The organism is Bacillus sp. ISL-77 (assembly GCF_018613105.1).
Genome location: NZ_JAGGQY010000061.1, coordinates 1 through 57671 on the forward strand (window position 1 = coordinate 1; position 57671 = coordinate 57671).

Below are 57671 nucleotides of genomic sequence, written 5' to 3' on the forward strand. Positions count from 1 at the left end.
TGCCCACGTGTTACTCACCCGTCCGCCGCTAACCAACAGGAGCAAGCTCCTATTGATTCGCTCGACTTGCATGTATTAGGCACGCCGCCAGCGTTCGTCCTGAGCCAGGATCAAACTCTCCAAGAAAGTTGATTAGCTCATTTTGTTACGTTGGCTTAGTTTCGTAAATGAAACTAAAAATTTTGTTTGTTTGCACGATTTTGTTTGTTTAGTTTTCAAAGAACAATTCATTAGTACAACTTTTACATCATACCATTTTCTCGTATGCGTTGTCAACAACTATTTTACTATTTTTTAAGAAAAGATTCGAAGACAACTTTAATATCTTATCATTACCCAATCACGTTGTCAATAAGTTTTATAAATTATTCATCATCTCGCTGACAACTTTTATATCTTAACACCTACAACAAAATAAAACAACTAAAACTTTTCCCCACTTAAAGTTATTCATCTTTCCGGTCTTAAGCGTTGGTTAATTTTTTTAATATTATGATAAAATTAGTTATACATTTTTTATAGAAAGGGGCGCGGAAAATTGCTTTCATTTATTATAGTAGTTATTGTATTGTTTCTCATTCCAGGTCCAGCTGTCTTACTTACCATTTCTCAAACCGCTCAAGGCGGGAGGAAAACTGGCATCATCACCGGAATCGGGATTGCAGTCGGTGATTTAATCCATACGATTGCGGCCGTGCTCGGACTTTCAGCCATTCTAATGACCTCGGCTCTCGCCTTTGAAATTGTGAAATATCTTGGTGCCGCTTATTTAATCTTTTTAGGGATTAAGTCACTACTTGAAAAAGCAAAAAAACAAGAACAGCCGGCTCCGAAAAAGAACAACACAGCCACATCGTTTCGCCAGGCCTTGTTAATAGAATTGCTTAATCCCAAAACGGCTCTTTTTTTCTTAGCCTTCTTACCACAGTTCGTTCATAACAACGGGACCCCTGTTGTCATTCAACTACTGATTCTTGGACTCACGTTTGTGTTAATGAGCATATTGTACACCACCCTGCTTGCCTTCCTAACAAGCACCATTGGTGAAAGACTTTTCGCAAATAAGAACAGCCGACTTGCGCGCTGGCAAGGGAAGGTTGTTGGTTCTATCTATATTGGCTTAGGTCTTCAGTTGGTTTTTCAGAATCAAAAATAATGAAAAGTTATGTATTTAGATAGGAAAAGTGTATTTATTAGATATCGCTTTTCCTATTTGCGGAAATCCCTGATATTACGAAGCATTTGTTTATCGAGGAATTTTTTGAAGATGCCGATGCTTGGTTTGAGGTTGGCTTCGATGATATAGAGTTGCCCCTTGCCGGTAATTCCGATGTCTAAGCCGATCATTCGTGAGTTTTGATAATAGGTTCCTAATTTCGCCGCCGTCCCTATTGATAAGTAGTCGATTTCTGTATTGATTGCCTCAAGGTTGATATTCTCTATGTCCGAACGCTCCAATGCTTGATTTAGCGTAAGGATTTCTTTCGCGATATTGGTAATGAAGTAACCCTCATCCGCCACTTTAACTGCCTTTCCTGTAACATGCCATTCCTCTGCTCCCTGTTTGCGCTGGACCATGACACGGACATCAAATGGACATTTACCTACGCAAGCTAACGGAATCTTTTCTTGAACAATATAGAGTTTTCTCGTATACTTCTCTCTCGCTAAGAACTCTTCTAGTTTGCTCCGATTAACCACCCTTTTCCGGCTATGATAATGAATCTCATAGTTTCCCTCTTCAAGCATAGAAACTTGAACCACACCATACCCTTGCGAGCCCTCGCTTGGTTTCATTACAACCGTTCCGAATTTTCCTAACTGCGCCCAAAAACTATCGACAGAAAAAACCATAGTTTCAGGTAAGTACTGGACTAGGTTTTCTTCTTCCTTCATCATTTGATATTTTGTCCATTTGCCGTAAGAAAATGTCACAGTCTTTCCCCCTTTCATACTTCTGTTGAAAAAGGTTGACCCTAATCATAAGGATCAACCTCCTTCTATCATCTACATTTCCATCAGCCTATCAAGACCTACGTATCTCTCTAGAAAATCATATTCATCAAAAAGATATCCTCTGGCTAGATTCTCCATTCCATTTCCTATATCAAATGCTACCTTTCCAAGCTTCTCTTTAATGAAACCTGCTAATATGATCGCGTTGGTTCCTGCCGCCAATAAAGCTAGATCAAAATCATAAGCAGCGATTTCCCCCTTCGCTCTTGGTATATCTTCAAATTGATTAACTTTTACTGTTCCTACTACTTCAAAATTTAGCTTTTCTTTTAAATTTGCATTAAGTGTATCCTTCACTTCATCTGCATACCCGCAAACAATTAATATTTTTCTTCCTTTTAACATTTTCTCGAACTTTTCCTTTTGCGATATCATAATTACTCTTCGAATGTAAGCTTCAAAACAATATTTCCTCCAGATATCGTACGTATCAAAGACTTGTTCTGTAAATTCACCCACATCATTTTCCCAAAAAATCGTATTATAGCCAACAATATCACAAACCTTTACGGCATCTATAGCCAGGTCTCTTGCCTCTGTGTTTGGGAAAAGGATTCCTCGGTGGTCATGACCCCGTTTAACTTTATCACGAGCGACTTTGGCTTCTGGATGATTCATGAATTCCTGTTCAGATAAAATATGATATTGTGCCATGACATACGTTTCAGTTGCTCCGACGGATATAACCGCATAAGGAATTTTATTTTTTAACGCAAATAAAACTTTATCCATTACTTCACCGCTTGTAAGCATTTGAGTTCTCAAACTAATCTTGTTTTTCTTATTTTTCCAGTCAATTTCCTGCAAATATTTATTAATATAAGAAATAAACTGCTTAGCCCTCTTGCTAGTAGTATGTTTTTCCCTTACCATTCGATAGCCGCGTTCTGTAATGGCCATTCTTTCATCCTCGTGCTCTAAATAATACTGGGCCTTTTCAAGGAAATTATCCTCATTAATTTCAACAAATGTTTCACCATCGATAAAACCTAAATCCTCCAGTTCTTTCGAGCCACTTGCAAGCAATAGTGTTTTACAGGCAGGGACCTCAAAATATTTGGCTATCGGAAACTTAAATTGGGAATAATCCGTAAAAAACATTTTTGCCTTGTTAATTTCCATGGCAAAGTATTTTCCAACTAACTTCTTGGACTCTTCTTCCTTTTCGAAATTTTGATATCCCGGGTGCTGATGATGAACAAAGCCCGGGTATCCCTTCATCTCCTTTGCAATCTTATTCCTTAGCGGATACACATCTTCATTTACATCTCCCATAAGTAAAAAGTCTATTTCTTTGTCCAATTGATAATCTTTAAACTCCCCTATATTTACATGATTCGGAAGCCAGCGAAATTTATAGTGTAATTCAGGAAAATAAGTGTTAAATGCATCTCTATAAAAGGAAAATATTAAATCGATATCGTTTTCATAGACAAATCTTCGAACCTTCTCGTGGTCTCTATAAATATCCCAAAACAAAATACCTTTAGGGATATTGACATATTTTAGTCCGTGCAAAGGCTTATTCCATATCACGTCATCAAAAAAGATAAAATCAGGAGTGAAGTTCAGTTTATTGATTACATCTTTTATATTTGTTTCTTCTTCTATACAAAGTACCTCAACATCATGCCGCTTCATTACTTCCTGTTTAAAGAACTCCCCATAGCGGATGGCCTTTTTACTCGTATCGTTCGTTGAATACAGTATTTTCAATTTACGCATTTCACCACTCCATTTACATCTGCTTGTCATATACCATCCTATTCCCGTTTTTTATAAGGTGTTAAGGTATTTGTTCATTTTTTTAAGAATCAGGTAAACAAGTTTTAAAATAATGGAAAAGCACAGGTACTAGCCCTATCCAAACTAGTCCCACGGAATATATTAGTTTGAGGATTTTTTGAAAGGGAGTGAAATAATGGGGTGTCGTGAAGATAGGGACAACTGCTTTGATGATTGTTTGTGCCGCATTCTAAGGAGATTTCGCGGTCAAACTGTGACGATTAATACAAAGGCTGGAGATGTCATTACGGGAGTACTGCAACGTGTTACTAGACGTTGCTGCGTCAGAATCATTGTGCCAGGTTCGGTCTCTCCACCGCTTGGAAGTACATTAACAGTGATCCGGTGCGAAGACATTGAAAGCTTCTCAGTCGTGCTGCCAGGTTAATATATAAATGATTGGAAGGCAGGAAATCCTGCCTTCTTTTTTATCAAGTATTGAGAAATGTCTCAATCGAAGCCGTGCGGGTGACCAATTTGCTACGTCCTCTTAACATCCGGTCCGTTGCATCGGAGGTATGATGATGCGGTAGTCCAGAGCGTACATATACATAATGGTCTTTTGATAAAGAATACATTTTGACGTGGTTCTCAAAGCATCGTCGCTGAAATCCACTGTCCTCTCCTTGATTCACGTGTGGGAATGTTACTTTTTCCAAAAGATCTTTTTTAAAAATCAGTGTCGCTCCACTCAAAAAATGGGAGGTCTTATAAAGATTTTGACCATTATTAATGATCCAGCTATTTTCATGATCTGGATTATATAAACGCAGCTCTTGTTTCTTCTTAAAATAAATATAGAAGCTGCTTTTCCCAACTAGCTCTGCCTTCGTTTGCATGAGCGCTTCAAACGCTTCTGACAGATAGCTGTTCCCGTAATAGTCATCATCGTCCATTTTCCCAATATATTCAAAATCAGCCCGCTCAGCTCCCTTATTTAAACACTCCCCTAAACTCATCTCGTCTGGAAATTGCAATAACTGACTGTTTAATTTAGCCCCGTCCAATTCCCGCTTAATTTGCTTGAAATTCATTTTAGCCGAATTAAGAACTAAAATAAGTTCCTTCTCGTGTAAGGTTTGTTTTTGAAAATTAGCAATGATGTTGCTGACAAACTTCTCTCGATTGGTACAAGCAATGATGGATATCAAAACCATTCCCTCCTCCTCCCTAAGCCACAAGCTCTCACCTAGGACTTACTTTTTTAAAAAAAGAGAGTCTATTTTTTTATATCTGTATATTCGCCTATACCGTCCTAATACTCGTCCGCATAGGATAAGTGAATGAACTTAAAAAATGATTATGAGTGAGGGACGGAAAACATGTCAGAAATAACGATACCGGCTAATTCCTCTTTTAAAAAAATCGGGGTAATTGGACTAGGATATGTTGGTTTACCGCTTGCCCTTTTATTTGCCAAGAAGGGATTCGATGTCATTGGAATTGATGTCGACCTGCGAAGAGTGAATAGTTTAAAACAGCATACTTCATATATACCGGATATTAGTAATGAAGAAATCAAGCAGGCAACCACGTCAGGGAAATTTACTGCCGATGCGAACTACCAATCTGCCAATAGGGTTGATGTGATTATTATTTGTGTACCCACACCTTTAACGTCCTCCCATACCCCCGACCTAAGCTATTTGACTGAAGTGGGAAATTCACTTGTTCCACAATTAAAGCAAGGACAATTGGTAATCCTCGAAAGCTCCACCTACCCAGGGACAACAAGAAATGAACTGCTGCCCATCCTAGAAAAAAGCGGATTAAAAACAGGAGTAGACTTTTTCCTTGCTTATTCACCGGAACGAATTGACCCTGGAAACAAGCACTTTACGGTCGAAGCGGTTCCAAAGGTCATCAGCGGCATCTCGTCACGTTGTAAAGAGCAAATCTATCAATTGTATAGTCAAATTTACCAACAGGTGGTGGAGGTTTCTTCGCCCGAAGCAGCTGAACTAACGAAGCTGCTTGAAAATACGTTTCGTTTTATCAATATTTCCTTTATCAATGAAATGGCCATTCTTTGTGATAAATTGCACCTAGATGTTTGGGAAGTGATTGATGCTGCCAATACAAAGCCATATGGGTTTACAGCCTTTTATCCTGGACCAGGGATTGGGGGACATTGCATCCCCGTTGATCCGCTCTATTTACAGTGGTTTGCACAGCAAAACGGGACAAATAGCCAATTTATTGAACTATCCCATCAATTAAATCAAAATATCATCGACTATATTGTTGACCAAATTATGAGGCTCTTTCCTGAAAAAAATGCAGACATCCTCATTTACGGCGCCGCCTATAAAAAAGATATTAATGATGCCAGGGAATCTTCGATCTTCCCTATCATTGAAAGGTTGGCGGGCGAGAGGTTCCGCGTCGATTACCATGACCCGTATATCCCTGAAATCACAGTGAACGGCATGAAAATGCAGAGTGTCGAATTAACAGAGGAACAATTAAGCAAAGCAGACTGTGTGCTGTTATTGACGGATCACTCAGATGTTCCCCTTCAAAAAATAGCCGACCATGCTAAGCTTGTTTATGATACAAGAAATATGACGGAAGGATTGTCTGGTAACGCCAAGTTCATTCGAATGGGAGGAGGTTTTCAATGAAGATATTAGTCACAGGCGGGGCAGGGTTTGTAGGTTCGCATATTGTTAAACGGCTGATTGAGTTGAACCATACGGTAATTACCTTGGATGATTTATCAACAGGGAAACAAGCTTTTTTATACGAAGTGATCCATCATCCGAATCATACCTTTGTGAATGGTTCCGTGCTTAATCGACCATTGCTTGAAAGCCTAATCAACCAATGCGATATGGTATTTCATCTAGCTGCGGTGCTGGGCGTTAAAAATACAGTCGAAAATCCATTAATGGTCATCGAAGGAAACATAGATGGAACCCGGAACGTCCTCGAACTCGCCTTCCCAAGAAAGATCAAGGTGATTTTTTCATCCACCTCCGAGGTCTATGGCAAAAATGATCAACTGCCTTTCGCTGAACATTCAAGCAGGGTATTGGGTCCTACCACCACCCATCGCTGGTGCTATGCGACAGCCAAAGCCCTCGATGAACATCTCTGCTTTGCCTATGGTATGCAGGGACTCCCGGTAACAGTCGTCCGTTATTTCAATGCTTACGGTCCACGCGCGACAGCAACTCAATATGGAGGAGTCATCCCTAAGTTTATTACCGCCGCCTTGAAAGGCGAACCGATCACCGTCTATGGAGACGGCAGCCAAACCAGGTGTTTTACCTATATTGATGATATGGTGTCAGGCACCTTGAGTTGCATCGATCATCAATTTAATAATGAAGTATTCAATATTGGCAAGGATCAAGTTCTATCCATAAACGACTTAGCTGAGAAAATCAAAACACTCACCCATTCGTCTTCGCCGATTGTCCATATTCCCTATGAAAGTGCCTATGGTGAAGGCTATGAAGACACACCTAATCGAATTCCAGATCTGACAAAGTCTAACCAGCTGTTGAATTTCTATCCTTCGATTGATATTGATGAAGGCTTAAGGAAAACCATTGCTTGGTACCAAGCAGAATTGGAGAAGGGTCAAGCATGAGAGTCTTAGTAACGGGCGGAGCAGGATTTATTGGCTCCCATATTGTTGATTTGCTGATCGCTGAGGGGCATGAAGTGATTGTGGTTGATAATTTAAGTACGGGGAATAAAGAGTTTGTTAATAATAGGGCAACCTTTTATGTCGCAAATATATGCTCACCGCAATTAGAGGGGATTTTTTCAAAAGAAAAACCAGAGTATGTGATTCACCAAGCTGCTCAGGTGGATGTTGCCAAATCGATTCAGGATCCAGTTTTTGATGCGCAAACGAATATACTTGGTACGATTCGTTTGTTGGAATGCTGTCGGAAATTTAATGTCCGAAAAATAGTCTATGCTTCTTCCTGTGCAGCCTATGGCGAAACGGACGACCGCAGTATTAATGAGACTTCGCTGACGGAACCCATCTCCTATTATGGAATCTCCAAGCATACGCCGGAAAAATACATTCAACTCTATTCACAATTTTATTCGCTTCCCTATACCATCCTCCGTTATGCCAATGTATACGGTCCTCGTCAGACGCCAAAAGGAGAAGGCGGTGTCGTGGCTATTTTTCTACAGAAGGCACTAGCGGGCGAACAATTGATGATTTACGGGGACGGGGAACAAACACGAGATTTTGTTTTTGTGAAAGATGTTGCTGCAGCTAATCTCCTTGCGCTTGGCAAAGGAGACAATGAAATCATCAACATCGGACTGAATCAAAAAACGAGCATTAATCAACTGTTTGGAGTCATTTCCTCGCTGGGTGAAATTCCTTTGGGTGTCCCCATTTATCTTCCTGCTCGTAATGGTGACATCCTTTACAGTCAGTTGAATAATGCAAAAGCACTGCAACTGTTGGGGTGGAAGCCTCGCTATGATTTGCTTAGCGGCCTAAAGGAGACAAGGCTGTTTTATGAAAAAGAAGCGTCCAGTAAAGCAGGGGATCCAGATGAACAAAAGTGAAGTGACCGTCCTGATCCCCTTTTATAATCCAGGGGCCTATATTAGGGAAGCATTGGCTAGCGTATTTGCTCAAACCTATCAAGACTGGCAGCTTATTTTAATTGATGATGCATCTACTGATCATACAGCGGAAATGATTGTAGATTACCTTAAGGATCCTCGGGTTAAAATGGTGAGTCATTTGGTCAATCAAGGCCAGTCGAAAAGCCTAAATACCGGTCTTAAACTAGTCGAAACACCGTTTGTCATCCAACTCGATGCCGATGACTGGTTTTTCCCTTATACATTAGAAGTTTTAATGAAGGAGACATTGACGGTGCCTGACACCACAGCCGTTATAAGCGGCAATATTAATCTTGTTTTTGAAGATACGATCGTTGATGCTCATTTAATAAGGAGTTTCAATAAACAGATTTTGAAAAGGCAAGAAAAGAGGCAGCGTCACCGTGGCGTTCCGGGGAAAACGAAAGTAAAAAAAGGGCGTTCCTTTCAGGACCGTTATGATTTTCTGCTTGCCAACCGTTCCGTCTGGCCGCGGTTTTACCGAACGTCTGCCTTAAAGAGCATAGGCGGATGGCCGGTTGATGACCCCTATGAAGGCCGTTATGCGGAAGACATAAGAGTTCTTTTTCGTCTCATTGAAGAATATCACTTCCATTGGGTAGATGAGCTGTTGTTAAACCATCGTCGTCATAGCAAAAATCAAACCAATCAGATGGAATTATACAGAAAGATCACCGAGTGGACAGTACGCGATGCCTTACTGCGGTGGGGCGATGAATATGAACCTATCTTTAACACGGTGGAAGATGGCTGGATTGCAGTATCTGAACTAAAACGCAAAAAGACTAACCGATTGAGGAGAGGATATTAACAAGGTTATCAACATTAATTACCTCTATATCCACACCATATAAGAAGATATCAACAGATTCCAACCATTTATACACAGATTATGTGAATAACTTTTTCTTTTTCATAAAGGAATTACAAATCAGGGGATTTATCCACATATTCCACAGTATTATCCACAAAACCAACAGATTTGCCCACAATCCACTTATATATATCCACATTTTATATGAATTTTATCCACATTTCTCATTACAAAAGGCCTAGACTAATCTCTAGGCCTTTTGTATTTAACTGTTCGAGTTTTCATCTGGATTTGCACTGTCATAACGATCGACAATTTCTTTTAGCTCACCCGTATCCCCTTTTGCATTAATGATCTCAAAAATTTGATTTAATCCTTCACTAGTTTTTTCTTCTTCATTTTTCAAAAAAATACCTCCTTTTTATCCTATATATTAGCCATTTATTTTCAAAATTATTTAACATTGGCAACGTGCTAATACAACATTGCTCAGTAATTCACAAATTATTCACTAATCCACTTATTTCCTGTGATTTCAATCACTCGACTGTTTTGCACACGATCTAAAATAAAAGTGTAAATAATATTACATTACAGGAGATAAATGGAGGAGATTCCAAAACACAAAACAGAGCTTAGAGGAAGTCCCAAGCTCTTTAACTTTCTTATCGATTGCAATGTTATTTAACGATTGCTGCCCTTAAATTATGAATCCCAAACTCCAAATACCCCTTTAAACAGGTCAACATATATACCCAGCCTTCTTTATTATCAATCAACTGAGCGACTAACTCATCATCATCTTCGCTAAAACCTTCTTCGATCACTTCAATAATGGTACTTGATTGATCCAATTCTTCCAGAGAAATTGTTACACAATTCCCTTCTCCATCTGTCCCCCACCGGAACACGATTTTCTTATTTACCTCGACTTCGATGACTTCAATATCGACTTGTGCATCGTATTCTTCATATCTTAATGTGACTGTTTGGCCCTGCTCCCATCTCGAACTTGATGAGAACCAGAAATTCTTGATTTTCGAAGGGTCTACGAAGGCCTCAAATACTTCATTAGCTGGTTTTATTATTTTAAATTTTGTCAGATTGTACATTTCGAAATCATCCCTCTTTTACTATGGTTAATATATGTAATGGTTGTCCTATTGTTTTATTTTATACCTTTTAGACTATAAAAACATAAAAGCCTGTACCAACTACACAGATACAGGCATTTTTTTAAAATATGATTTCGCTTAGATTTTTAAACCAAACTCGACAACTTTACTATTATGATAGCTTGCTCTAATCATAAACTTGGCCTTTAATTCTTCATCCAGGCAATCTTGCTGTAACAGCGCGTTGTGTCTGTGCTGGATTAAATGATAATAATATTTTCCCTTTAAGAACATTTTCAACACAAAAAATCCTCCTCAATAGTCATTTACATAAATCGACGGAGTTATCGTGTTCGGTAACTGGCAAGCATCGTCGTTAAACCTTAGCCCCTTTAGTTTTGCGTCACCATTTTTCAATGGCTTTGCCGTTTCGTACGATTTATGTGTTATTAAAAATATATGCAACTGAATTATAAAATAAAAGTGTCTTTGTACCTACACTCACTTAATAGTTAACTTCCTTCTGTCGTTATACCTGGGATGGCTGCCAATTGATTCTACCAAACCTATCGATGAAACATCCTTAGATTCACAGCCGTTTTGAAATCATATTGGACAGAATTTAAAATGACGTTTTAAAGTCTCTAATCCTGTCCATGATGTTTACTGAAGTGAATTTTAAAAAAAGGAAGTTAACTATGTTAAAAATACGTTTCGTCTTTTTGACTCTTATGGTGTTTGCAATCTCATTGACCGGCTGCACAGGAAAATTTCATTTTATGCAAGACAATGGAAAATTGGACAACAATTCCTCAACTGATGCAGGAGGTCAGCAACAGGATGCTAACGTCCAAGTTAGTTCCTCCCCTAAGGTGATCCCTGTTCTTGTTAATAAGGATAATAAACTGCCCGATAATTATCAGCCCAGTGATTTAATTTACCCTGACATCCCATTTACATTCGCACAGAAAGCAGAAAAGCGGCAAATGAGGGCTGAGGCAGGTGCCGCGATCGAAAAATTATTCGCCGGCGCAAAAAAACAGGGTGTGCATCTGTTAGGTGTTTCTGCCTACAGGTCCTATGCTTCTCAAACAGCATTATTTAATTACTATGTTGATCAAGATGGATACGAAGCGGCTAGAACTTATAGTGCGGTTCCAGGAACGAGCGAGCATGAAACTGGCCTGGCTATTGATGTGACCGGCGGAGATGGAACATGTGCGGCCGAAGACTGCTTTGAAGGAACAAAGGAGGCAAGCTGGCTCCAAGATCACGCAGCGGAGTACGGCTTCATCATCCGCTATCCGAAAGGTAAAGACTCGATCACCGGCTACCAATACGAACCCTGGCACCTTCGCTATGTCGGCAAGGCAATCGCCAAAGAAATCATGAGTCGCGGCATCACCCTCGAAGAATACTATAATGCCACAGTTGTGAATAATTAATTGAATGTGGTGCTTTTAATGTGGGGTCAGGCACCGTAAAAAGCGGAGCGCCCGTTTAGCTAGTTTCCGGTGCCTCGATTTCTGGTGCCTGACACCGAAATGGTTCGCGCATGTGTAAGAGTCAAAAAGGCCCTCACTACAACCGGAGTTGCAGTGAAGGCCTTTTTGTGTTTATTTCCCTTTTATCTCTAATAATTTCAGTCGAAGGTCGTTTTCCATCGAAGCTAGTTCCTGTTCTGCTTGGCGGCGCTTATGGCGGCCTTCCTCTTGGATTCGCATGGTTTCTTCAAGTGTCGTGATTAGGCTTTCCTGAGTTTTCTTTAAGGTTTCAATATCAACGATGCCGCGCTCATTTTCTTTCGCCGTCTCGATTGTATTGGTTTTTAGCATTTCTGCATTTTTCAAAAGGAGTTCATTGGTTGTTTTCGAAACCTGTTTCTGAGCCTCGACTGCATGACGCTGGCGTATTAACGTCAACGCAATCGCCACCTGATTTTTCCATAACGGAATCGCCGTCATAATCGATGATTGGATTTTTTCCACTAGGGCTTGGTTCGTGTTTTGAATCAAGCGGATCTGCGGAGCACTTTGAATGGTAATTTCCCGGCTTAATTTTAAATCATGGAGACGCTTATCTAAGCGATCCGCAAACTGGATCATATCGTTAACTTCTTGAAATTTCATTTGGTCATTGGTTACTTCGGCTGCTTTTTTCAGCTGTGGAATTGTCTTTTCCTGCATTTCTTCAAGCTTGATCTCCCCAGCGGCTATATAGACATTAAGGGCATGGAAGTATTCCTTATTCGTCTCATACAACTGTTCAAGCAATTTAATATCCGACATCAGGACATTTTTGCTGCGATCGAGTTTCACACTGATTCGGTCAATTTGGGCGCCTGTTTTTTGATATTTTGAGAGCACTTCTTGAATCGAACCTGAAATTTTTCCAAACATACGAGCAAATAAGGATGGTTTCCCATCCTTCAAATCATCCGGATTCACTTCATCAAGTCTCCTCATTAAATCACTGATGATTTGCCCGATTTCACCCACATCTTGTTTCTGCACATGCTCTAGCATTGTATGCGAGAAAGATAATAGCTTACCTTGGGCTTGGGTACCATATTGAATCATCGACTGATGGTTTGTTGGATCGATTTGTTCAGCAATCTGATACGCCTTTGCGCGATGTTCTTCTGGTATCACATCAATTAATTTAACAGGCCTAGCCTCACTTGTGTGCTGGACCGGATTTTTTGAAAGCTCTAGTTTATCCCCAAACGGGTCGGCAAGGATATCATCTAATAAGTTACCAGCTTTATTGGGTTGGATTGGGTTGTTTTCGTTCATTTTAGCCACCTATTTTCTTCCGGGAATTTAGCGTCCTTTTGCTTATTAAGGGTATGCTTTGCGACGTCAATTTCAAAATTTAAGTGATCGATATCATCGGAAATCACTTTATATAAATCCTCTTCCAATACCTTTGTTAGTTCATTTAGTGTATGACGAGTTTCAATAAGAGATTGGCCCATTTCCATGTTCTTTTTCGGCTGGGAGGATAAAAAGCTATATTTCTCGGTAAGTTCAACGATTGAATCTAAATGTGAAAAATAAAACTGCTCAGCCTGGTAAAATCGCTTCGGCTCTTTGGTTGTCATCTTGTGTATTTTTTTTGTAATTCGAAGAAGATCAATTCTTTGTTTTACGGAAGAAATATCACGAATGGTAAAAAGGTTTTTATTTAAGCGACTGATTTTCTGTTTGGCTTCCATTAGGTTTTTCCGAATGTATCGATATTCTTTTCTTGATATCTGATGCTTTTTTAAAAAGCTTCTATTCATAACGATGGAAAGGATTAAATGGGTAAGAATCCCCCCGGTAATGGCAATGCCCGTTGACGGCCAAAACGCTTGACCCAAAGGAAAAAAGCAGACCAGCCAGGTTACCACTGTTAATGGGACGGCTACAAATGAGCGAAGAAGAAACGACAAAATCGGGTTCATAATAAATCGACTCCTGAGTTAAGACATCTTTATATTCCTACGAATGAATGCAATGGAATGTTTCAACTTCCTCAAAATATAAACCAAAAAGAAAATTATTTCCATTTACTACTTCAACAATACACGAAAAAACTCCTGCCTGCCATAGACCTCAAACGGAAAGAAATCTAGGTCTTGAGACGTATTTTTAGATGGTGTCATATTTATTGGTGCTTTTATGGTGACAGTTATGGTGTCAGTTATGGTGTCAGGCACCGCTCGTGCACACTTGCACCATTTGTCCACGCACAGTGGACAACGTGTTTTGGGTTTCCAATCTTTTCAAGTGCGATGCCTTTATGAGGAATCCCAATTATCTAGGCTTCTGCCCAAGAGTCTATTAATACGATGCATAGGATAGATATGATAGTGAGGAGAGAGGAGAATATTATGTATAATCCTTATAATATGCCTATAGATTATCAAAGTGGATTGAACCAGCTAAATTATAGTAGACACTATCATGGCGGACAGCATCAGCATCACGGTGGCGGGCAACATCATGGTGGACAACATCACCATGGCGGCGGACAACAACATCACGGTGGACAACAGCACGGTGGGCAACATCACCATGGTGGCGGGCATTCAGGTTTTAACCTTGGATCATTGGGATCTAGCTTGCTTGGGCTTGGCTTAGGTTATTTAGGAGGAGCAGTGCTAGGAAATGGACCTAATCCAGGCGGATATGGGTATGGCGGCTTCCCTGGATACGGTGGGTTCGGGGGATACGGCAGCGGTGGACCAGGTCAGGGATACAATCCTTATGGCCCAGGAGTCGGTGGAGGATTAGGCTTTCCTGGTGTTGGCACGCCAGGTTACCCAGGAGTAGGACCTAATATAAACATGTACGGACAGCAATTCCAACCAAACCCTGGTTTTAATAAATATGGCGGCTATGGTTCATGGTCTCCTAACGAATATGGGATCCCAAGTATAAATCCAAGTTTGGGCACATACTGATAAGTCTGGTGTCAGGCACCGATCGTGGACAGTTTGCACCATTTTGTACGCATGGAATGGACAGTTCAAAAAGAGCAAGACCATAACAAGATGGTCTTGCTCTTTTTTGTATATTTAATTTTACACCACAAAAGTAAACCAATACATAATTATTAAATTCTTTCTTGCTTTCATCTAATATTTACCTCTCATATAGTTCAAGCGGCAGCCCATCCGGGTCCGCGAAGAAGGTGAATTTCTTGTTTGTTACGGGGTCCACACGCACGACCTCCACATTCACTTGAAACCTTGTCAAATATTGGACCGCATCTTCGATATCATCTACTTCAAAGGCTAGATGTCTCAAACCAGCTGCTTCAGGATAGCTTGGCCGGACAGTTGGTTCCGGAAAAGAAAACAACTCAATCTGATATTGACCATTCACTTCCAAATCCAACTTATAGGAATCTCTTTCCTCCCGATAAACTTCATTAATAGGCGTCAGCCCAAGGATTCGAACATAAAAATCCTTTGATTTTTCATAATCCGAGCAAATCACCGCAATATGATGGATCTTATTTAACTTCATCTATCCACATCCCCCTAAAAAATCATCACTCAAACCATATACCTCTTGTCTGCTCAAATAGACAAGAGGTTCTATTATCAACTTAACTGTCCACCCTATACGGACAAAACCCTAAAAGTGTCCACGGCTGGTGCCTGACACCACATCTTTTCCCCCACTCTATTCGCCAAAATCCGTTGGGCGGTCGCCATTTTTAAAGTGGTGAAGGATGGCTTTTACGATTCGTTCGGAGGCGAACCCATCTCCGTAAGGATTGGAGGCATGCGCCATTTGGTCATGTGCGGCTTGGTCTGACAACAGCTCATCCGCAAGTCGAAAGATGGTTTTCTCATCGGTTCCAGCCAGTTTTAATGTACCCGCTTCAATTCCTTCTGGGCGCTCGGTGGTATCACGTAAAACTAGCACCGGTACACCCAAAGATGGTGCCTCTTCCTGTACACCGCCTGAATCGGTCAAAATCAGATAGGCCCTTGCGGCAAAGTTATGGAAATCGATCACATCTAAAGGCTCAATCAGATGAATTCTTTCGTTTTCTCCCAGTACTCGATTGGCAATTTCACGAACCACTGGATTCATATGGACCGGATAAACCACCTGAACATCGGCATGCTTTTCGACCACACGGCAAATCGCACGGAACATATTTTCCATTGGTTCTCCCGTGTTTTCCCTGCGATGGGCCGTCATGAGAATTAACCGGTCATTCCCGAGTTTGTCTAAAACCGGATGAGAATAATTCGCTCTCACCGTTGTTTTTAGCGCATCGATGGCCGTATTTCCAGTGATATAAATAGCCTTTTCTCTCTTATTTTCCACCAAAAGGTTTTGCTTCGATTGGACCGTTGGCGAGAAATGGAGATCGGCCAAAACACCCGTCAACTGGCGGTTCATTTCCTCAGGGTACGGGGAATATTTATTATGAGTCCGGAGTCCGGCCTCCACATGACCAATCGGAATCGAGTGATAGAACGCAGCCAAGCTTGCCACAAATGTTGTTGTCGTATCACCATGGACCAGCACAATATCTGGCTTGACGTCCGCAAGAACTTGATTGAGTCCCTCTAAGCTACGCGTCGTAACATCCAGAAGAGATTGCCGTTCTTTCATTATATTTAAGTCATAATCAGGCGTAATTTCAAAAATATGCAACACTTGGTCGAGCATCTCGCGGTGCTGCGCTGTCACCGTCACAATCGGTTTAATTTTATCAGGATATTTCTCTAATTCTTTTACCAAGGGAGCCATTTTAATTGCTTCCGGTCTCGTTCCAAACACAGTCATTACCTTCAATTGATTCTCCATAGAGACCTCCAACTATATCTTCAGTCCAATATCATTTACATTCACTAAACATGATACCAAAGATTATACATTTATGAAAAAACAATCCTCCCTGTTCTGTCATTAAAATTCCTCAACTATCAATGACGCCTTGTAATTATCTAAAAATTTATATGTACAATATTACTTTTTTCACAAGGGCGAATATATTGCAGAGTAAATTTTTAAAATATCCAACCTAGGAGTGAATTATATTTTGAAAAAAAGGGCCCTTTTTACCATACCTATCAGCTTGCTACTCATCGCAGTAATGGTGGCTTCCATTTTCCTCATCAATCTCAAACCAGCCGCCGGGAAAATCGCTCAAGCCCAAAAGCTCGCTGAATACTCCAAGCCGGCAGTCGTTCGAATCATTGATTATGCTGTTGTCCAGTGGCAATTTAATAATCCCAATGATCCTGAAGTCATCGCCATATTGGAACAGCTAAATAATCAATCCGTAGTGGGAGGCTCAGGTTCAGGGGCCATTATTAGCTCTAACGGCTATATCGTCACCAATGCTCACGTCGTTGAAGCGACTCAACAGGAAGACGAGGATATTGCCAATGCTGCGTTTGAACAACTGGTAACGATTATCGCGGACTATTTTAAGGTAGACTATGAAACAGCCTACAAGTATATGGTCCAGTATACACAATACACTGGTATCGAAAAGGTTCTAAAAGTAATTTTACCAGGAGGGGATGTACTTGATGGCGAGGTTAAAAGCTATGGTGCTCCTATTAATGAAGGAAAAGATGTCGCCGTTCTAAAAATTGAAGGGAAAAACCTGCCGACTCTACCGCTTGGAGATTCTGATAATATCCAGAACCAAGATAATATTTGGGTCAGCGGCTATCCTGCTGCGGCCGATTCTGATTTATTATCGCCAGATTCGTCGTTAGTTTCTTCCATGAATGCTGGCCAAATTTCGGCAACCTCCAAAAAGACTGAACAAGGAAGCCCGGTCATCCAAATTAACGCGGCTGCTACTCATGGGAATAGCGGTGGACCAGTCATCAATGCAAAAGGCGAAATTATTGGCTTGCTCACCTTTAGAGGCGACACAGTCAACGGCCAAGAAGTCCAAGGCTTTAATTTTGCCGTTCCTGTTAATACCGTTAAAGAATTTGTCAACCAAGCGGGCGCAAAAAATGCCAAGAGTGATACGGATAAGCTTTATCAAGAAGGACTTAACCTTTACTGGGGCGGCTACTATAAGCATGCGTTAGAAAAATTCGAGGCAGTCCAACGGATTTATCCGAATCATTCCGAAATCAAACAATATATCGCGAACTCCGAGAAAAAGATGGGCAGCAGCAAGACGCTCTGGTCCGATTATGCGACAATCTTCTACATCGTTGATGGTGTTGCCGGATTGCTCATTATTATTCTTCTGTTGTTCACGTTTGCCTTTAGACCGAAACAGCAAACAGTGACTACGGCGTCGGCAGCTCCAAACCCAACGCCTGGAACTCCGTCGCCAACTGTACCTGAAAATACCCTAACAGACTTAAATAACGATGGAAAAATCGACGTTCAAGATATCCTCCTCGCCCTTCAAGAGGCTCAGAAAAAGCAGAAAAAAGACGAGGAATAATGTGGTGCCTGACCAATATACCTCGATAAAACCTATAGAAAAATGGGATGTAGTTGATACTACGTCCCATTTCTTTAAATAAGAATCCATTTCATTAAGGGAGAAATCACAGATGTGATGATCTATCTGGACGAATAATTGCCTGCAGCCATGAGTATGATGAAGCACATTTATCCATTTACAGGTTACTTGGCGGTATGGCCGTTATGGCCCTAAGCCTGTTATTATTTATATAAGGGTATGCTGATGGGTGTCAGGCACCATGTGAATTTTTCACATGGTGCCTGACACCAACTGATGAATTCAACTGATGACACCAACTGACCTCCGTTCACACTTCATTTAACTGAACAGCTTCCCAAATACTTTGATCTGTTATGGCGGGGCTTGCTTGCAGGTCAGAGATGGTGCGGGCGAGACGGATGATTTTGATTTGTGTGCGGTTGCTCCAACTCTTCTTTATTGCGAGTCGTTGCAATGTAGATTGCTGTGTGTCTGTCAATGGGCTCGCCCTTAATAGCATTTCGTAAGGGACTCTGCTATTGCAAACCTCCATTCCATAACGATCATATTGCCTGTTCCTAGCTTCCTCCACTCTCCCCCGGACAATTTTTGAGGACTCTCCTGCCGTTTCAATCGCAGCTGCATTAAAATTAATGGGTCCTAAGGAGAGATTAATATCAAACCGATCCCTGAGCGGACCTGAAAGCTTATTTTGATAGGCGAGAATCTGCTTCTTCGAACAGGTGCAATAATGTGAATTTGCCCCCTCATAGCCACATGGGCATGGATTCATTGCCGCTATCAAAATAAACGACGCCGGATAGGTAATGGTCGCATGGGTGCGGCTAATCATGATCAACCCATTTTCTAATGGCTGCCGCAGCATATCTAATGTTTTTTTCGAGAACTCGCCAATTTCATCGAGAAACAAAACACCATGATGTGCTAACGATATTTCGCCTGGCTTTGGGTATTGTCCGCCCCCGATTATAGAAACACCTGAAGCTGAGTGGTGCGGATTTCGATAGGGAGGCATATTGGAATGAGAAAAGGAATTTTGACTCAATTGATACAAACTGATTACTTCGAGTAGCGACTCTTTTGTTAATGCTGGTAAAATGGACGGGAAACTTTCAGCTAACATACTTTTCCCACAACCTGGTGGTCCCGTCAGCAAGACATGGTGTTCTCCAGCCGCAGCTACCTCTAAAGCATGTTTCGCTCCTGTATGACCAATAATCTGCTGCATATCCAAATAAACAGTGTTGGTGAACCTCTCATCATCCTGCTTTTTTTTAAAAGGAGGAATCCATTGACCTGAAAGATGTCCAATCGCATCCTGTAAACTAGAAACATAGATGATTTCCAATGGCTTAAGATCTAATACCGGCAATTCCTCATCAAAAGGCATATAAAGCTTTTGAATCCCCAGCCTCTTTGCCGCAAGTACAGCAGGCAGCATTCCTTCGACAGGCTGAATCGATCCATCCAACGATAATGATCCCAGAAAACCAGTATCCTCGGGGACGATTACCTCCAGTTCATGCAAACTTTGCAGTACAGCAATCGCCATCGGAAAATCAAACATAGAACCGTACTTTTTTTGATCCGCTGGTGATAGATTAATAATTATTTTCTGACCTGACAGGTGATAACCTAAGGTTCGAAGCGCAGCAATGATTCGCTCCTTTGATTCTTTTACAGCCGCATCTGGCAATCCAACAATTTTAAACGAATCGTTCCCTACATAAGAGCCAACCTCGACATGCACCTGATATCCTTCCATCCCTTTTAAGCCGACACTCGTTACTTTAGCCCACATGTCTCTTCCTCCCTCTTAATCATGTGAATTTTTCCATCTTCCCAAAAGAACTTGTCGGTTGGTAATGCCTTTAAATAATTTTCATAGTGTTGTATTGGTGGGGTGGGAAAATATGAAAGTAGTGTTTTTGGGGCAATCAGAGGGATACTTTCTCCAAAAACATAGGCTCGGCAGCTGCTCCAAGGGTAATCCTCAGGTTTTGCCACCATTCCTGCTGAGTGGGGATTTAAGTGAATATATTTACTCACGTCTATCTCATATTCGGGAGAATTGAGGAGCTCGGCACCATAGCGCTTATCGAATACATGACCGGAGAAATCGTACTTTCTATTAAAATACTTTGCAAATTTGGTGTTGAGATTTTTCATGATAATACTCAAAGGGGTTTTTAGCGTTTCGAGCTGTAAGTGGGTATGATTTGTCATCAAGCAGTAGGTGTGAAGGATGAATGGGTAACGTTCTCTTGTTTCTTGAACTAAAGCTAGGTACTTATCAAAATCTTCATCTTCGAAAAATAGCGAACTTTTCCTAATTCCTCTTGTAGTAACATGATACTTTGCGCCTTCAAACCAAGGCCGGTCTCTGCGAACCATTGCAATCACTCCTTATTTAGTAAATTGGTAAAATTCAGGTGGGGAATCGAGGTAGAAAATGAGGTCATCCGAAGCAAGCATTCCCCATAAAACAGGAACAGCAAATAGTAGTCACTAATACCATTCGACACCCTCTCCAAAAATCCTGCACAATTCACCAAAATTCACCTCATCTATATAATTTTAGGTATTAATGACTGTCCACCCAGGAAAGACAAATATCCATGCGTGGTACCTGACACCATTCTCTAAAAAGATGTATAAAAAGTCTTAGTTTGTAATATTTATTTTGTATGGATTTATAATTCTTATTTTCTATATGGGGGGATGTCTCGCGGTGAGGGTAATTCAATGGCTGGTGGGTGCATTGCTTCTTGTGTATGGGATTTACCTTATTTTTGGAGTGCAGGAGTTCTTTGGAACCTTAGCAATAATCGCGGCTTTTTTTATCTTTCCTAGTTTAGGAAGTGGAAGGAAAAGTTCCTATAGCAATGATCATGTACATTATTACGAAAGTAATTCAGACAGACCTAATGACGACCTCGGTTCCGAGGGTGACGGGGATTCCGGAGGCGATTCGGGTGGAGACAGCGGCGGGGATTCAGGTGGTGGCGGCGGCGGCGGTGGAGATTAATCCTCACAGAATGCATCATTGAAAAGACACCCTTGCCTTAGAGACAAGGGTGTCTTTTTTTGAAGGCTAAACTACTATCTGCATGGGAATAGCAATCAAATCCAACCAAAGGCATGAAGCAAGAGGTTACTTATTTTTTGTAAAATAATATAAAAACCATACGGCATGATTTTGTTCATCTGCCGCCGCTCTTCGAAATGCCTCTTTTATAGTTGGGTCCGAAGTTCCATCAGCTACTTCCATGTAAAAATCCACCGTTGTTTGCTCATCTTGCAACGCAAATTCCAATCCATTTAAATAAACCCCCGGACATTCCTCGCTGATTTTCGGTTGTGGCTTTCGGCCAGTCAGCCTTGTATAGATCTGATCAAATTGTTGATAATGCTTTGATTCATCCTGACGAATTTCAAGGATTCGACTTTGCTCCTTCTCATTGGGTGCCAAATTTGCTAACTTTTCGTAACAATTTATGGCATTGTACTCACCATTAATTGCCTTTTCTAGCTCTCTTATCAACTTATTATTTTGTCTATATAAGGCATCGTAGTAATTAGTATATGGGTACATTGTAGAACCTCCCGATTATTCTCATGGATATCCTACGTGTGAGAAGATGACTGGGTGCTTACTATCCATTACTTTTTTGGAAAAGTAAAATGAAAATATCAGCTGTGGTGCCTGACACCGTTTAGTATGGAGCACTTTTAGAAAGAATGGTAAAAGGGCTCCCTTCAAAAATAAGCGGAACTTCTAAACGAAGATCCTGCTATTTTTATTGATATTAGCTTACGAAACTGCTTATGCTTTAGAAACGAAACAAATTTTCAACCCAATTTAATGATAGTTAAACGGCCAAAAGCTCCCTCAAAATTTTAAAACGGAGGTTCTTACATGAAAAAGAAGTTATTAGTTTTATCCGCGGTCATTGCTTTGCTCCTGAGCGGTTGTTCCTTGCTAAATGATGCGAAAGATACACTCACATATGTAAATGATGCAAAGGATTACTTAGACAAGGCGACGGCATTTGCAAATGAAGCACCCTCTGTTGCTCAACTTGCCGTTGGAGATCAGCAAGCAGCAGCAGATTTCCAAAACATGCTCCAAGATATGAAACAAGAAATAAATGCATTCAATAAACTTCAAGCCCCAAACGTAGCTGTTGATTTACACCAGCAAATTGTCGACCAAAACAACAAACTTGCAGCCGGAATTGACGTGTATCTAAATCATATGAAGAATGGCTTACTCGACCCTTCTGTCCTTGAAAACACAGAAATTTTCCAAAGCGTACAAGATATAACCAATATCCTTAATCAAATCAAAGAGCTTGGGCAGTAATAAATTGTCCTCTCGGGTTCTCGTTTATCCAGAAAGGCGGTCACATGGAACTTCTACGTGATCGCCTTTTATTATCCATTTATTCAAACTCGGTACATTATATATAAGACTTAATCACCTATAAAAATAGCTCGCCAGATGTGTTCATAACAAAGAATTTGATGTTATGATAGTAACAATCTTAGAAATTCAAGTTAAACATGAAAGGAGATTGACTAAGCTATGGCTTCTTTTATAGATGAACGAGATGGTGTTTTTCATGCGGTTTGTCCGCTGGATTGCCCGGATCAGTGCGGTTTACTTCTACATAAGGAAGATGGGAAGGTTATTAAAGTGGAAGGCGATCCTGCGCACCCGGTCACCAAAGGGCATATCTGTAACAAAGTCCGGAATATGACGGAACGGATTTATGATGAAAACCGCCTAAAATTCCCATTGAAACGGACGGGCCCAAAGGGCGAGGGTAAATTTGAACAAATCAGCTGGGAGGAAGCCATCCAGACCATTACTTCCCGTTGGAAAGAGTTGATCGAATCCAATGGACCGGAAAGCATTCTTCCTTACAGTTTTTACGGAAACATGGGCAGGCTTAATGCCGAGGGAATGGACCGCCGTTTCTTCCATCGCCTCGGTGCATCGCGGTTAGATCAAACCATCTGTTCAGCTGCTGGTTCGGTTGGCTATAAATATACCATGGGTGGCAGTATCGGAACCGACCCTGAGGATACGCTTCATTCCAAACTATTCATCTTTTGGGGCGTTAATGCGGCGAGCACCAACATGCATCAAGTCGCATTAGCTCAAAAAGCCCGCAAACAAAATGGCGCCAAAATCATCGTTATCGATGTTCACAAAAATCAAACTGGTAGATTAGCAGATTGGTTTATTCCGATATTGCCCGGAACCGACAGTGCTCTCGCTTTAGGGATGATGCACATCTTATTTACTGAAAACCTAGTAAACCAAGAATTTTTACAAAAATATACCCTCGGACACGAAGAGCTGCGCGAACATGTCGTTCAGTACGACCCGATCACGGTTTCTGCGATCACGGGTGTACCAGTAGAAGATATTTATAAGCTTGCACGGATATATGGCGAGACGTCACCATCCTTTATTCGCATCGGTAATGGACCACAGCATCACGACAATGGCGGGATGTTTGTCCGGACTGTCGCATGCCTTCCTGCTCTCACTGGTCAGTGGCTTGTCAAAGGCGGCGGTACGATCAAAGGAAATTCAGCCTACCTTGCTCCGAATACAGCTCACTTGCAACGACCGGATTTATTAAAAAATAAACATACACGCGTGATTAACATGAATTTACTTGGTGAGTCATTACTTTCGCTAGACCCTCCTGTGAAATCACTTTATGTGTACGGTTCGAATCCTGCCGTGGTCGCACCTGAGTCTACTAAAGTCCGAAATGGGCTAGCGCGGGAAGACTTATTTACCGTGGTCCATGATTTATTTTTAACAGAGACAGCCAAATACGCGGATATCGTTTTACCAGCGACATCCTCCTTTGAAAACACTGACATCTACACATCGTATTGGCATCATTACATTCAACTGCAGCAGCCCGTTATTGCACCATTTGCTGAGTCAAAATCGAATGTCGATGTGTTCAGGCTACTCGCAAAGGGAATGGGCTTTAATGAACCGCTTTTCCAAGAGACTGAGGCACAAATGATTACTCAAGCCCTTGATAATCCGCGCAATCCATATTTGGAAGAAATTACTTACGAAGCATTAGTTGAGCATCAATTTATGAAAGCCAAGTTGAAACCGATTTTTCCTGGGAACCTGCCAACCCCTAGTGGAAAAATCGAATTATTTTCACAGAAGATGCAAGAGGATGGCTATCTCCCATTGCCAACTTATGTACCATTAGTAAACGACGGGGATCATCCGTATCAGTTTGTTCCTGGCCCGAATCATAATTTCTTAAACTCTACCTTTTCCAACAATCCAAAGCACATCAGCTTGGAAAAAGAACCAAAGGTGTATATGAATCATCAGGATGCTTTCACGGCGGGGATTGTAGATGGAGATATTGTCCGTGTCTGGAACGATCGAGGAGAATGCAGGCTAAAGGCGGCTGTCGGAGATCATGTTCTTCCTGGAGTCGTCGTTACGCAAGGACTTTGGGCGGATTCCGTTGACTCAAAACAGTTAGTAAACGCCCTCACCCCAGACCGTATCGCCGATATGGGCGGCGGTGCCACCTTCTTCTCAGGGAGAGTAAGTGTGGAGAAAATATAGAAAATGCCTGATACCCACTCCGGGTGTCAGGCACCTTTTTTACTCGCCTTGTATCCATGCCCGATCATTTCATGGACATTATGGACGGTGACATAGGCGTTTTCATCTACTTCCTTAATAATACTTTTCAGTTGGACGATTTCCTGCTTATTGATGACGATATAAAGGACTTCTCTGTTCTGACCGCTATAGCCCCCTCGTCCGTCTAAAACGGTTAATCCACGCGACATCCGACTGGTGATGTTGGCCAAGACCTGTTCAGGAGAATTAGAAATAATCATCACTGCTACCTTTTCATCGAGTCCTTCGACAATGAAATCGATCGCCTTCGCTCCGATGAACACAATCAACAGCGTATACATCGCTTTTTCCAAACCAATGATGAAAATCGAGCCAACCACTACTAAAATATCAATAATTAGCATGCCTTTCCCAATGCTCCAACCTAGCAATTGGTTCGCCAATCTAGCTAATATTGTCGATCCTCCCGAGGTTCCTCCCGTCCGGAAAATCAATCCTAACCCAGCTCCGACAAGCAAACCCGCAAAGATTGAGGCCAAAAACGTATCCTCAGTTAATTGATGTCCAATATCCTCGGTTAAAAATAAACATAGCGAGCACGCTGCAATTGAAATTAGCGTATAAATAATCGATCTTTTTTCAAAAAATTTATAACCGACCGCGAGCAGCACTGCATTCAATACAAAATTTACGACACCTGGCGACCAATCAAATAAGTAATGGGCAATGATCGTAATCCCTAAAATCCCGCCTTCTGATAGATGATTCGGGATCGTGAAATAATTGACACCCAATGCAAAAATAAGTGATCCTAGCAATATATACAAAATATCCTTCAACGTTTTCTTCATAAGAAAGAACCCCTTAACGAAATTTATATCCTAATCTTAACCTAGTAAGTGATAACCATCAAACTACAAATTAGGCCAAAAAATCAAGATAAAAAAATGCTTCAAGAACATTAAATTCTCACTGCATTTTAATCTATAACATCCGCCGCTTCGCCAGGAATCTAATATAAAAAAAGCCCCGCCCACATAAGTAGACAGAGCTGCCAATTAATATGTTTGTTTCTGATGCCAATTCCACGCATCTGCAATAATTCGTTCCAGATTCCGTTCAGCCTTCCAGCCTAGTTCGCTAAGAATTTTCTGAGAGGAAGCGACAAGCATAGCAGGATCTCCGGCACGGCGGTCAGCCATTTCTACGTTTGCCTCCACACCGGTAACTTTTTCACATGTTTCAATGACTTCCTTAACAGAATAGCCAAGACCGTTGCCAAGATTATAAACCTCAGCCGATTTCTTCCCTGTTAATAACGCCTCGAGTGCGAGGATATGGGCACTGGCTAAATCAGTCACATGGATATAATCGCGAATACAAGTACCATCAGCTGTATCATAATCAGATCCGAAGACAGATACTTTCTCCCGCTGGCCTAACAGTTGTTGAAGGACAATCGGAATTAAATGTGTTTCTGGGTCATGACTCTCGCCAATTACTGCTGATTCGTGGGCTCCTGCAGCATTAAAGTAACGTAAGACCACATAATTCAATCCATAAGATTTTGAGAAATCAGACAGGATTTGTTCGATCATCAGTTTGGAATGTCCATACGGATTAATCGGTCTGGTTGGAGTTGTTTCATCAATCAACTCCACATCAGGAATTCCATAGGTAGCTGCAGTGGAAGAGAAAATAAAGTTTTTTACGTTGTTTTTCATCATCACTTTTAACAAGGTAAGTGTGGACGCCACGTTATTCTGATAATATTTCAAAGGATCCACAACAGACTCCCCTACCAAACTAAAGGCAGCAAAGTGCATAACCGCCTTGATGGGATAACTCTTGAAGATCATTTGTAAATCTTCTTCATTGCCAAGATCACCTTCGACAAAAACGGCCCGGCTATCAACTGCTGCGCGGTGACCAGTCGATAAATTATCGAGAACGAGAACCTCTTCTTTTTCTACTAATTCCTTTACAAGATGGCTACCAATGTAACCTGCTCCGCCAACGACGAGAATCATATTCATTTCCCCTTAGCTAGAATTTCAATTACCTTTTTTATTATAGCATTTTGACGAAAAAACGTATATTTTGCGTTAAAGTAAAAAAGTGCCAGGCACCATGTGAATTTTTCACATGGTGCCTGACACCCTGACTGTTAAGCTACTTGGCCATCATTTTTACGGCTTTTTCTCTTTTTATCGGCTTTGAGGACTTTTAAGGATAGGTAAATGCCTGAAACGGTTAGGAAGATCATCGCTAGTGCAACTAGGTCGACCAGCCATTTCACATTAGTCGTGCCGACTTTCCCTTCATGAAGACCTCTAATGATACTTGTGATCGAACTCGCTCCGCCTTCTCCCCCAGGGCCGCCGGCGCCCATGCGTCCAGGGAATTGACCAGTTGCGTTTGTGCCTGTTTGTCCTTGAGTTTGGCCGTTTGTCTGCGTTTGATTGCTAGCAGGATTCTGCGATTGAGTTTGCCCAGTTGTTTGGCTTGAGTTTGTGGTTGCACCTTGTGGTCCTACACCTTGATTAAATTGACCCGGCTGGAAATTGCCTCGATTTCCTTCCATTTGTGTCTGACCGATTAACCACGGCTCGTTCATTAACAAACCCGTAATTGACTCGATTAGGATAAAGATAGAACAAATTAAACCAATCCATAAATGGGCTTTTCTCGTATTTTTCATATAAATTCTCCTCATTTTGTTATATTTTTATAGATACTCTCTTGTAAATTGCCGCTTTGAACTACTAATTTTTAATAAAATCAAGTTTATTTGCGAAAAATTGGCATTTATTTGCGGATTAACTGGATTTATTTGCGGATAAGTCGGTTTTATTTGCGAATTTACTAGTTTTATTTGCGGATCAAAATTTCACCATCGCCAATGAGAGAGGTAATCCTTATCGTCCTTATTGGTAGCGAAGTGCTTGAATCGGATTTAGTTTGGATGCCTTGTTGGCAGGGAATACGCCGAAGACGACCCCGACCACAAGCGAGAATAAGAACGATGATAGAATTACGGTTGGGGAGTAAGCGATGCTTAAACTCATCAGTGATGAGACAACCTTTCCTAATCCTAATCCGAATAAAATTCCAATCAATCCACCCATCGAGCTTAAGACAACCGCTTCAATTAAGAATTGTAAGAGCACATCACGCCTTTTCGCGCCAATCGCTTTTCTGATTCCAATTTCCTTCGTCCGTTCTGACACGGACACAAGCATAATATTCATGATGCCGATCCCGCCGACAAGCAAGGATATACTTGCAATTCCTCCAAGCATCATCGTCATCGTGTCGGACACCGAACTCATCGTGTCCATCACATCCTGCTGATTCGTTACGCCATAATAGTCACTTTTGCCGGGATACATACTGGCCAGTGACAATTTAACCTCATTCATGACGAAATCCATTTGATCCTCGCTTTTCCCTTGCAAATAAACGGTGCTTATTGTCGTACTGCCAACTAAACGCTGACCCGTGCTTAATGGGACGATGACTACATTATCCCCGCTCTGCCCGAGTGAACTCCCTTTCGAAGCTAAAACCCCGACAACTTTGAACGAGGTGCCTGACACCTGGATATATTGGCCGATTGGATTCTCTGTGCCAAAAAACGTCGCAGCGGTATCTGAGCCAAGAACAACAATCTTTTGGCGGTATTCTACGTCCAGATCGGTAATAAAGCGACCTTGACTAACCTTCGCATCACGTACCGTTGAATAAGCGGCGTTCGTTCCTGTTAAGGTAATCTGTGAGGAGGTCCGCTCCTTCTTCACATAAACATGACCCGAAACAACCGGTGCAACAGCTGTGACTCCATCAATATCACTTAACTCACTAATTTTATCCTCGGTTAATTCAATGTCCGTACTATAGGTATTAACGGTCAAAAGGTTCGTTCCCAATTGATTGATTTGACTTGTGACGTTTTTCGCTGACCCTTGCGCAATCGACACCAGCACAATGACAGACGAGACCCCTATGATGATACCGAGCATCGTGAGGACAGCCCGGAGTTTATTGCTTCGAATACTCCGAAGGGCCATCTTAATAGATTGCATGATTCCCAAGTAGTACACCCCCATTCTCAAAGAGCTGGCCATCCTGAATACTAACCATTCTTCTTGCTTGTTTCGCAATCTCTAGATCATGTGTGATTAAAATAATCGTATGTCCTAATTCATTCAATTCCTTCATTAAAAAAAGAATCTCCTTGCTTGTTTTACTATCCAGTGCACCTGTTGGTTCATCGGCGAGGAGAATCGCCGGCTGCCCAACAAGCGCTCTCGCAATCGCAACCCTTTGCTGCTGACCCCCGGAAAGTTGGGTCGGAAGATGTCCGGCACGATCCTTCAAGCCCACCTTATCCAATCCGTCTAAAGCGCGCTCGCGCCTTTCTCGTGTTGATACACCGGCATATAACAATGGCAATTCTACATTTTCGAGTGCTGTGAGCTTACTTAATAAGTTAAAGTTTTGAAAAATAAACCCAATCTTACCATTACGAATCGTTGCCAAGCTGTTATCGTCCATTTTTCCAATATCTTTGCCATCTAGGTGATAGGTACCCTTATTGGGTCGGTCAAGGCAGCCGAGCATATTCATTAATGTCGATTTTCCCGAGCCCGATGGGCCAATAATCGCTAGAAACTCACCCTTTTGAATTTCTAATGACACATCATTGAGGGCATGGACCGTTTCACCGCCAAGTTTATAGGACTTCATCATATTTTTTATCTCAATAATTGGAGTCCTCATTAATTGCCACCCTTTCCGCTCGTGCTAGTTTGTCCCTGTCCACCGCCGCTTGGAGGCATTCCACCGCCAGTCATTGCTCCCATTCCGCCCATGCCGCCTTGCATCCTACCGCTTTGATTGTTAGAAGAACTACTAGTTGCAAGAGCAGGTAATTGAATCGTTTCGCCTGCCGTTACCCCTTCTGTAAGTTCTACATAATCATCAGTCGAAATGCCCGTTTTCACGGTCTTTTGCTGGCTAGTACTGCTTGCAGAACTAGTATCGGTTGAAGTGGAAGTCACAACAACATATTTCTCATTATTGCTTGAATACACCCCATCAACTGGAACGTAAAGAGCATTTTCCTTACTCTCGGTGAGGATACTAGCTTCTGTACTCATCCCCACCTTTAAGTTTTTAGGTTGATCAATATGAATGGTGACATCAAAAGTGGATGTCCCGTTTGCAGAGGTTCCTTCTGCTGCAATATCCGTTACCTTTCCAGTAAAAGTGGTGTCAGGATAGGCACTCACGGTTATGCTAACGGTTTGTTTCTTTTTAATCTTAGTAATGTCTAGTTCATCCACTTGAACCACTGTTTGTAAATTCTCGTAATCGGTGAGATGAGCGATAACCTGTCCATTTGTAACCCGTTCTCCATCTGTAACGGAAATGGTTGTAATCTTACCATCGGCTGGGGCCGTAATCGAGTCACTATCATCTGTGAAGGTAATCAACTCATCTCCCTCACTTACGGTATCTCCTGCAGAAACTAACACTTCATCAATTTCATCATTATCGACCGTCGATTTAATGTCTTCACTAGTCACTGGTGCAACGGTGCCAGATCCACTAATCTTCACTTCGAGTTTGCCTTGTTGAACAACGGCGGTTCGAGTTTGAGCCGTTGTCTCCGTGCTGACTGTTTTCGATTTATAGTATTGAAACCCGACAAAGCCAATCACCAAAACACCTATGAGAATCCAAATCAACTTTTTCATTTCTATATACTCCTTTTGCTCCCTGCTGCATTACCCCTCCGACACCAGGGAAATTTTTATTTGATGAGCCTATTATCTTGTCGGTTCCTTAACTTATCCTTAAGAATAAAATGAAGGGTGTCAGGCACCATGTGAAAATTTCACATGGTGCCTGACACCCAGGTTCAATCTTATTTTAATAATAAAAAAGCCTTAATTCCTTGGACTAAATGGAATTTAGGCTTTTTTATATCTTAAATATCCTTTTGATTACCTTCTGCGTCACGTTCGACTGTCATTTCTGTTACAGGCAGGTAGCCTTGTTCTTTTAATAAATTATTTTGAACATCATCACTCATCATATAATCGAAGAATGCTTTAGATACCTCATCTGGCTCACCTTTAGTATATGAATGTTGATAAGCCCAAACTGGGAATTCACCAGATTGTACATTTTCTGCAGTTGGTTCAACACCATCGATGGCAAGAGGAGTAACAGATTCGTCAGTAAAGTATGAGAATGCTAGGTAACCAATGGCACCGTCAGTTTCGTTAATAATCTTTTTAACTGTGTTTGAAGAATCTTCGGTAATTCCTTCAGCAGGTGTTGCACCATCAAGGGCAAACTTATTGAATACAGCACGAGTTCCTGAAGAGTCAGGACGGTTTACAAGAACGATTTTTTGATCGGCACCGCCAAGTTCTTTCCAGTTTGTGATTTTTCCAGTGAAAACTTTAATTAAATCAGCTTTTTTAATATCTTTAATCCCTACTTTAGGGTTAACAGCAGCAGTCATACCTACCACAGCTACTTTATGGTCAACAAGCTGATCAGCCGGGATACCTTCTTTTTCTTCTGCAAAAACGTCTGAGTTACCAATTTGAACGGATCCTTCAGCAACTTGTGATAAGCCTGTACCAGATCCACCAGCATTTACTTGAATATCAACTTTAGGATTATTAGCCATAAATTCTTCAGCTGCCGCTGCCACTAAAGGCTGCATTGCCGAGGAGCCGGAAATACTTAATGAGCCAGAAAGTTCTTTCGTTTCTTCAGTCTTTGCCGTTTCTTTCTTCGCAGTTCCTGCTGTCTTGTCTGTAGAAGTTGTGCCTCCACAAGCAGCCATGAAAACCATTAACGCAGCTAGCAATGTAAGCAGGCTTAATTTTTTCAAACTTTTCATATCTTTAAATCCCCCTATGAATTATGTTGTTGTTTACGTGTTTTAGATTAATCCTTTTTTGTTAACCGAGTATTAATGATTTGTATAGTTTTGTAAAGATATCATGTTGTTTGTAAATTTGAATTGCTAGTTGTCCTTCTTTCTTAAAACCTACCTTTCTTTCATTAAATAAAAATATCCGGCCTTCTTAAGCAGGTGATATTTGCTTTCTAGTATTTTAAGCTGATAAAGGGTGCTGCTTAGTCTTTATTTCTCTGACTTTTCCACTCAGCCAATCGTACATAATCGGGATCACCACGAGGCTAATCAGTGTCGAGCTAATCATGCCGCCCACGACCACAACACCAAGAGTTTGTGAAATAATCGTATTCCCGTTACCTGAGAAAGCTAAGGGAAGCAAGGTTAAGATGGTAGTTCCTGCAGTCATTAACACGGGTCGAACCCTTGTAGAGGTTCCTTCCAGAATCGCCTGCTTGGGCTCCATCCCTTCTGAAAGGTTACGTTCAATTTTATCGACAAGGACAATTCCGTTGGTGACGACAATACCAGCGAGCATCAATATTCCAATCAATGCGGCTAGATTCCACTCCATTCCGATGAAGGCCATGCTCCAAACCGATCCTATTAACGCCAAAGGAATGCACACGATGACCGAAACCGGTGCATGCCAGCCGCGAAAAACTGCACTTACAATCATCAGGACTAGCAAAAGAGACAGGGCCAGAGCAAGGCTCATCTCAATCACCATTTGCTTGACTTGCTGAGAGATCCCTCCAAGCGAATAGTCAATGCCAGAAGGCAGGTCCAAACCTTTCATTGTTTCATTTACTTGTTTTGTAACTTTTCCAATGTCGCGAGTAATAATATTTCCCGTCACGGCAGCAAATGGACGACCTTCCCGCTCACTGATCACCGTTTGGGAACTGATCTCCAAGGTTGTAATTTCCGCCAACGACACCTTTGAACCGTCCTTGGCAGTAAACATTTCATGGCCAATTTTTGATAGAATCGTTTTTTCAGGATCCGGGTCACCAGCTGCAACTAGACTTTCCTGATTGTCTAACCGAAGGGCAATTGGGGTAGTCAGGTCACCGTAGGAAACAGCCATCCTAACGTCTTTAGGTAAATAGCGATCAATCCGATTAAGAACTTCATCGACATTTATACCCAAGCGTTGAATTTCTTCCTGCTTAAGTGAAAGATAATGTTTCATTGATGTATCGGCATCATTTGCCGCTCCTTCAATACTTAAACCAGGGATCATCTGAAGTTTACTTCTTACCATAATGCTAGCTTTGGCAAGGTTTTGCTGGTCAGCCCCGGTTAAAATGACCTTTAAGCGGGAATCATCTCCAGAAATATTTTGATTAGAAACGGTATAGACGGCAGTTGTGGATAATCTGCCAAATTGCTGGCGCATTTTTTTTACAAATGAATCGATGTCGCTTTTATCTTTGATTCCAACTGAAATATTGGCAATATTCTGCTTTTGCATCCAACCGCCGCCTTCATCAAAGACATCATCAAACATCGGTGTAAATGTCGAACCGAGAGTCGAAGTGTAGGTATCTACCTCAGGATCATTTTTTAAGATGGTTTCGATATTTTTTACTTCCGCATCCACATCAGATAGCTGCACACCTTCAGGGAGCTCGACCTGGATGGCTATATCCTTTGAATTTCCTCTTGGAAAAAAGTTAACCGGCAGAAATACGGCTTCTGCTATGGTGATGGCAAAAAGCACCACAGCAAGTCCTACTACCACTTTTCTCCTCAGAAATGCCCAATGAAGAAGGTTTTGCGCCCTTTTCTCCATTTCTACTGACCTATTTATTGGAAATTCCTCCCATAATAAGTAAGCTAACGCTGGGACGACAATAATAGAAACGGCAAGAGATGTCACTAGGGCGATGACAACTGACCAGGCAAATCCAGAAAAAGCCGAACTAATCATCCCGCCGATGATACTAATTGGAAGAAACACAGCAACGGTGGTTGCAGTGGAGGAAACAATCGCTGGGATCATTTCCACTACCCCGCTAGCCAAGTTCCGAGCTGATATCTGTCCGTTGTATTTTTCCATTTGTTTCCTGTACATATTATCGATGACAACGATCGAATCATCTACGACTCGGCCCATCGCAACAATTAATCCAGAAATGGTTAAGATATTCAAACTAACATCCATCGCTTTTAAGATCGCTGTTGCACCAAGAAGGCAAATTGGCAAGGATAAGGCAATAATCAATGTCGACCGGACATTCCTGAAAAATAAAAATACACAGATGATCGAGAACAAAATCCCCAATAACCCCTCTTTAATCAGACCCTTCAAAGCAGCGTTTATGTCTTTTCCCTGGTCCAAAAGAATAGAAATATCGACTGTTCCTGACTTGATTTCTGGTATTTCTTTAATCCTTTCGTTGATTCGTTCAGTCACATCGGTAATGTTTGAAGAAGGTGTCTTTAAGACATCGAGCAGAACACTCGGCTGCCCTGCTGTTCTAGAAATCGTCTGTAAGTCAACAATACTGCTCTCAATGTCTGCTACTTCCTGTAAACTTACTGTGATCCCCCCGCTAACAGGAATCTTTACACTTTTTAAGTCATCACTATTAAGAGTCCAATCAGTCACACGGATTGGCATGGAGATTTGGCCATCAGGTCCGCCCTTTTCTTTGATGGTTCCCTGCGGCCATTCTGGATGAATGGAAGCAAGAGCATCTTGTACGTCTTTTATGGTTAACCCATATTTTTGGAGGGCATTTGCTTTCAAAGTCAACACGTATCCGGAAGTCCCTGCCCCGGTGACACGTACTTCTCTTACTCCTGGAACACGCTTGATTTCATTGGCCACTTGATCTTGAATAGATGTACGTAATTGATTTTCATCAATTTTTCCGGCAGCACTCGTCAAGCTTACTCGCATGACCGGAAAAGAGTTCGTACTGACCCGTGTAATCAACGGCGTTTTCACACCGTTCGGCAAGTTAATTTTATTAACCGCCGCCCTCACTTCAGTTTCTGCCTTTTCCATATCGGTGTGGCCTGGAAAATAGAGGCTCGCCATTAAACCGCCATCAAATGAGTTTGTTTCCAGATAATCAAGCTTATCAACAGATCCGACCGCTTCCTCAACCTTTGCGGTAAGGAGTTGTTTGACCTGATCAGATTGATATTGATCTGCTTGAATCGTGACCATTAGGGCAGTATTGTTGATCGGAGGTAAGTAATCCCGCTGCATCTGCACGGCAGACATGGCACCCCAGGCGATAATTAGAACCACACATGTTAGGATCAATACGGACCGTTTCATCGATCCTTCAATAAATCGAATCATTATTTAAACCATCCTTTTAAAATAGTAATTTTTATAATTGCAAAAATAAAAGGGTTACCCATAGTGTCTGGTCTCACTGACAGAATACTGTATTAAAAGTGGCGAATTTACAGCATTTTATGAATGGTGCCTGACACCCTGCTTTAGGGTCACCCTCCTTACATTATTTAATTATTCTTTTTTTCTCCTGGATAAGGTTTATCACCTTTTGTAGCTTTCCAGAGAATCTTGTTCAATTTTTCCGAATCGGCATGGTCAACTCCAGAGAAATCTAGTTTTTTAGATTCTTGAGCCATCGGTGCCGTTTCTCCATTTTTACGATCAAGTGGATAAGTTGGTTCTTCCACCTTAAATGGAGAAAAGTTAGGTTTCTGGGTGAACGAATTGACCATTGGCACCGCTGATGCATCAAACTGTGTCATAGGTTTCATACCTAAAATCATTTCCATCGTGCGAAGCATCGATGTTGTATCATACATGGTGCTGTCTACTCTGCCTGTTTGGGTGTAAGGGCTGATCACAAGTGATGTAGTCCGGTGAGCGTCCACTGAATCCCAACCATTCTGTGCATCATCTTCGGTAACAAAAATAGCAGTATCCTTCCAATAAGAAGAGTTACTAACCATATCGACAAGTTGACCAAGCGCATAATCGTTTTGTGCCACCATGGCTTGTGGTGTTAGTTCTCCTGGTTTTGTTCCAAGGGTATGGTCGTTAGGCAGGCGAACGATTTGCAGCTGTGGCAGATTCCCATTCGCTTCATATTGCTTAAATTCTTCTTTCCACGCATCTAAGCGGGTAAGATCTGAAATTTTAAGATTATAGGAAGGGTAGTCAGGGTCAAAATTATTGCCCATGCTAGCTTCAGCTGCTACATATTTCCCTGTATTTTTGTCATAATTGACGAATTCACCATAGCTTCTGAATGATACACCCGAGCGACTTGCATTCGTCCATAAGAATCCCGCTTTTGGATAGGCCGCTTCATTGCCTCCTTCAAAGTCATAGCCGCGGTTACGACCTGAATAGTTTGCAAGCCAGTTTTTCTCTACATAGTCGTTGGACTGTGCAGCGGTAGACCAGTTATGTCCCTGAGCACTGATTTCAGCATTCGCATAAAAATTGTCTAATAAAACGAATTGATCGGCCAGCTTATGAATATTCGGTGTAATATCTTTACCAAAGATGGTTAAGCTCGGGTCGCCATTTCCTTTTTCCATATCGCCAAATACTTGGTCATACGTACGATTTTCCTTGATAACATAAATGACATGCTTAATCGGTGATTCTTGTCCTTCAAAGCGCGGGATTGGGAATTTTTCACTTCCACTGAATCCTGTTGGTTTATATACTTCATTATTCTTTTCTACTTGTTTCGTATATTTCTTCAGCTGTTTATCATCCGGAACATCGATAAAAGACATGGTTCCTTTCATCATATTACCGATGTACTGGCCTTCTCGGTTGGAACCAGCACCAAGGCCCTTGGCATTCAAAACCATCAATTTGTCATCATGTAAATAGATACCACTTGGATACCAGGCGGTTGGAATTAACCCCTTCACTTCTCCTTTTTGCAGGTCAATGACCGCTACGTCGTTATTTCCACCGTTGGTAACGTATAAAGTTTTGCTATCCTCGCTTAATGTTAGAGCATTAGGCTGGCTTCCCGCAGGAGCATTTTTATATGGGCTAAGCGAAATGGTTTTGATTTCTTTTTGTTGTTTCGTGTCGATGATTGAAACGGAATCGCTGTCGGAATTGGATACATAGATCATGCCGTTCGCCGCATTTTCAATAATCGCATTCGGATGCAGCCCTACTGGAATGGTGCCTTTGATCGTCAGCGTTTCTGGATCGACCACACTAATGCTGCTTTCACCCCAGTTGCTGACATAAAGGGATTTCCCATCATTGCTCATTACAGCTGCATACGGATGTTTCCCAACAGCGGTTGTCTTTACGATTTGATTTGTGGCAAGGTCTATTTTTGAAACGGAATGATTTAAATTATTCGCAACAAAGAGCGACTTTCCATCCCTTGAAACGGAAATTCCAGCAGGATAAAAGTTTGTTTTGCTACTATCTTTAAGCATAATTGGAGATTGTTCAGTTAACGTTCCATTTTCAAATCCATAGACACGGATCTTGTTATTCCCTCCTGCTGATGCATAGACGGTTTTTCCATCGCTGCTAAATGCGACCCCAAAATAGAGGGATTCAGGAGATTTGTATGGAATGGTCTGTACGACCTTCTGGGTGTTAACGTCAACCACTTGAAGAGATTGTTCCCCTTGTCCATCGTTGGAAACAATAAGATAACGGTGATCCGGGCTTAATACACCACCCATTGGGAAATCACCAAGCGTTACTTGGTTACCAGAAGGAGTAACGGGCCACCCATGAGAGGTAACTGCCGTTCCATCTGCCTTAGGTCCAACAAATTGTGTGTAACCTGCATAGGCTGACGTTGAACCAAGAAGCAAAGTAGCCAGCGATGCTGCCAGTATCTTTTTGCGTTTCATAAAAACATCTCCTTATTAATATGTAGTCCTTACACGCTCCATCCTACTCCCGCTTTGTAAAATAGAAGTTAAGTAGAGTTAAAGAAATATAAAGAAAAATAGGAAAATTTTAGGGTTGTTTTTTTCTCATTTAGTAGTTTTAACTCAGTCGACATCTGCCTATATGCCCAGAAAAAATAAGTAAAAAAAACAAGGTGCCTAAAAGTTTAGGTCACCCTGTTAGCTGCTCTTTTTAATCCAGTAGAAATTTCGTTTTTACATACGAGTTTCCCAGTTAGAGCATGATTTATTGTAAATTCTGATTGGTTACTTTTTTATTATTTCCCTTATTTTCCTGACTCTTGTTCAGTTCCGCTGTCTGGGGAACCAGTATCGCCTGAATCTTGATTTTGCTCTGTATCCGCATCTGTCTTTGTATTGCTACAACCTGAGGCAACTCCTACCAACATGAAAGACGCCATTAACACTAACATCCAATTTTTTAGATCCTTCATTTTTTCTTCCTCCTTGATTGTTTCAAATTTTAGTACAATCTCATGATATAAAAATCTGTGAGAAAAAGAAGAAGAATCACTCATTCTTTACAATCATTAACTAATTATTTATAATTTTCACAATAATTTAGCAAAACGTTTAAATAGACTAGTCCATTTCAACCTTTCTTTTTTTATCTGCTAATCCATTGTTCTTATAATTCTTAAATGATTTTAAAAAAATCGAATAATCACTCCACTTTCATTTGAGTTAAAAAGCTTCCTCCTATAAAATCATTAATATGAAATATAAATTTGGAGGCACCCGATGAAATTAAGTAATGAAGAACTCGAAATATTAAGACTGATCGAAGAAAATCACAAAATCTCAGAAGAAACAATCGCCTTAATGGTGATGAGCAGCGAAGAAACCGTAAGAAATATCATTAAAAAATTAGAAGAAGAAAAAGTAATTGTCAGTTACCCGGCCTTAATCGATTGGAGCAAAGTCGAGGGGCAGGAAAATATCATTGCGATGATCGATGTTAAAGTAACACCGAAGCGCGGAGTTGGATTCGATGAGGTCGCCGAAAGAATTTATCGTTTTCCAGAGGTAACATCTCTTTACCTCATGAGTGGTGCCTACGATTTATCGATCACCATTGAAGGTCAAACCATGAATCAAATCGCGTCCTTTGTATCGGAAAAACTATCAACGATTGATAATGTCATTTCAACCACAACCCATTTCATGTTAAAAAAATACAAACATGATGGGGTGATTTTTGGCGGCGGCGATGAGAAAGACAGGAGAATGGTGATTACACCATGAGAAAAGATTACTCCCACTATATATCTGAAACTGCTAGAGAATTACAGCCATCTGGGATCAGAAAATTCTTCGATTTAGCTGCCGGTATGAAAGACGTGATTTCTTTAGGCGTTGGCGAACCAGACTTCATTACGCCTTGGAACATTAGAGAGGCCGCCATTTTATCGCTGGAACAAGGCAATACCGCCTATACCGCGAATCCTGGCTTACTAGAATTGCGGCAGGAGATCTCTAATTATCTCGGAACAAGATTTGCAGTCAATTATGATCCAACAAACCAAATTATCGTCACTGTCGGAGCAAGCCAGGCAATCGACCTAGCCTTTCGCGCCATTCTAAACCAGGGTGATGAAGTATTGATTGTTGAACCAGCGTTTGTTTCTTATGCTCCCTTGGTTTCGATTGCCGGCGGGACACCAATCGCCATTTCTACCTCGCCTGCGAATGGTTTTAAATTAACACCCGAGCAGTTAGAAGGGGAAATTACAGAAAAAACGAAAGCCATTTTGTTTTGCTCGCCCAACAATCCAACGGGCAGTACCCTAAACAAAGAAGAACTGAAAGAAATTGCCGCCATTGTTGAAAAACATGATTTAATTGTTATTTCCGACGAGATCTATGCAGAATTAACCTATGAAGAAACGTATACAAGCTTTGCAACAATTGAAGGCATGTACGAGCGAACGATTTTAATCAATGGATTCTCAAAAGGCTTTGCGATGACCGGCTGGAGATTAGGCATGCTCGCTGCCCCTAAGGAATTTGTTGAGGTCATGTTGAAAATTTTTCAATATACGACGATGTGTGCTCCGACCATGCTCCAATACGGCGCTATTGAAGCACTAAGGAATACTTTTCATGAAGTAGAAGCGATGAAACGAAGCTATCGAATGAGACGGAACTATGTCGTGCATACCTTGAATAAAATCGGCTTGGACTGTCACACACCTGGGGGAGCCTTTTATGTCTTTCCTTCGATCAAAGCAACTGGCCTCAGTTCCGAACAATTCGCCGAAGAACTACTGATGAAGGAAAAAGTCGCAGTCGTGCCCGGCAATGTGTTTGGAGAAAGTGGAGAAGGTTATATTCGCTGTTCCTACGCAGCCTCCATGCCACAGCTGCAAGAAGCCCTGAAAAGAATCCAGAGATTTATCGAGTCAAAGGGCATCTACGGCGAAAAACGAACAGAAGAAATAAAACTAAACCAATAAATCACAAACCGTAAAAGCCCAATTGCTGTATCGTCTACCTACAAGCGATGGGGCTTTTTTTCATGTTTTAAGTGGTGCCTGACACCAATATTTTATAGGCATATTTTGTTAGTGCCTGACACCGCTTTTTTTATGACAGACCTTCCAATCTATGCTAAAATACTCGAGGTAATGGTAAAAAAAGGGGTGAACTATTTGTGGTCCTTTTCAATCAATCTTTTTAATAGAAAGAATAAGAATTCTCCTCCGAATCAAGAGTTTATTCATAGTAACTACGATGTATTATTTGAGCGAATTACGCTCGTTTCTTATATGTTAATCTCTACTTATCCTTGTTTTTTCATCGTTGACTTTTTCCTGTTTAATAAACTGAGCAGCCCTACATTTAAATTCAATCTTTCTGCCATTCACATCATTGGTCTTATCATCTCCCTTTTGTTTCTATTCATTTATCATTTTTATAAAAATATTTCCAAGGGGTTCGCTGTTACTAGTTATATCCTTTTCTATTTATTAATCGGGGCAGCCTCTTCTATTAATAGTCAATTATTTACTGGAAATATATACTCCTATATCATTATTTTATTAGGAGTTGCCGTCTTCTTCCCAGTACAGCCAAGAAACGTATTGATCCTGTTTTTGGGTATACATATATTTTTCATTACAGGTTTATATCTTATCGAACATGAGCACTTCTCATTTTTATCAAAGTTGATTAATTCAACTGGAACCGTCGTCATTTCTTTCATGATTGCCCTATCATTCTATTCATTTCGTAAAAATGATTTTTCAAACAAAATGAAACTAGAAAGAAATGAGGAAAATTTCAGGCGTCTATTCAACCTAAATCCGAACCCGATCATCCTTAAAAAGCTAGAGAATGATGAAATTTTGCTGATGAATAAACACGCCATTGAATACTACCAACTCCAAGGTAACGATATGACTCAAATAGACGGAAAATTCTTGTTTCAAAACATCGGAGAAAAACTAGACATCCTAAAGCGTCTGGAAGAGCAAAAAAGTATTAAAAACTTTTGCGTGGAGCAACAAATCACTCCTGATATCCGGAAATGGGTCATGTTGAGTTTAGAATTGATAGATTACTTGGATGAAGCTTGTATCCTGATCGGCGTCACTGACATCACCGACCTGAAAAAAAATGAGGAAGAACTTTTTAAACACGCTTCTTATGACATGCTTACTGGAGTGTTAAATCGAAGAAGTGGGATGGAATTGCTTAGTAGGCATATGAGCGGCGAGGCAGAATCTCAAGAATTCATTATCTGCTATATTGATATTAACGATTTAAAAATAACCAATGATCTTTTCGGCCACTCAACAGGTGATGACTTAATTAAGACTTGCTGCGACACGATTAATCGTCATATTACAAACAATGACGTATTATTTCGATTAGGCGGAGATGAATTTATCATTGTCTTCTTTCAAAAGCAGATGAAGGACGCCCGGCAGCTGGTGAAAAACATTAAGCGTGGGTTCGAGGATATTAATGTTACCCATCAAAAGCCTTATTCAATTTCTGCTTGTTACGGTTTTTATCACTATAAACCCGGAACCGAAATAACGCTTGAAAAAATTCTCGAAATGGCCGACCAGGAGATGTACAAAGAAAAGTTCGTTCACAAAAATAAATTCACGAGTCCAGCCCCTACCCCTAGCTTGGAAAAGACATTTATTTGAGCTAGAAAAGCGCAAGCGCCTTGTTCAGGAGCGACAGGCATAAGACGAGCCGGCGTGAAGGTTGCTTTTTAACCTTCAGGACGGATTGGCTTATGACCCCGAGCCCCTAGGCGCTGGAGCTAGACAGATCCCTAACGATTGCGATCCTGTTCATCCTGTCCGCCTTCTTTGGTCCACTCGTTAGTACGGTTTCCGGGATTTCTGCGATTACCGCACCGGCTTTAATCATTGTCGGCAGTCTAATGATGGGAAGCATAGCAAAAATCCGCTGGGACGAGCTGGATGAAGCCTTCCCTGCTTTTTTGACCGTCTTGAGCATGCCGCTCACATCAAGCATCGCAACAGGGATCGCACTTGGTTTCATCAGCTACCCGCTTTTAAAACTGGTTAAAGGTAAGTGGCGTGAAATTCATCCATTGCTGTACGTGTTCGCTGTCTTGTTCTTTATCCAACTTGCATTTTTACAACATTAATATAAAAAGCGCTCCTTCACAGTGATGAAGGAGCGCTTTTCAATTGTAAAAGAGTGTCAGGCACCAATTTGGTGCCTGACACTCTTTTTATGTTACCTATTTTTTAGGAAGATCAAGTGCTTGGTACGCTAATTGATACTTTCCGCCGTCTGCCACTTCTGAATGGTACAATGCCTTTAGGGCAGTATTTTTCTCAAGCCCGTGTTCTACTTTTAACTCTTTAAAGCGTGTATGCAATTCTTTATTATCCTTAATTAGCTGCTGCATTTGTGATTTCAAATACTTCATAAGATGATTAACTCCTTTCAGAAACCAAATCCGTTCCCCAAGTATAGCATTAATCAACTTTATTTAAATAAATCATCCCATATTTATTTTCTCTGACCGTGTCCCTTTTGCCGACTTTTTTCTATATAGAGCGTAATAGGAGGTGGAGGTTTCGGTCACTTAAAGGCTCTCTTTCTTACCGAAGACTGGTACAATTACATTTTCGGTAACTAAGAAAATCTACTGTTGGTGAAATCCTGCAATAATTACTGTGACAAGCACACGTACCTATTTGTCCATACTGACATAGCATGTATATATAATCAAATTTTAGAAATGGAGAGGATGAAATGAAGCTTTATTTAGACCCAGGTCATGGCGGACAAGATCCCGGTGCCCAAGGTCATGGATTAGATGAAAAAGATGTGACGTTAGCTATCGCGCTCAAACTACGGTCCATTTTACAAAATGATTATGAAAACATTGAGGTAAAAATGAGCAGGAGCAGCGACACCACAAAAAGCTTAAGTCAGCGATCGAGTGAGGCCAATGCTTGGGGAGCAGATTTTTTCTTGGCCATTCACGTCAATTCTGGACCAAGTACAGCACTGGGTTATGAGGACTTTATTTACAGCGGCTTGTCTAACACTTCTAAGACAGCCCAATATCAAGATATCATCCATGCCGAAGTAATGAAGGTGAATCAACTGAAAGACCGCGGCCAGAAAAAGGCTAACTTCCATGTGTTACGTGAATCAAACATGCCAGCACTGCTATCGGAAAATGGATTTATCAGTAACGACCATGACGCCGCATTAATGAAACAGTCTTCTTGGATCCAAAAAGTAGCTCAAGGTCACGCCAACGGAATGGCCAAAGCCTTTGGCCTAAAACGTAAACCAATCGATCCGCCGAAACCAGATTCCGGGACGCTTTTCAAAGTAATTGCCGGTTCATTCAAATCAAAAGAAAATGCGGACGAGCGAGTAGACCAACTCAAGGCAAAAGGCATCGAATCGTTCGTAGATACCACAAAAATAGCGGGCGAAACATGGTACCGAGTTCAAGCTGGAGCCTTTTCCAACCGAGAAAATGCCGAAGACCGCTTAGCTGAAGTAAAAAAAGCCGGAATCAACGATGCCTTCCTAGTTGCAGAATAAGCAGGCATTTAATGTGGCATTTATGGTATCACAATTATGGTGTTACAGTTATGGTGTTACAGTTATGGTGTCAGGCACCACCCGTGGACACTTGTCCGCCACAGAAGGACAACCATTGCGAAGGATATTGCCCTACAAAAGTCCCCTTAATGGCGAATAGCTGGGAGGCCTTTTGTAGGGTTTTTCTTCTTTAACTGTTCAGATAGAAGCCATTGGATTGGATTTGCCATAACATATATATGAATGTATTTTAAATGAAATGGAGGAGTAAGTATGAAGCTGTATTTAGACTCTGGTCATGGCGGTGATGATCCCGGAGCCCAAGGGAATGGCCTGGATGAAAAAGATATTACCCTAGCTATTGCGCTTAAAATACGAAATACCATCCTAAAGGATTTTGAAAACGTTCAAGTTAAGATGAGTCGTACAAGCGATACCACCAAAAGCTTAGCACAGCGCTCAAGCGAAGCCAACGCCTGGGACGCAGACTTTTTCCTGGCTATTCACGTCAATTCTGCTGACAGTTCAGCCCAAGGATATGAGGATTTTATATACAATGGCGCCTCTAACTCAAGTAGAGCAGCCACAGTCCAAGATATCATTCATGCGGAAGTGATGAAAGTGAATCAGCTAAAAGACCGCGGGCAAAAAAAGGCCAATTTCCATGTAATAAGAGAAACAAATATGCCAGCAATCCTAACGGAAAACGGCTTTATCAGTAATAAACATGACGCCCAATTAATGAAAGATTCATCCTGGCAGCAAAAAGTAGCTCAAGGCCATGTCAACGGAATTGCAAAGGCCTTTGGTCTGAAACGCAAAGAAAAGAAGGAAACGCAGAAAACCACAACCGCAACTAAAACAACAACTACATCGAAAACACCCCAATCTAGTTCAACAACAGTTTACACAGTCTATGTCGGATCCTATAAATCCAAAGAAAATGCACAAGACAGGGTAGCTGAACTGAAAAAGAAAAACATTAAAACTTCAATTGTTACCACTAAAATATCTGGAGCAACCTGGTACCGAGTGAAAGTAGCAACCTATACGACCAACGCAAACGCAGAAAAACGTCTCAAAGAAATCGAAAAAGCAGGATATAGGGATGCCTTTATAATTATTGAAAAAGCCAGTACAACGACTACTAAATCAGCTACTCAAAAACCAACTACGAGCACCAATAAATCAGCTGCCCAAAAGCCAACTACGAGCACCAATAAATCAGCTACCCAAAAGCCAACTACGAGTACCAGTAAATCAGCTACCCAAAAACCAACTACGAGCACCAGTAACTCGGCTGCTCAAAAACCAACCACAAGCACCAGTAAAACAACAACAGCAAAACCCGCCACAACCACCACCAGCAAAGAAACGAATACTGCAGGCGGCACGAATAAGAACACGAACCCAAGTCCGGCTCCAACCAACAGTACAAAAGAACCCCCCATCATCGCCGACCCCGGTCAATTTACCATTTTAGGTCCGACCTTCCTAACTCCGGAACAGATGAATCAATTTGTGAAAAAGGTCAATCCTAACGCGCCGGAATTAGGTCAATTTTACCAAGCATTAGGTAAATATTACGGCATTAGAGGTGATGTCGCCTTTGCACAAGCCATCCACGAAACAGACTATTTTCGGTTTACCGGAGTCGTCAACCCTGAACAAAACAACTACTCAGGGATAGGAGCAACTGGAGGAGATACTCGCGGAGCAAGCTTTGAAAATCAAGAAGAAGGTGTACTTGCACAACTTCAACACTTGTATGCCTATGCGACAGCGAAGCCACTTCCAGATCAATATCCATTGGTTGATCCCCGCTTTCATCTAGTCGACAGAGGATCTGCTCCAACATGGACCGCTTTAAACGGAAAATGGGCTGTTCCAGGTACCACATACGGGCAATCCATTCTAAATCTCTATGAAAAAATGATCCATTCCGGATAATTAATAGCTAGAGAAGCAACAACTCCAGCATCTTCCCAGATTGTCTTCCTCCATTTCAGTGACTTACTTGGATGATTTCCCCAAACGAAAGACCTCTTTTATTTTTAAAAGAGGTCTTTTCCTTTGTCAGATAGTTCATTCCGCCCCCTCGATTCGGTATATTACCGAAGAAACGAGACCACAATGATATAAAAAGGGAGGTCTCACCATGCGCGGAATATTTATTTTATTATGGGCAGCTGCAATCTTGATTTTGACCTGTACCGCCGATTTTTCTAAATTAATGGCATCTGGCGAAGTCCGCTTTGAGTGGGTCGGTCATCCGAATTTTTCTGATTTGCTATTCCCCTTACCGCTCGAGCTCAGCCGCGACTTCCTGCTTCAAAAATGTGGGCATGCCTTTGCCTTTCTCATTTTGACATTATTACTACAAACTAAATTCCATTCAAAAGCATTCATTCTTATTCTAGCTATTTCCTTTGCTTTGCTAACTGAAATCCTGCAATTATATTTCACTCGTGATGGAAGAATGTTTGATATCGGATTCGATCTAATCGGTATTCTTTTTGCATCAGGGACACGGAGTCTACTTACGGTGCACCAATCAAGGCAAACCGGGTTATAATGGAAGTTATTTATGTTAAAAAAGGCGAAAACCAATTAGTGGTTAACACCCTTGTTAAAAATGTAAATTCATAGCCTTTATAAAAGGGAAGTTCCAAAATGATCAACCCTCGATTTTGATAATCGGTTTACTTTTAGGATTTAACCATTTAATTACCTTCAATAGATCATTTTCAGAGATAGCCGTGCATCCCAATGTATAACGAGTGGACTTGTTTTTGATGTGTAAAAAGATAGCACTTCCAGCTCCATTAATCACAGGATCATCATTATAGCGAATCACCACCGCGTATTTGTAGAGCGGGTGAGTCAGCCGTTCATACGACTTCCATTTCCACGTGGGATTACCATTATATTGGACCCATTTGTTGTAGTCTTTCGATTTTGAGTAGTCGACCCAGTAATCGGTTTTAGTCGCTTTACGAAATGGGTATTTTATTCCAGAAGGTTTGGTTCCCCAGCCAAACGACGTTCCAAGCAAATACGTCCCTCTTGGTGTTAGGCTGTCTCCTTCCTTAGTTTTCCCGACTCCCTTTTTACCGACAATCGCTTGCATTGGAGAGGATATTTTCACCCATTTCCCGTTTTTCTTTTCATACCTTTGCAAGATGGCTTTTGTTTTATCGCGGGTTGAGGTCTTGACAACAATCATTTGTCCGGCAGCTTTTTCGAGATTCATTTCATGAACGCACACTGCTAATTGCCTCTGTCTTGTGGTTGCTTTTTCTAGTTTAACTTTCTGGTCACGTGCAACAAATAGCCCGTTTCCTAAATCTAATTGAGAAGTTTGGATCGCATAAACAGGAATTTTCTCACCGGCCCTTGCTGTTCTCACCGTGATTTTCTTGCTCCCATCGATTTTATAAAGAATGGTCTTTTTCAAAAAAGTTACCCTGCCAACCTGATAAGGCTTAATTGCTTCTTTCCCCCACATCACCTTTGTTCCGGCCTTTACGGCTGCACACGGATTATCTGCTGCAGAGGCTTCTTGCTGGTTAAACATCACCAACGCATAAAAAACGAACAAAATACGAATAATTTTTGATCCCTTTATTTTCCTCATTTGAAATGGTATCTCCTTGCTTATTTATAAAATATTGTTAATTATATACTAACATTAACACAGAATTTATAATGATTTAAACAGAAAAAAGCAGCCCTCATTAATGTGAAGGCCGCATCACAAAACAATTATTCTATCAAAATGGCACTTTTTTATAGTATCTCCTGGTTGTCAGCGGGTGGTCCCTTTGTTGTTCCAAATGACAGCTGACTCTCTCAAGGAAAGCCGCGCAGACAATCGGAGAGACAAGACTTCTTAACCCTTCAGAAATGCCAGCTAATTCATAATCCTTTGTATCAAAAACCGTTAATTCCTTCGTGTAATGCTCAGCAAAGCGCTCGACTCTCTCTGTGAGCGGACGGGATTTATCCTCCCCTTTTAGTAGAATAACACTCGTATCTTCCTCCACTAATTCCAATGTACCGTGGAAGAAATCGGACGCATGTACCGGCCGTGTTTTAATCCATTGCATTTCCTCTAAAATACACATGCCATAATAATAGGTTTGACCCCAATCGATACCTGTCCCCGTAAGGATATGGTATGGGGTCTCCTTATGTTTTCGGGCAAACTCGGCAGCCCTAGGTTCAACTACTTCCTTTACTTTTAGAAGTGCACTTGGTAAATGCATCATTTCCTCGACAAATTGTTGATATTGCGGGAATTCATTTCGCTTATACATCAAGCGGAACGCTAGTAAATAGGACTGGATATAAAACGATTCACAGGAGGTATCATCTGCCGCATAATTGACAAAGGTATAATCGGTTAAATTCGCTAACGGTGTAGCAGCATGACCCACTAAGCTAATCGTTGTCGCACCTTTTTCCTTACAGAACGCCGCCGCCTCCACTGTTTCTTTGGTCGTGCCAGACAAAGAAGGCAAAATAACTAATGAATGTTCATCTAAATGTTGATGATCCATCAACATTAATTCCGGAGCGATTTCCGTAAAAACAGGTAAAGTTGAATGAGTTTTTAAAATATATTCAGCCGGGTACATGAGAATGGCTGCTCCGCCAGTACCGACAAAGAATACATTTTTCAAACCTCTTTCCATCACCGAATCTATAGCCTGATCAAATTCATCCTTAAGAGACAGTGCTCCATTTTGGATGGCTAAATATCTTTTCACATCAAAGTTAAACAAACATCCCACCTCCTAATAGGCCATTTTACGGTAATATCTGCGAATCTCTAACGGATGATTTCTTTCCCTTTCAAGGTAAACGCTGATTCTGCCTGTTAGTGCCCAGTTAAGGCATACGGCAAAGTGCTTTCTGAATTCGTCACTAATCCCTTCCAATGGATAATCCTTTGTATCCAAGATGAACAATTCCTTTGTGATATTTTCTGCGAATCTTTCCACACGTTCCACCAATGGACGAGTTTCGTCTTCTCCTTTAAATAGAATGACACTTGTATCTTCCTCAACCAGCTCCAGCGTTCCGTGAAAAAATTCAGCTGCATGAATAGATTTGGACTTAATCCATTGCATTTCCTCTAAGATACACATGGCGTAGGAATACGTATTCCCCCAAAGGTTCCCCGCACCAACCAGCATATGGTAATCTGTATTTTTGTGCTTTATAGCGAATTGCTCAGCACGGGCATCGAAATCCTCGAGTGCATGAACAATACCTTGTGGTAAAAGGGCAATTTCTTTGGCAAACTGATCATATTGCGGAAATTCATCATTGTTATGAATAAAACGGAAAGTAAGCAATTGCAAATGAATAAAGAACGTGTCAAAGGAATGCTTTTCGTGACCAGTTGAGATGCAATAATCAACGGCTTCTGCCAATGGAGTGCCAAGTTCAGCCACTAAACCAATCGTTGTTGCCCCCATGCTCTTACAGAACTCGGCAGCAGCCACGGTTTCTTTTGTCGTTCCAGTAACAGAAGCAAAGATACAAACCGAATCCTTTGTCAGGTGGCGATTATTCATAACAAGGAGTTCAGCCGCAATCTCAGCATGAACCTCCAGCGATGAATTTGACTTTAAAATATACTCATATGGATACATCATCGCAATCGTCCCACCGGAACCGATCAGGAAAATATTCTTAAAACCTTTAGCCGAAATACCATCCACAACCCTCTCAATCTCTTCCCTCTTCCCCATCGCCTCTTGCCCAACTAACTGTAAATATAAATCAGCATCAAATTTCAACATCCAACATTACCTCCAAATTTAAATTAGAATTTTTGGGACTACAAATTTATATAGAAACATTTGGTGCCTGACACCATTCATGGACATTTGTCCTCGTGTCGCGAACAATAAGGACCATCCCCCAACTGTCCACCCACAGCGGACAAATAGCCAAAGTGTCTTTCTTTGGTGCCTGACACCATCAATGACTCCAACAATTGTATTAGTAAGGTACTTTCCACATGTATCTTCTGGTGGTTAGTGGGTGGTTGCGGGCTTCGGCTAGTTCTTCGGCGTATTGGCGCAGGACGGTTTGCAGGACGAGTGGGGCGATGTAGCCTTTGACACTTTCGGCCACTCCTGTTAGGTCAAATTCCTTCGCATCGAGAACAACTAGTCTCTCGCCATAATGTCGGGTGAATTCCAATGAACGTTCTTCTAATGGACGAGTCTCGTCTAAACCCAACAGCTGAATCACTGGAACGTCTTTATCCAACACTTCAAATGGCCCATGGAAATACTCCCCGGCATGGAGGGCGTGCGAATGAATCCACTGCATTTCCATCAGCAGGCAAATCGCAAACCAATAGGCAATACCATAATTGGCGCCGCTCGCCATTGTGTAAATCACTTTTTCATCCTTATATGATTGGGCAAATTCCTTGGCCGAAGCTAAAAACTTTGCTTTCTCTTGTACGAGTATTTGATCTAGGTTCTCTAAGGAGGCAACGACCTCTGAAAACTTTTCATTTCCTTCTTTGATGGCCAGAAGTCCAAAAACAAGCTCCAACATCACAGCCTGCGCCTCGTTTACAAACTTCGCTTCTTTCCCATCTTCATAAACAATGACATATTCAGATACTTGGGCAAGCGGTGATTCCGCATCAAAGGTTAGTGAAACAGTAATCGCACCTTTTTCCCGTGCGAAGCGGGCTGCCTCGACCGTCTCTGGCGTTTTTCCATAGTGCGAGCACGTAATCACCAACGATTTCTCATTGAGTTTCCGTGGGTTACGGTGCACAAACTCATTGGAACTATATAGGTCAGAATCAATGGTGTCACTTTCACGGTCTAACACGTATTTACTTGCATACATGAGGGAAGAAGAGCCCCCGCATCCTACGAAATAAACACGATTAATGTCCCTTTCTTTAAAAACCTCTAAAGCCTTTTGAACGTCTGCTAACATTCTTTATCCTCCTTTATTTATTGACTTTACGGTTGAAACTTCCTTTTGCGTATATTGGAGCCTTTGATATGCACCAAAACAAATCAAGGCAAAACCACAAATTAAAATACAAGAATACAGCAGCACCAAGGACCCAAACCCGTCGTACAGCAGCCCGCCCAGCAAAGGCCCGATCGTTCTGCCCACATTGGCAGCACCACTGACTAAACCTTGATACATACCTCTTCTATTGAGGGGTGCCAGTCGATCCGCAATCGCTGGCACGGCTGGAAAAATAAGAATTTCTCCGATTGTCATAATCACCATCCCCGTTACAAACCCGCCATACGACTGGCTGTGTGACAGGAGGGCGAAGGTTAGCATAAAAAAAATCACACCGGATAGAAGCTGCCACTTCACCGGACTCTTCAGTCGGGCCATGAACCACTGGATCAAAGGCTGCCCAAACAAGATCAGTAAACCGTTGATTGTCCACAAAGCACTATACGCTGACAACGGAAAACCTAACTGGTGCATATAATTAGAAATACTCGTTTGCCATTGGATATACGTAACCCAACAAAACATAAACCCTAAACAAAGAATGAATAACGAATGGAAGCTTTGCTTCGTAGGACGCACTTCTTTTTTTAGCGTCAGGGCCGTATCCTTTTTTACAGTTGCTTCATAAATGGGTTCCCTCTCATCAAGAGCAAACCAAACGATGAAAATAAACAGGAGGTAGGTGAACCCATTCACCCAAAAGACGTATTGAAACGAAAATTGGGCCACAATTCCACCGAGAGCGGTACCTACTGCTACACCGAAATTGAGAACAAGGTAAATTAAGTTAAAGCTTTTTCTACCGCCTTCCTTCCAAACAAACCCAGCGAGTGCATAAATGGGAGGGAAAATGGTTCCAATCCCTAATCCAAGAAGAATCATCGCTAGAATATAGATAGGCCATGATAACCCTATTGAAATAATGAAAATAAGACATGCTGATGTTAGAACAGCGAGGAGCAGGGTTCGTTTCCCTCGGATGCGGTCATACAAATAGCCGCCAAGAAAACTGCCAACAATTTCAGCCCCGGAATGAAGCATTAGAACAAATCCCGCTTCAGATAGTGTTTTACCCATCCCTTGGGTCATGTAAATGGTATGCAAGGGCCAAAGAAAAGCCATACCTGTCGAATTGACTAACATTGCTATTAATAAAACTTTTAAATTCCTGGGATAACTCCTCCATATAGACATAGGATAAACTCCTTTATATCGCTGAACTAGTCACCCGATTCGGAACAATTCCTCCACTTTTACACCAGAAAGGGTGCAAGACTTCGTAACGATTTTTCAACGGCCTGATTTGGATCTATCAAGTATTGAGAAGAAGTAAACTCCAACGTAAGAGCGCGATTGTAATTGTGGTCACCTAAGGTTTTCATGTATTTTTCCAATGGCAGGCTGCCGTCTCCCCAAGCTAAGTGTCCACCCGGGTCCCCATCAATAAAGTGGATATGGACAAAATCCTCGCGTAATTCTTCAAAGTAGCTAGCTAGCGCTTCTCCTTCAACCGCAAGCGGAATGGTATCGACCATTCCCTTCAGAGCAGGTGAATGGATTGAATCGAGCATTTCTTTTAGATCAGGCAAAGTATTAATCAGATTGGACTCGATTTTTTGTAGTGGCTCCAAGGCCAGAACGGTTCCTTGTTTCTCCGCATAGGCGGTAAGCTGCTCTAATGAATCTTGGGTCCGGCTCCAGGCTTCCCGTCTGCTTTCATTGCGGTACCCCCACCCGGCCGTTACTAACACCATCGGGGCTTCTAATTCAAGAGCGGCATCGATTGACTTTTTAAAGTAAGCCACACTTCTTTCACGAATCGCTGACTCCTTTGCCGCAAGATTAATAGGGTACATACACTGTTCTGGTGTAAAGCAAACGACCTCGAGGTCACGCCGGGCAATCTCTTTCTTAATGGCGCGGATTGCAGTTAAGGATAAATCCTCCACATATAGGTGCGGTGCGGCACCCCACAGTTCAATTTTTTCAAACTCATACTTCACCATCGCATCTAAAAAATAGTCCAGCGGATAGTGCAGGTAGTGAAAATTCATCCCAGTTATTTGTGACCGTTTGATTTTTCCCATCCAATCCCTCCAACGTAGAAAGTTCGTTAGCATCCTAATATTTACCAAAATACTCATTTGGTATATACCATTTAAACCAATCATGAAAAACCAACTGATTAGTTAACAGAATAGGAAAAGCAATCCACCCTTTCCTATTCTGTTTAAAAACCTTCAATTCAACCAACATCTTTGGATAAAATTACCCTTTCACACTGCCAGCAGACAGTCCGCGGACAAATTGCTTTTGGAAAACGATATACGCAATAATCATTGGCAGCGCCGAAATCGCTAATCCCGCCAATTGAATCCCAAAGTTGGTATTCAACTGACTTCGCAAATTCATCAGCCCAACTGGAATCGTCCTCAGGGAAGAGTCTTCCACAAATACTAACGCGAACATAAATTCATTCCAGACGTTCATCCCTGTTAATAAAGCACACGAGGCAATAATCGGTTTCCCCATCGGAACAATAATATGCCTATACACCTGCCACGTATTACACCCATCAATAATGGCCGACTCCTCAAGCTCTTTCGGGATGGATAGAAAATAGGACCGCATTAAGAAAATCGCAAACGGCAATTGAAACGCAACATACGGAAGGATTAACGCCCAGTAGGTGTTGTAAAGTCCCACCGCCTGCAGCAATTTATACAGTGGAATTAAGCTGACCTGCGGCGCCAGCATCAAACCACTTAGGATGAGAAGCAGAAAAATGTTCTGCCCCTTAAACTGAAAGCGGCTTAACCCAAAGGCGGCCATCGACCCGAGCAGTAACACCGAGACGACTGAAGCCACTGTTATGAACACACTGTTTAGGAAAAATTGACCAATCCCCGCATCCCATGCTGCCTGATAATTTCCCCACAGCCAATCCTCCGGCAACGACCATGTGTGCAAGAAAAAGTCTGCATTCGATTTTAGTCCGCTCAAACCGAGCCAGATAATTGGATAGATGATAATCAACGAAAAGATCCCAAACCAGACAAGCACAGCAGATTGGAAAATTCGATTCTTAATCTTCAGGGACATCCGTGAACTTCCTGTCCCGATTTCATTCCTATTACTCGTCTTTACCAAAGGGTTATTATTTATCATTGCCTTACGCCTCCTTCCCTGATTTGCCTATTTTTAACTGAACTAAGGAAAGGGTTAGGGTTATGACAAAAATAATGGTCCCAATCGTGGATGCATAGCCCATTTCATCATTTCGGAACGCGGCCCGATAAAGCATCGTGCCTAAGACCTCGGTTGAACGACCAGGTCCCCCATTGGTCATCACATACACTTCATCAAAGACTTTGAACGCACCAATAACAGTAATCACCGTACCGACAAGAATCATTTCCTTCATTTGTGGCAAGGTGATATAAATGAACGTTTTTATCTTAGAAGCCCCATCAATCATTGACGCTTCATAATATTCAAAAGGGATTTTTTGCATGGCAAGCAAGAAAAGCATCGTCATATAACCGGTATACTGCCATTGCGAAACAGCTACAACGGCATAAATTGCAGTCTTACTGTCACCCAACCAAGATAAGGCCCATTCTGATTGACCGATTGTTTTTAACACCCCATTCACTAAACCAACTTCTGGGTTATAAAGCAGCTGCCATAATAACCCAACAACAGCAATCGAAATAACGGAAGGGATAAAAAAGACGGTCCGGAAAAAGGGCTGAAATTTTCTAATCAATTTATCTTCTAAAATGGCGGCAATAATTAAGCCCAAACCGACCTGAAAAATTAACGAAATAACCGCGTAAAGAGAATTATTTTTCAAGGCGGTAAAAAAGATTGGATCCTTGAAAAGTCTGCCATAATACTCTAAGCCAACAAATACTCTTCCAGCCTCAAAGGAATTCCACCGAAACAAACTGTTATAAAGATTTAATACGATCGGTAAAAATACAAAAAACAGGATGAAAAGGAGCGCTGGCATTATAAATAGTATAGCGGTTCGACTGCTTCGAAATGTTTTTGTCATCCCCAACTCCTCCTAGGAGGGGGTAAGCAGTGCCTGCCTACCCTGTCTCAATAATTAAATGTATCATGTATTAACTTTGAAAACTGTCTAGCTCTAGCTCCCAGCGGCTAGTGGACTTCGCTTTTCTTATTCCACTTCACTTTGTACTTGCTTAGCTACTTTTTGAACTTCTTTGATAATTTCTTCCGGTGTTTTTGACCCGTCAAGCAACAGCTGGATATTGGATAAATACACATCTGCTACCTTGGCATGGACGTCTGTGTCGAGCCATTCGGCCATACCTTCCGCCTTCTTCATGTAATCCACACCATCAGCTACTTCCTTCAGAGCCGTATCCGGGTTAGTGGCCCCATCAATCGGACTTGGCCAGCCAATTTGCTTCACAAGCTTCAAGGCATTTTCTTTACTTGTTAAGAACTTCAAGAATTTAATCGATTCTTTCGGATGCTTGGTTTTCGAAGAAACGATAAATCCATCCGGTGCACCAGTAATGAAACTTTGACTGCCCTTACCCTCTGCAATGGACGGCATTGGGAAGAAGCCCCAGTTTCCTTTCATATTATTCTCGACCGTTTGGAACTCTTCTAATTCCACATAGAAGATCGCTCCCTTACCAGCTGCAAATAATTGTTGTCCCATATCATGGGAACTAGAATTAACATTCTTCATAAAATAACCCTTTTTATTCAAATCTACTAACATTTGCATCGCCTTCACATAGCCAGGATCGGTGAACTCTCCTGATTTAGGATTATAGTCTTTCATTCTCACATCCTGTGCGACCATCTTTTGGTTTAATCCTGTTAAGTAATGGATCGCTGCCCATGGGCCTTGGTTTCCGAGAATGATAGGTGTTTCTCCGCCCTTTTTCAGGGTTTCCAACACTTGTAAAAATTCATCCCATGTAGTCGGTGCCTGAAGTTGATATTTATCAAAAATCTTCTTGTTGTAAACAAAGAATTTTCCATTGAAGCGAAGAGGAATACCGTAATTTTTTTCGTTGGATGTGAAAGGTTGAAGAGATGCCGGAATAAAACTGTCCTTCCATGCTGTATCTTCATTTAAATAAGCAGTCAAATCTAAAGCTGCATCAGCACGGACGAATTTTCTGGCAAATTCACCTGACCACGAAAACATAATGTCGGGAACTTCGTTACCGCCTAAAATAACACGGAGTTTGTCTTTAATCGGTTCATCCGCAACCGCTTCCATTTTAATCTTGATATCTGGATTTTCCTTTTCAAATGCTTTGACTACTTCTTCAAAATAAGGAGCGTATTCTGGCTGCGGCCATTTATGCAAAAATTTTAATACGACTTTCCCCGAATCCTCATTGGTGGAAGAAGAACTAGAACACCCCGTAAGTACCAGCGCGAACACCAACAGTCCTGCTAATAAAACGTTTATTTTCCTTCTCATTTCATTAACCCCCTTATTTTTTTAAATGATCAACCAGTTAAAATCCTTTCACCTCCCTACCCTTCTATCCTTATTTCAATCCCTTTTAGGAAATTAAAGGAATCCCATAACCAAATGCACCATCAACAAGACATGTTTTTGCCGCAAATTTCGCTCCTTCTACCAAACTATTTTTCAGGAGGACAGCTTCCTGCACATCAGGATTCACCTTTTTTTCAGAAAGATAATATAAGATAAACGCGGTAAAAAAGGAGTCCCCTGCGCCAAGCGTATCAACCGGCTGCACAAGGTGCGGCTCTTGTCGGTAAAAGGATTGGCCGTCATAGATGATCGAGCCGCGTGAGCCCATCGTGCCCAAAACTAATTGACTCCCAAAGGAATGGACACGTTTTAATAGATTCTCAACTTCCTCGTCGGCCAATTGCCCGCAACTTAGCAAACTGATATCAATATACTGGCAATTTCTCTCGAGCAACGCATCGGTATAATCACTTGAAAAATCATAAGATACCAGGATTCCGGATTCTTTTAACTTATGTAACTCTGAATCCATATCACTGTAGATGCTGCTATGGGCAATGTCGAAGCTTTTAATATAGGCCAAGTCTTCTGCGCTGAGGACAACCGGATGATCGCTTTGAACACCGCCCCCATTCCCACCAATAAACACTCGGTCTCCATCCACTAAATCAACCGCGGCAAATCCATTCTCCCCCTCATGCTGCCGACAATGAGTAATATCCACCTCCAAGCTTTTTAAGGTGGCAATAATATGCTCTGCAGCCCGATCATTGCCGAACACCCCAAGATAGGCCGCTTCAATCCCTAACTGCTTTGCATAGACACTGAAATTTAAAGCATTTCCACCTGGATACATCGTTTTTTTATAAACATATTTATCAACCACATTATCGCCAATGCCGATTACCTTCATGAAAAAACCTCCAATTACCACTATTGGTATATACCATTTGGTTTATTTAAAAACTGAAATGATTTTGCCTCATTTCAGCTTTAATTCCGAATAAAATTTCACAATGTCACTTCTTGTTAACGAAGTGGAGAATTCAATTTCCTTTTCATTTTTATCAAAAGCAACGGATTCTTGAAAGATACACGGACTTTCGGAACGTATTTTTAACAGCTTGCTTTCACTTTCATCCGACACGGTCACCTGCATGTACTCTTTTGCCATGACAAGGACAATCCCGTACTCTCTTTCTAAAATTTCATACAACGAATCATTTTCCGTAATAATTTCATCAAGCCTTGGGCAAAGCTTCTCTGGCAGGAACGATTCTTCA

Annotated in this window: 53 protein-coding genes, 1 rRNA gene, 2 pseudogenes and 1 riboswitch (1 of these 57 running past the window's edge); of the genes and pseudogenes, 20 read left to right on the forward strand and 36 right to left on the reverse strand. The window is 41.5% G+C overall.

Annotated features, from left to right (window positions below):
- A 16S ribosomal RNA gene (locus J7E77_RS23400) occupies positions 1 to 126 on the reverse strand; the annotation flags it as partial.
- Between the two features lie 412 nt (positions 127 to 538).
- On the opposite strand from J7E77_RS23400, the gene J7E77_RS23405 reads away from it, so the two are divergent.
- Positions 539 to 1156 carry a LysE family translocator gene (locus J7E77_RS23405; RefSeq protein ID WP_214717238.1) on the forward strand — a complete coding sequence of 206 codons (618 nt, stop codon included), beginning with the start codon at positions 539 to 541 and terminating at the stop codon, positions 1154 to 1156.
- Positions 1157 to 1209: 53 nt separating this feature from the next.
- On the opposite strand, the gene J7E77_RS23410 is transcribed toward J7E77_RS23405, so the two are convergent.
- A complete protein-coding gene (locus J7E77_RS23410) occupies positions 1210 to 1935 on the reverse strand; it encodes a YheC/YheD family protein (protein ID WP_214717239.1) in 726 nt (241 codons plus the stop codon).
- 72 nt (positions 1936 to 2007) lie between these two features.
- Positions 2008 to 3741, reverse strand: coding sequence for a glycosyltransferase (locus J7E77_RS23415; RefSeq protein WP_214717240.1), 1734 nt, complete (start codon positions 3739 to 3741; stop codon positions 2008 to 2010).
- A gap of 196 nt (positions 3742 to 3937) precedes the next feature.
- Between J7E77_RS23415 and J7E77_RS23420 the strand changes: the two genes are divergently transcribed.
- Complete coding sequence (locus tag J7E77_RS23420; protein ID WP_214717241.1) at positions 3938 to 4189, forward strand: hypothetical protein; 252 nt, start codon at positions 3938 to 3940, stop codon at positions 4187 to 4189.
- A 43-nt stretch (positions 4190 to 4232) separates the two neighbouring features.
- On the opposite strand, the gene J7E77_RS23425 is transcribed toward J7E77_RS23420, so the two are convergent.
- The gene (locus J7E77_RS23425; RefSeq protein WP_214717242.1) at positions 4233 to 4958 is read right to left on the reverse strand and encodes a glycosyltransferase family 2 protein; all 726 of its coding nucleotides are present in this window, start codon (positions 4956 to 4958) and stop codon (positions 4233 to 4235) included.
- A gap of 165 nt (positions 4959 to 5123) precedes the next feature.
- Between J7E77_RS23425 and J7E77_RS23430 the strand changes: the two genes are divergently transcribed.
- The 4 genes from J7E77_RS23430 to J7E77_RS23445 are packed head-to-tail and all read left to right on the forward strand — an operon-like array spanning position 5124 to position 9223.
- Positions 5124 to 6425, forward strand: a complete 1302-nt coding sequence (locus J7E77_RS23430) for a nucleotide sugar dehydrogenase (protein WP_214717243.1) — start codon at positions 5124 to 5126, stop codon at positions 6423 to 6425.
- Positions 6422 to 7399, forward strand: coding sequence for an NAD-dependent epimerase/dehydratase family protein (locus J7E77_RS23435; protein ID WP_214717244.1), 978 nt, complete (start codon positions 6422 to 6424; stop codon positions 7397 to 7399). Before J7E77_RS23430 ends, J7E77_RS23435 begins: the two co-directional genes overlap by 4 nt.
- A complete protein-coding gene (locus tag J7E77_RS23440; RefSeq protein WP_214717245.1) occupies positions 7396 to 8349 on the forward strand; it encodes an NAD-dependent epimerase/dehydratase family protein in 954 nt (317 codons plus the stop codon). The genes J7E77_RS23435 and J7E77_RS23440 overlap by 4 nt, the downstream gene beginning before the upstream one ends.
- Positions 8336 to 9223: a glycosyltransferase family 2 protein gene (locus J7E77_RS23445; protein WP_214717246.1), complete on the forward strand. Its 888-nt coding sequence runs from the start codon at positions 8336 to 8338 to the stop codon at positions 9221 to 9223. The genes J7E77_RS23440 and J7E77_RS23445 overlap by 14 nt, the downstream gene beginning before the upstream one ends.
- Before the next feature lie 268 nt (positions 9224 to 9491).
- On the opposite strand, the gene J7E77_RS23450 is transcribed toward J7E77_RS23445, so the two are convergent.
- From J7E77_RS23450 to J7E77_RS23460, 3 genes are all read right to left on the reverse strand, one after another.
- A complete protein-coding gene (locus J7E77_RS23450) occupies positions 9492 to 9632 on the reverse strand; it encodes a hypothetical protein (protein WP_179195957.1) in 141 nt (46 codons plus the stop codon).
- A gap of 274 nt (positions 9633 to 9906) precedes the next feature.
- On the reverse strand, positions 9907 to 10338 hold the full coding sequence (locus J7E77_RS23455; RefSeq protein WP_214717247.1) for an SRPBCC family protein: 432 nt from the start codon (positions 10336 to 10338) through the stop codon (positions 9907 to 9909).
- A gap of 141 nt (positions 10339 to 10479) precedes the next feature.
- A complete protein-coding gene (locus J7E77_RS23460; RefSeq protein WP_214717248.1) occupies positions 10480 to 10644 on the reverse strand; it encodes a hypothetical protein in 165 nt (54 codons plus the stop codon).
- Between the two features lie 49 nt (positions 10645 to 10693).
- Positions 10694 to 10778, reverse strand: a riboswitch (cyclic di-GMP riboswitch).
- 261 nt (positions 10779 to 11039) lie between these two features.
- On the opposite strand from J7E77_RS23460, the gene J7E77_RS23465 reads away from it, so the two are divergent.
- Positions 11040 to 11786 (forward strand): M15 family metallopeptidase, encoded by a 747-nt coding sequence (locus J7E77_RS23465; RefSeq protein WP_214717249.1) that lies wholly within the window; start codon positions 11040 to 11042, stop codon positions 11784 to 11786.
- A gap of 171 nt (positions 11787 to 11957) precedes the next feature.
- Here the strand turns inward: J7E77_RS23465 and J7E77_RS23470 are convergent, their stop codons facing one another.
- Positions 11958 to 13136 (reverse strand): toxic anion resistance protein, encoded by a 1179-nt coding sequence (locus J7E77_RS23470; protein WP_214717250.1) that lies wholly within the window; start codon positions 13134 to 13136, stop codon positions 11958 to 11960.
- Positions 13133 to 13789, reverse strand: coding sequence for a 5-bromo-4-chloroindolyl phosphate hydrolysis family protein (locus J7E77_RS23475; protein WP_214717251.1), 657 nt, complete (start codon positions 13787 to 13789; stop codon positions 13133 to 13135). Before J7E77_RS23475 ends, J7E77_RS23470 begins: the two co-directional genes overlap by 4 nt.
- A 429-nt stretch (positions 13790 to 14218) precedes the next feature.
- Between J7E77_RS23475 and J7E77_RS23480 the strand changes: the two genes are divergently transcribed.
- On the forward strand, positions 14219 to 14791 hold the full coding sequence (locus tag J7E77_RS23480; protein ID WP_214717252.1) for a hypothetical protein: 573 nt from the start codon (positions 14219 to 14221) through the stop codon (positions 14789 to 14791).
- Between the two features lie 181 nt (positions 14792 to 14972).
- Here the strand turns inward: J7E77_RS23480 and gloA2 are convergent, their stop codons facing one another.
- Together gloA2 and wecB are read right to left on the reverse strand one after the other, a co-directional pair.
- A complete protein-coding gene (gloA2, locus tag J7E77_RS23485) occupies positions 14973 to 15359 on the reverse strand; it encodes an SMU1112c/YaeR family gloxylase I-like metalloprotein (RefSeq protein ID WP_168245785.1) in 387 nt (128 codons plus the stop codon).
- A 159-nt stretch (positions 15360 to 15518) separates the two neighbouring features.
- Positions 15519 to 16661: a non-hydrolyzing UDP-N-acetylglucosamine 2-epimerase gene (wecB, locus tag J7E77_RS23490; protein ID WP_214717253.1), complete on the reverse strand. Its 1143-nt coding sequence runs from the start codon at positions 16659 to 16661 to the stop codon at positions 15519 to 15521.
- A gap of 235 nt (positions 16662 to 16896) precedes the next feature.
- Here wecB and J7E77_RS23495 point away from each other — a divergent pair, with 235 nt between their 5' ends.
- Both J7E77_RS23495 and J7E77_RS30865 read left to right on the forward strand, forming a co-directional pair.
- Positions 16897 to 18279: a S1C family serine protease gene (locus tag J7E77_RS23495; RefSeq protein ID WP_251028166.1), complete on the forward strand. Its 1383-nt coding sequence runs from the start codon at positions 16897 to 16899 to the stop codon at positions 18277 to 18279.
- Positions 18280 to 18431: 152 nt separating this feature from the next.
- Positions 18432 to 18515 (forward strand): annotated as a pseudogene (locus J7E77_RS30865) (zinc transporter ZupT); the annotation flags it as partial.
- A gap of 95 nt (positions 18516 to 18610) precedes the next feature.
- On the opposite strand, the gene J7E77_RS23500 reads toward J7E77_RS30865, so the two are convergent.
- Together J7E77_RS23500 and J7E77_RS23505 are read right to left on the reverse strand one after the other, a co-directional pair.
- Entirely contained in the window at positions 18611 to 20104 is a 1494-nt protein-coding gene (locus tag J7E77_RS23500; protein ID WP_214717254.1) for a YifB family Mg chelatase-like AAA ATPase, read from the reverse strand.
- Entirely contained in the window at positions 20089 to 20697 is a 609-nt protein-coding gene (locus J7E77_RS23505; RefSeq protein ID WP_214717255.1) for a transposase, read from the reverse strand. The genes J7E77_RS23500 and J7E77_RS23505 overlap by 16 nt, the downstream gene beginning before the upstream one ends.
- A gap of 337 nt (positions 20698 to 21034) precedes the next feature.
- Between J7E77_RS23505 and J7E77_RS23510 the strand changes: the two genes are divergently transcribed.
- The gene (locus J7E77_RS23510; RefSeq protein WP_214717256.1) at positions 21035 to 21331 is read left to right on the forward strand and encodes a hypothetical protein; all 297 of its coding nucleotides are present in this window, start codon (positions 21035 to 21037) and stop codon (positions 21329 to 21331) included.
- A gap of 126 nt (positions 21332 to 21457) precedes the next feature.
- Here J7E77_RS23510 and J7E77_RS23515 read toward each other — a convergent pair whose 3' ends face one another.
- Positions 21458 to 21898, reverse strand: coding sequence for a ferritin family protein (locus J7E77_RS23515; protein ID WP_214717257.1), 441 nt, complete (start codon positions 21896 to 21898; stop codon positions 21458 to 21460).
- Positions 21899 to 22222: 324 nt separating this feature from the next.
- Between J7E77_RS23515 and J7E77_RS23520 the strand changes: the two genes are divergently transcribed.
- Complete coding sequence (locus tag J7E77_RS23520) at positions 22223 to 22669, forward strand: DUF6376 family protein (RefSeq protein ID WP_214717258.1); 447 nt, start codon at positions 22223 to 22225, stop codon at positions 22667 to 22669.
- A 222-nt stretch (positions 22670 to 22891) separates the two neighbouring features.
- Positions 22892 to 24934, forward strand: coding sequence for a molybdopterin-containing oxidoreductase family protein (locus tag J7E77_RS23525; protein ID WP_214717259.1), 2043 nt, complete (start codon positions 22892 to 22894; stop codon positions 24932 to 24934).
- Between the two features lie 26 nt (positions 24935 to 24960).
- Here J7E77_RS23525 and J7E77_RS23530 read toward each other — a convergent pair whose 3' ends face one another.
- The 10 genes from J7E77_RS23530 to J7E77_RS23575 form a co-directional block, all read right to left on the reverse strand.
- Positions 24961 to 25806 (reverse strand): YitT family protein, encoded by an 846-nt coding sequence (locus J7E77_RS23530; protein ID WP_214717260.1) that lies wholly within the window; start codon positions 25804 to 25806, stop codon positions 24961 to 24963.
- A 207-nt stretch (positions 25807 to 26013) separates the two neighbouring features.
- Positions 26014 to 26985 carry a UDP-glucose 4-epimerase GalE gene (gene galE / locus J7E77_RS23535; protein WP_214717261.1) on the reverse strand — a complete coding sequence of 324 codons (972 nt, stop codon included), beginning with the start codon at positions 26983 to 26985 and terminating at the stop codon, positions 26014 to 26016.
- A 137-nt stretch (positions 26986 to 27122) separates the two neighbouring features.
- A complete protein-coding gene (locus J7E77_RS23540; protein WP_214717262.1) occupies positions 27123 to 27656 on the reverse strand; it encodes a PepSY-associated TM helix domain-containing protein in 534 nt (177 codons plus the stop codon).
- Between the two features lie 226 nt (positions 27657 to 27882).
- A complete protein-coding gene (locus J7E77_RS23545) occupies positions 27883 to 29049 on the reverse strand; it encodes an ABC transporter permease (protein ID WP_251028167.1) in 1167 nt (388 codons plus the stop codon).
- Positions 29027 to 29737 carry an ABC transporter ATP-binding protein gene (locus J7E77_RS23550; protein ID WP_251026481.1) on the reverse strand — a complete coding sequence of 237 codons (711 nt, stop codon included), beginning with the start codon at positions 29735 to 29737 and terminating at the stop codon, positions 29027 to 29029. The genes J7E77_RS23545 and J7E77_RS23550 overlap by 23 nt, the downstream gene beginning before the upstream one ends.
- Complete coding sequence (locus J7E77_RS23555) at positions 29737 to 30717, reverse strand: efflux RND transporter periplasmic adaptor subunit (RefSeq protein WP_214717263.1); 981 nt, start codon at positions 30715 to 30717, stop codon at positions 29737 to 29739. Before J7E77_RS23555 ends, J7E77_RS23550 begins: the two co-directional genes overlap by 1 nt.
- A gap of 233 nt (positions 30718 to 30950) precedes the next feature.
- Complete coding sequence (locus tag J7E77_RS23560) at positions 30951 to 31880, reverse strand: phosphate ABC transporter substrate-binding protein (RefSeq protein ID WP_214717264.1); 930 nt, start codon at positions 31878 to 31880, stop codon at positions 30951 to 30953.
- 217 nt (positions 31881 to 32097) lie between these two features.
- Positions 32098 to 35220, reverse strand: coding sequence for an efflux RND transporter permease subunit (locus J7E77_RS23565; protein ID WP_214717265.1), 3123 nt, complete (start codon positions 35218 to 35220; stop codon positions 32098 to 32100).
- A gap of 167 nt (positions 35221 to 35387) precedes the next feature.
- Positions 35388 to 37745 carry a bifunctional YncE family protein/alkaline phosphatase family protein gene (locus J7E77_RS23570; RefSeq protein WP_214717266.1) on the reverse strand — a complete coding sequence of 786 codons (2358 nt, stop codon included), beginning with the start codon at positions 37743 to 37745 and terminating at the stop codon, positions 35388 to 35390.
- 326 nt (positions 37746 to 38071) lie between these two features.
- Entirely contained in the window at positions 38072 to 38239 is a 168-nt protein-coding gene (locus J7E77_RS23575) for a hypothetical protein (protein WP_214717267.1), read from the reverse strand.
- A 307-nt stretch (positions 38240 to 38546) separates the two neighbouring features.
- Here J7E77_RS23575 and J7E77_RS23580 point away from each other — a divergent pair, with 307 nt between their 5' ends.
- From J7E77_RS23580 to J7E77_RS23595, 4 genes and pseudogenes are all read left to right on the forward strand, one after another.
- Positions 38547 to 39050, forward strand: coding sequence for an Lrp/AsnC family transcriptional regulator (locus J7E77_RS23580; RefSeq protein WP_214717268.1), 504 nt, complete (start codon positions 38547 to 38549; stop codon positions 39048 to 39050).
- Complete coding sequence (locus tag J7E77_RS23585) at positions 39047 to 40261, forward strand: aminotransferase (protein ID WP_214717269.1); 1215 nt, start codon at positions 39047 to 39049, stop codon at positions 40259 to 40261. The genes J7E77_RS23580 and J7E77_RS23585 overlap by 4 nt, the downstream gene beginning before the upstream one ends.
- Positions 40262 to 40456: 195 nt before the next feature.
- Positions 40457 to 41965, forward strand: a complete 1509-nt coding sequence (locus J7E77_RS23590; protein WP_214717270.1) for a sensor domain-containing diguanylate cyclase — start codon at positions 40457 to 40459, stop codon at positions 41963 to 41965.
- Between the two features lie 128 nt (positions 41966 to 42093).
- Positions 42094 to 42438, forward strand: a pseudogene (locus J7E77_RS23595) (solute carrier family 23 protein); the annotation flags it as partial.
- A gap of 96 nt (positions 42439 to 42534) precedes the next feature.
- Here J7E77_RS23595 and J7E77_RS23600 read toward each other — a convergent pair.
- Positions 42535 to 42726, reverse strand: coding sequence for a hypothetical protein (locus J7E77_RS23600; RefSeq protein WP_214717271.1), 192 nt, complete (start codon positions 42724 to 42726; stop codon positions 42535 to 42537).
- A 329-nt stretch (positions 42727 to 43055) separates the two neighbouring features.
- Here J7E77_RS23600 and J7E77_RS23605 point away from each other — a divergent pair, with 329 nt between their 5' ends.
- The 3 genes from J7E77_RS23605 (at position 43056) to J7E77_RS23620 (ending at position 46440) form a co-directional block, all read left to right on the forward strand.
- Entirely contained in the window at positions 43056 to 43865 is an 810-nt protein-coding gene (locus J7E77_RS23605; protein ID WP_214717272.1) for an N-acetylmuramoyl-L-alanine amidase, read from the forward strand.
- A gap of 273 nt (positions 43866 to 44138) precedes the next feature.
- A complete protein-coding gene (locus J7E77_RS30870; protein WP_251028168.1) occupies positions 44139 to 45815 on the forward strand; it encodes an N-acetylmuramoyl-L-alanine amidase in 1677 nt (558 codons plus the stop codon).
- Between the two features lie 208 nt (positions 45816 to 46023).
- Positions 46024 to 46440: a VanZ family protein gene (locus J7E77_RS23620; RefSeq protein ID WP_214717273.1), complete on the forward strand. Its 417-nt coding sequence runs from the start codon at positions 46024 to 46026 to the stop codon at positions 46438 to 46440.
- A 102-nt stretch (positions 46441 to 46542) separates the two neighbouring features.
- On the opposite strand, the gene J7E77_RS30875 is transcribed toward J7E77_RS23620, so the two are convergent.
- The 11 genes from J7E77_RS30875 to J7E77_RS23675 all read right to left on the reverse strand — a co-directional run.
- Positions 46543 to 47502, reverse strand: a complete 960-nt coding sequence (locus J7E77_RS30875) for a L,D-transpeptidase family protein (protein ID WP_251028169.1) — start codon at positions 47500 to 47502, stop codon at positions 46543 to 46545.
- Positions 47503 to 47638: 136 nt separating this feature from the next.
- Positions 47639 to 48652, reverse strand: a complete 1014-nt coding sequence (locus J7E77_RS23630; RefSeq protein ID WP_214717274.1) for an SIS domain-containing protein — start codon at positions 48650 to 48652, stop codon at positions 47639 to 47641.
- Between the two features lie 12 nt (positions 48653 to 48664).
- The gene (locus J7E77_RS23635) at positions 48665 to 49678 is read right to left on the reverse strand and encodes an SIS domain-containing protein (RefSeq protein ID WP_214717275.1); all 1014 of its coding nucleotides are present in this window, start codon (positions 49676 to 49678) and stop codon (positions 48665 to 48667) included.
- A gap of 202 nt (positions 49679 to 49880) precedes the next feature.
- Positions 49881 to 50846, reverse strand: coding sequence for an SIS domain-containing protein (locus J7E77_RS23640; RefSeq protein WP_214717276.1), 966 nt, complete (start codon positions 50844 to 50846; stop codon positions 49881 to 49883).
- Between the two features lie 3 nt (positions 50847 to 50849).
- A complete protein-coding gene (locus tag J7E77_RS23645; protein ID WP_214717277.1) occupies positions 50850 to 52082 on the reverse strand; it encodes an MDR family MFS transporter in 1233 nt (410 codons plus the stop codon).
- Positions 52083 to 52141: 59 nt separating this feature from the next.
- Positions 52142 to 52975, reverse strand: a complete 834-nt coding sequence (locus tag J7E77_RS23650) for a TIM barrel protein (RefSeq protein ID WP_214717278.1) — start codon at positions 52973 to 52975, stop codon at positions 52142 to 52144.
- A 181-nt stretch (positions 52976 to 53156) separates the two neighbouring features.
- Positions 53157 to 54056 carry a carbohydrate ABC transporter permease gene (locus J7E77_RS23655; RefSeq protein ID WP_251028170.1) on the reverse strand — a complete coding sequence of 300 codons (900 nt, stop codon included), beginning with the start codon at positions 54054 to 54056 and terminating at the stop codon, positions 53157 to 53159.
- A gap of 4 nt (positions 54057 to 54060) precedes the next feature.
- The gene (locus J7E77_RS23660) at positions 54061 to 54948 is read right to left on the reverse strand and encodes a carbohydrate ABC transporter permease (RefSeq protein ID WP_214717279.1); all 888 of its coding nucleotides are present in this window, start codon (positions 54946 to 54948) and stop codon (positions 54061 to 54063) included.
- A gap of 126 nt (positions 54949 to 55074) precedes the next feature.
- Positions 55075 to 56367, reverse strand: coding sequence for an ABC transporter substrate-binding protein (locus J7E77_RS23665; protein WP_214717280.1), 1293 nt, complete (start codon positions 56365 to 56367; stop codon positions 55075 to 55077).
- An 85-nt stretch (positions 56368 to 56452) separates the two neighbouring features.
- Positions 56453 to 57322 carry a fructoselysine 6-kinase gene (locus J7E77_RS23670; protein ID WP_308160755.1) on the reverse strand — a complete coding sequence of 290 codons (870 nt, stop codon included), beginning with the start codon at positions 57320 to 57322 and terminating at the stop codon, positions 56453 to 56455.
- Between the two features lie 48 nt (positions 57323 to 57370).
- Positions 57371 to 57671, reverse strand: partial view of a GntR family transcriptional regulator gene (locus J7E77_RS23675; protein ID WP_251026477.1) — the final stretch only. Its footprint extends 437 nt past the window's final position; 301 of the gene's 738 nt are visible here — the last part of the coding sequence; its start codon lies off the right edge, out of view; the stop codon is at positions 57371 to 57373.

Excerpts from the sequence above, each read along its gene's own strand:
- J7E77_RS23435 (WP_214717244.1), top strand. The coding sequence starts at position 6,422 with ATGAAGATATTAGTCACAGGCGGGGCAGGGTTTGTAGGTTCGCATATT.
- J7E77_RS23665 (WP_214717280.1), bottom strand. The coding sequence starts at position 56,367 with ATGAGAAGGAAAATAAACGTTTTATTAGCAGGACTGTTGGTGTTCGCG.
- J7E77_RS30875 (WP_251028169.1), bottom strand. The coding sequence starts at position 47,502 with ATGAGGAAAATAAAGGGATCAAAAATTATTCGTATTTTGTTCGTTTTT.
- J7E77_RS23550 (WP_251026481.1), bottom strand. The coding sequence starts at position 29,737 with ATGAGGACTCCAATTATTGAGATAAAAAATATGATGAAGTCCTATAAA.
- J7E77_RS23525 (WP_214717259.1), top strand. The coding sequence starts at position 22,892 with ATGGCTTCTTTTATAGATGAACGAGATGGTGTTTTTCATGCGGTTTGT.
- galE (WP_214717261.1), bottom strand. The coding sequence starts at position 26,985 with ATGATTCTCGTCGTTGGCGGAGCAGGTTACATTGGTAGCCATCTTGTA.
- J7E77_RS23440 (WP_214717245.1), top strand. The coding sequence starts at position 7,396 with ATGAGAGTCTTAGTAACGGGCGGAGCAGGATTTATTGGCTCCCATATT.
- gloA2 (WP_168245785.1), bottom strand. The coding sequence starts at position 15,359 with ATGAAGTTAAATAAGATCCATCATATTGCGGTGATTTGCTCGGATTAT.
- J7E77_RS23605 (WP_214717272.1), top strand. The coding sequence starts at position 43,056 with ATGAAGCTTTATTTAGACCCAGGTCATGGCGGACAAGATCCCGGTGCC.
- J7E77_RS23585 (WP_214717269.1), top strand. The coding sequence starts at position 39,047 with ATGAGAAAAGATTACTCCCACTATATATCTGAAACTGCTAGAGAATTA.
- J7E77_RS23465 (WP_214717249.1), top strand. The coding sequence starts at position 11,040 with ATGTTAAAAATACGTTTCGTCTTTTTGACTCTTATGGTGTTTGCAATC.
- J7E77_RS23635 (WP_214717275.1), bottom strand. The coding sequence starts at position 49,678 with ATGTTGAAATTTGATGCTGATTTATATTTACAGTTAGTTGGGCAAGAG.
- J7E77_RS23415 (WP_214717240.1), bottom strand. The coding sequence starts at position 3,741 with ATGCGTAAATTGAAAATACTGTATTCAACGAACGATACGAGTAAAAAG.
- J7E77_RS23570 (WP_214717266.1), bottom strand. The coding sequence starts at position 37,745 with ATGAAACGCAAAAAGATACTGGCAGCATCGCTGGCTACTTTGCTTCTT.
- J7E77_RS23530 (WP_214717260.1), bottom strand. The coding sequence starts at position 25,806 with ATGAAGAAAACGTTGAAGGATATTTTGTATATATTGCTAGGATCACTT.
- J7E77_RS23560 (WP_214717264.1), bottom strand. The coding sequence starts at position 31,880 with ATGAAAAGTTTGAAAAAATTAAGCCTGCTTACATTGCTAGCTGCGTTA.
- J7E77_RS23600 (WP_214717271.1), bottom strand. The coding sequence starts at position 42,726 with ATGAAGTATTTGAAATCACAAATGCAGCAGCTAATTAAGGATAATAAA.
- J7E77_RS23650 (WP_214717278.1), bottom strand. The coding sequence starts at position 52,975 with ATGGGAAAAATCAAACGGTCACAAATAACTGGGATGAATTTTCACTAC.
- J7E77_RS23430 (WP_214717243.1), top strand. The coding sequence starts at position 5,124 with ATGTCAGAAATAACGATACCGGCTAATTCCTCTTTTAAAAAAATCGGG.
- J7E77_RS23655 (WP_251028170.1), bottom strand. The coding sequence starts at position 54,056 with ATGATAAATAATAACCCTTTGGTAAAGACGAGTAATAGGAATGAAATC.
- wecB (WP_214717253.1), bottom strand. The coding sequence starts at position 16,661 with ATGGAGAATCAATTGAAGGTAATGACTGTGTTTGGAACGAGACCGGAA.
- J7E77_RS23445 (WP_214717246.1), top strand. The coding sequence starts at position 8,336 with ATGAACAAAAGTGAAGTGACCGTCCTGATCCCCTTTTATAATCCAGGG.
- J7E77_RS23575 (WP_214717267.1), bottom strand. The coding sequence starts at position 38,239 with ATGAAGGATCTAAAAAATTGGATGTTAGTGTTAATGGCGTCTTTCATG.
- J7E77_RS23480 (WP_214717252.1), top strand. The coding sequence starts at position 14,219 with ATGTATAATCCTTATAATATGCCTATAGATTATCAAAGTGGATTGAAC.
- J7E77_RS23555 (WP_214717263.1), bottom strand. The coding sequence starts at position 30,717 with ATGAAAAAGTTGATTTGGATTCTCATAGGTGTTTTGGTGATTGGCTTT.
- J7E77_RS23500 (WP_214717254.1), bottom strand. The coding sequence starts at position 20,104 with ATGTGGGCTAAAGTAACGAGTGTCGGCTTAAAAGGGATGGAAGGATAT.
- J7E77_RS23505 (WP_214717255.1), bottom strand. The coding sequence starts at position 20,697 with ATGGTTCGCAGAGACCGGCCTTGGTTTGAAGGCGCAAAGTATCATGTT.
- J7E77_RS23455 (WP_214717247.1), bottom strand. The coding sequence starts at position 10,338 with ATGTACAATCTGACAAAATTTAAAATAATAAAACCAGCTAATGAAGTA.
- J7E77_RS30870 (WP_251028168.1), top strand. The coding sequence starts at position 44,139 with ATGAAGCTGTATTTAGACTCTGGTCATGGCGGTGATGATCCCGGAGCC.
- J7E77_RS23475 (WP_214717251.1), bottom strand. The coding sequence starts at position 13,789 with ATGAACCCGATTTTGTCGTTTCTTCTTCGCTCATTTGTAGCCGTCCCA.
- J7E77_RS23470 (WP_214717250.1), bottom strand. The coding sequence starts at position 13,136 with ATGAACGAAAACAACCCAATCCAACCCAATAAAGCTGGTAACTTATTA.
- J7E77_RS23425 (WP_214717242.1), bottom strand. The coding sequence starts at position 4,958 with ATGGTTTTGATATCCATCATTGCTTGTACCAATCGAGAGAAGTTTGTC.
- J7E77_RS23515 (WP_214717257.1), bottom strand. The coding sequence starts at position 21,898 with ATGTACCCATATACTAATTACTACGATGCCTTATATAGACAAAATAAT.
- J7E77_RS23565 (WP_214717265.1), bottom strand. The coding sequence starts at position 35,220 with ATGATTCGATTTATTGAAGGATCGATGAAACGGTCCGTATTGATCCTA.
- J7E77_RS23640 (WP_214717276.1), bottom strand. The coding sequence starts at position 50,846 with ATGTTAGCAGACGTTCAAAAGGCTTTAGAGGTTTTTAAAGAAAGGGAC.
- J7E77_RS23645 (WP_214717277.1), bottom strand. The coding sequence starts at position 52,082 with ATGTCTATATGGAGGAGTTATCCCAGGAATTTAAAAGTTTTATTAATA.
- J7E77_RS23620 (WP_214717273.1), top strand. The coding sequence starts at position 46,024 with ATGCGCGGAATATTTATTTTATTATGGGCAGCTGCAATCTTGATTTTG.
- J7E77_RS23580 (WP_214717268.1), top strand. The coding sequence starts at position 38,547 with ATGAAATTAAGTAATGAAGAACTCGAAATATTAAGACTGATCGAAGAA.
- J7E77_RS23540 (WP_214717262.1), bottom strand. The coding sequence starts at position 27,656 with ATGAAAAATACGAGAAAAGCCCATTTATGGATTGGTTTAATTTGTTCT.
- J7E77_RS23660 (WP_214717279.1), bottom strand. The coding sequence starts at position 54,948 with ATGACAAAAACATTTCGAAGCAGTCGAACCGCTATACTATTTATAATG.
- J7E77_RS23420 (WP_214717241.1), top strand. The coding sequence starts at position 3,938 with ATGGGGTGTCGTGAAGATAGGGACAACTGCTTTGATGATTGTTTGTGC.
- J7E77_RS23520 (WP_214717258.1), top strand. The coding sequence starts at position 22,223 with ATGAAAAAGAAGTTATTAGTTTTATCCGCGGTCATTGCTTTGCTCCTG.